At 35.2% G+C, this 57,671-nt stretch carries 47 protein-coding genes, 1 pseudogene and 4 riboswitches (2 of these 52 cut by a window edge); of the genes and pseudogenes, 32 read left to right on the top strand and 16 right to left on the bottom strand.

Annotation, left to right across the window (positions count from 1 at the left end; translation table 11 throughout):
* Nucleotides 1-183 carry the final stretch of a transcriptional regulator gene (locus AC0IXC_RS25270; protein ID WP_471653526.1) on the top strand. Its footprint begins 1,095 nt before the window's first position, so 183 of the gene's 1,278 nt are visible here — the last part of the coding sequence; its start codon lies off the left edge, out of view; it ends in the stop codon at nucleotides 181-183.
* Here the strand turns inward: AC0IXC_RS25270 and nhaC are convergent.
* The gene (gene nhaC, locus AC0IXC_RS25275) at nucleotides 180-1,601 is read right to left on the bottom strand and encodes a Na+/H+ antiporter NhaC (protein ID WP_002010164.1); all 1,422 of its coding nucleotides are present in this window, start codon (nucleotides 1,599-1,601) and stop codon (nucleotides 180-182) included. The genes AC0IXC_RS25270 and nhaC overlap by 4 nt on opposite strands.
* A 289-nt stretch (nucleotides 1,602-1,890) precedes the next feature.
* Here nhaC and AC0IXC_RS25280 point away from each other — a divergent pair, with 289 nt between their 5' ends.
* Both AC0IXC_RS25280 and AC0IXC_RS25285 read left to right on the top strand, forming a co-directional pair.
* Nucleotides 1,891-3,006, top strand: coding sequence for a M20 peptidase aminoacylase family protein (locus AC0IXC_RS25280; protein WP_003187097.1), 1,116 nt, complete (start codon nucleotides 1,891-1,893; stop codon nucleotides 3,004-3,006).
* Between the two features lie 152 nt (nucleotides 3,007-3,158).
* The gene (locus tag AC0IXC_RS25285; RefSeq protein WP_193652525.1) at nucleotides 3,159-3,767 is read left to right on the top strand and encodes an SAM-dependent methyltransferase; all 609 of its coding nucleotides are present in this window, start codon (nucleotides 3,159-3,161) and stop codon (nucleotides 3,765-3,767) included.
* Nucleotides 3,768-3,817: 50 nt separating this feature from the next.
* Here AC0IXC_RS25285 and ahpF read toward each other — a convergent pair whose 3' ends face one another.
* Complete coding sequence (gene ahpF, locus AC0IXC_RS25290; RefSeq protein ID WP_002010172.1) at nucleotides 3,818-5,344, bottom strand: alkyl hydroperoxide reductase subunit F; 1,527 nt, start codon at nucleotides 5,342-5,344, stop codon at nucleotides 3,818-3,820.
* 14 nt (nucleotides 5,345-5,358) lie between these two features.
* A complete protein-coding gene (ahpC, locus tag AC0IXC_RS25295; protein WP_000924420.1) occupies nucleotides 5,359-5,922 on the bottom strand; it encodes an alkyl hydroperoxide reductase subunit C in 564 nt (187 codons plus the stop codon).
* Nucleotides 5,923-6,512: 590 nt separating this feature from the next.
* On the opposite strand from ahpC, the gene mtnK reads away from it, so the two are divergent.
* The 3 genes from mtnK to AC0IXC_RS25310 are packed head-to-tail and all read left to right on the top strand — an operon-like array spanning nucleotide 6,513 to nucleotide 9,495.
* Nucleotides 6,513-7,793 carry an S-methyl-5-thioribose kinase gene (gene mtnK / locus AC0IXC_RS25300; protein ID WP_471653527.1) on the top strand — a complete coding sequence of 427 codons (1,281 nt, stop codon included), beginning with the start codon at nucleotides 6,513-6,515 and terminating at the stop codon, nucleotides 7,791-7,793.
* On the top strand, nucleotides 7,756-8,799 hold the full coding sequence (gene mtnA, locus AC0IXC_RS25305; RefSeq protein WP_002124936.1) for an S-methyl-5-thioribose-1-phosphate isomerase: 1,044 nt from the start codon (nucleotides 7,756-7,758) through the stop codon (nucleotides 8,797-8,799). Before mtnK ends, mtnA begins: the two co-directional genes overlap by 38 nt.
* A gap of 54 nt (nucleotides 8,800-8,853) precedes the next feature.
* Nucleotides 8,854-9,495: an L-fuculose-phosphate aldolase gene (locus AC0IXC_RS25310; RefSeq protein WP_002010177.1), complete on the top strand. Its 642-nt coding sequence runs from the start codon at nucleotides 8,854-8,856 to the stop codon at nucleotides 9,493-9,495.
* Nucleotides 9,496-9,539: 44 nt separating this feature from the next.
* Here AC0IXC_RS25310 and AC0IXC_RS25315 read toward each other — a convergent pair whose 3' ends face one another.
* From AC0IXC_RS25315 to AC0IXC_RS25325, 3 genes are read right to left on the bottom strand one after another with little or no spacing between them, the layout of a single operon-like run.
* Entirely contained in the window at nucleotides 9,540-10,547 is a 1,008-nt protein-coding gene (locus tag AC0IXC_RS25315) for a FecCD family ABC transporter permease (protein WP_002191791.1), read from the bottom strand.
* Complete coding sequence (locus AC0IXC_RS25320) at nucleotides 10,544-11,584, bottom strand: FecCD family ABC transporter permease (RefSeq protein ID WP_133059760.1); 1,041 nt, start codon at nucleotides 11,582-11,584, stop codon at nucleotides 10,544-10,546. Before AC0IXC_RS25320 ends, AC0IXC_RS25315 begins: the two co-directional genes overlap by 4 nt.
* A gap of 48 nt (nucleotides 11,585-11,632) precedes the next feature.
* Nucleotides 11,633-12,550, bottom strand: a complete 918-nt coding sequence (locus AC0IXC_RS25325) for an iron-hydroxamate ABC transporter substrate-binding protein (protein ID WP_000732562.1) — start codon at nucleotides 12,548-12,550, stop codon at nucleotides 11,633-11,635.
* Between the two features lie 330 nt (nucleotides 12,551-12,880).
* On the opposite strand from AC0IXC_RS25325, the gene AC0IXC_RS25330 reads away from it, so the two are divergent.
* On the top strand, nucleotides 12,881-13,930 hold the full coding sequence (locus AC0IXC_RS25330; RefSeq protein WP_471653528.1) for an NAD(P)/FAD-dependent oxidoreductase: 1,050 nt from the start codon (nucleotides 12,881-12,883) through the stop codon (nucleotides 13,928-13,930).
* A 231-nt stretch (nucleotides 13,931-14,161) separates the two neighbouring features.
* On the opposite strand, the gene AC0IXC_RS25335 is transcribed toward AC0IXC_RS25330, so the two are convergent.
* Nucleotides 14,162-14,530: a hypothetical protein gene (locus tag AC0IXC_RS25335; protein ID WP_002010187.1), complete on the bottom strand. Its 369-nt coding sequence runs from the start codon at nucleotides 14,528-14,530 to the stop codon at nucleotides 14,162-14,164.
* A 182-nt stretch (nucleotides 14,531-14,712) separates the two neighbouring features.
* Here AC0IXC_RS25335 and AC0IXC_RS25340 point away from each other — a divergent pair, with 182 nt between their 5' ends.
* The 7 genes from AC0IXC_RS25340 (at nucleotide 14,713) to AC0IXC_RS25370 (ending at nucleotide 20,511) form a co-directional block, all read left to right on the top strand.
* Complete coding sequence (locus AC0IXC_RS25340) at nucleotides 14,713-14,952, top strand: helix-turn-helix domain-containing protein (protein ID WP_002010190.1); 240 nt, start codon at nucleotides 14,713-14,715, stop codon at nucleotides 14,950-14,952.
* A gap of 248 nt (nucleotides 14,953-15,200) precedes the next feature.
* Complete coding sequence (locus tag AC0IXC_RS25345) at nucleotides 15,201-15,713, top strand: spore coat protein (RefSeq protein ID WP_429687000.1); 513 nt, start codon at nucleotides 15,201-15,203, stop codon at nucleotides 15,711-15,713.
* A 20-nt stretch (nucleotides 15,714-15,733) separates the two neighbouring features.
* The gene (locus tag AC0IXC_RS25350) at nucleotides 15,734-16,183 is read left to right on the top strand and encodes a hypothetical protein (RefSeq protein WP_002016711.1); all 450 of its coding nucleotides are present in this window, start codon (nucleotides 15,734-15,736) and stop codon (nucleotides 16,181-16,183) included.
* A 179-nt stretch (nucleotides 16,184-16,362) separates the two neighbouring features.
* Nucleotides 16,363-17,031, top strand: a complete 669-nt coding sequence (locus AC0IXC_RS25355; RefSeq protein WP_002016710.1) for an LSm family protein — start codon at nucleotides 16,363-16,365, stop codon at nucleotides 17,029-17,031.
* Nucleotides 17,032-17,262: 231 nt separating this feature from the next.
* Nucleotides 17,263-18,528 carry an S-adenosylmethionine decarboxylase related protein gene (locus AC0IXC_RS25360; RefSeq protein ID WP_044444296.1) on the top strand — a complete coding sequence of 422 codons (1,266 nt, stop codon included), beginning with the start codon at nucleotides 17,263-17,265 and terminating at the stop codon, nucleotides 18,526-18,528.
* 143 nt (nucleotides 18,529-18,671) lie between these two features.
* Entirely contained in the window at nucleotides 18,672-19,898 is a 1,227-nt protein-coding gene (locus AC0IXC_RS25365; protein WP_341086845.1) for an ATP-binding protein, read from the top strand.
* 229 nt (nucleotides 19,899-20,127) lie between these two features.
* Nucleotides 20,128-20,511 (top strand): hypothetical protein, encoded by a 384-nt coding sequence (locus AC0IXC_RS25370; RefSeq protein WP_033708170.1) that lies wholly within the window; start codon nucleotides 20,128-20,130, stop codon nucleotides 20,509-20,511.
* Between the two features lie 25 nt (nucleotides 20,512-20,536).
* On the opposite strand, the gene AC0IXC_RS25375 is transcribed toward AC0IXC_RS25370, so the two are convergent.
* Nucleotides 20,537-21,169: a cyclase family protein gene (locus AC0IXC_RS25375; RefSeq protein WP_471653529.1), complete on the bottom strand. Its 633-nt coding sequence runs from the start codon at nucleotides 21,167-21,169 to the stop codon at nucleotides 20,537-20,539.
* Between the two features lie 85 nt (nucleotides 21,170-21,254).
* Nucleotides 21,255-21,367, bottom strand: a riboswitch (SAM riboswitch).
* Nucleotides 21,368-21,516: 149 nt separating this feature from the next.
* Between AC0IXC_RS25375 and AC0IXC_RS25380 the strand changes: the two genes are divergently transcribed.
* Entirely contained in the window at nucleotides 21,517-22,626 is a 1,110-nt protein-coding gene (locus tag AC0IXC_RS25380) for a PRK06851 family protein (RefSeq protein WP_471653530.1), read from the top strand.
* A gap of 113 nt (nucleotides 22,627-22,739) precedes the next feature.
* Nucleotides 22,740-23,522, top strand: coding sequence for a nucleotidyltransferase domain-containing protein (locus AC0IXC_RS25385; RefSeq protein WP_471653531.1), 783 nt, complete (start codon nucleotides 22,740-22,742; stop codon nucleotides 23,520-23,522).
* Nucleotides 23,523-23,620: 98 nt separating this feature from the next.
* On the opposite strand, the gene AC0IXC_RS25390 is transcribed toward AC0IXC_RS25385, so the two are convergent.
* Entirely contained in the window at nucleotides 23,621-25,147 is a 1,527-nt protein-coding gene (locus AC0IXC_RS25390) for an FAD-dependent oxidoreductase (protein WP_061676155.1), read from the bottom strand.
* A 578-nt stretch (nucleotides 25,148-25,725) separates the two neighbouring features.
* Between AC0IXC_RS25390 and desB the strand changes: the two genes are divergently transcribed.
* Nucleotides 25,726-26,811: a Delta(10) desaturase DesB gene (gene desB, locus AC0IXC_RS25395; RefSeq protein WP_002091268.1), complete on the top strand. Its 1,086-nt coding sequence runs from the start codon at nucleotides 25,726-25,728 to the stop codon at nucleotides 26,809-26,811.
* A 50-nt stretch (nucleotides 26,812-26,861) separates the two neighbouring features.
* On the opposite strand, the gene AC0IXC_RS25400 is transcribed toward desB, so the two are convergent.
* From AC0IXC_RS25400 to AC0IXC_RS25410, 3 genes are all read right to left on the bottom strand, one after another.
* Nucleotides 26,862-27,554: an amino acid ABC transporter permease gene (locus AC0IXC_RS25400; protein WP_193652520.1), complete on the bottom strand. Its 693-nt coding sequence runs from the start codon at nucleotides 27,552-27,554 to the stop codon at nucleotides 26,862-26,864.
* Between the two features lie 93 nt (nucleotides 27,555-27,647).
* Nucleotides 27,648-28,442, bottom strand: coding sequence for an ABC transporter substrate-binding protein (locus AC0IXC_RS25405; RefSeq protein WP_002091263.1), 795 nt, complete (start codon nucleotides 28,440-28,442; stop codon nucleotides 27,648-27,650).
* Between the two features lie 121 nt (nucleotides 28,443-28,563).
* The gene (locus AC0IXC_RS25410) at nucleotides 28,564-29,286 is read right to left on the bottom strand and encodes an amino acid ABC transporter ATP-binding protein (RefSeq protein WP_002029539.1); all 723 of its coding nucleotides are present in this window, start codon (nucleotides 29,284-29,286) and stop codon (nucleotides 28,564-28,566) included.
* A gap of 375 nt (nucleotides 29,287-29,661) precedes the next feature.
* On the opposite strand from AC0IXC_RS25410, the pseudogene AC0IXC_RS25415 reads away from it, so the two are divergent.
* Together AC0IXC_RS25415 and AC0IXC_RS25420 are read left to right on the top strand one after the other, a co-directional pair.
* Nucleotides 29,662-29,847 (top strand): annotated as a pseudogene (locus tag AC0IXC_RS25415) (HAMP domain-containing protein); the annotation flags it as partial.
* Between the two features lie 15 nt (nucleotides 29,848-29,862).
* The gene (locus AC0IXC_RS25420; RefSeq protein ID WP_471653554.1) at nucleotides 29,863-30,789 is read left to right on the top strand and encodes a methyl-accepting chemotaxis protein; all 927 of its coding nucleotides are present in this window, start codon (nucleotides 29,863-29,865) and stop codon (nucleotides 30,787-30,789) included.
* 30 nt (nucleotides 30,790-30,819) lie between these two features.
* Here the strand turns inward: AC0IXC_RS25420 and AC0IXC_RS25425 are convergent, their stop codons facing one another.
* Complete coding sequence (locus tag AC0IXC_RS25425) at nucleotides 30,820-32,154, bottom strand: FAD-binding oxidoreductase (RefSeq protein WP_471653532.1); 1,335 nt, start codon at nucleotides 32,152-32,154, stop codon at nucleotides 30,820-30,822.
* Between the two features lie 375 nt (nucleotides 32,155-32,529).
* On the opposite strand from AC0IXC_RS25425, the gene AC0IXC_RS25430 reads away from it, so the two are divergent.
* The 4 genes from AC0IXC_RS25430 (at nucleotide 32,530) to AC0IXC_RS25445 (ending at nucleotide 40,081) form a co-directional block, all read left to right on the top strand.
* Nucleotides 32,530-34,194 (top strand): glycoside hydrolase family 13 protein, encoded by a 1,665-nt coding sequence (locus tag AC0IXC_RS25430; protein ID WP_002140237.1) that lies wholly within the window; start codon nucleotides 32,530-32,532, stop codon nucleotides 34,192-34,194.
* A 202-nt stretch (nucleotides 34,195-34,396) separates the two neighbouring features.
* Complete coding sequence (locus tag AC0IXC_RS25435) at nucleotides 34,397-36,034, top strand: PTS transporter subunit IIBC (protein WP_002016687.1); 1,638 nt, start codon at nucleotides 34,397-34,399, stop codon at nucleotides 36,032-36,034.
* Nucleotides 36,035-36,038: 4 nt separating this feature from the next.
* The gene (locus tag AC0IXC_RS25440) at nucleotides 36,039-36,830 is read left to right on the top strand and encodes an endonuclease/exonuclease/phosphatase family protein (RefSeq protein ID WP_471653533.1); all 792 of its coding nucleotides are present in this window, start codon (nucleotides 36,039-36,041) and stop codon (nucleotides 36,828-36,830) included.
* A 305-nt stretch (nucleotides 36,831-37,135) separates the two neighbouring features.
* Nucleotides 37,136-40,081 (top strand): YhgE/Pip domain-containing protein, encoded by a 2,946-nt coding sequence (locus AC0IXC_RS25445; protein ID WP_215590632.1) that lies wholly within the window; start codon nucleotides 37,136-37,138, stop codon nucleotides 40,079-40,081.
* 39 nt (nucleotides 40,082-40,120) lie between these two features.
* Here the strand turns inward: AC0IXC_RS25445 and topB are convergent, their stop codons facing one another.
* Nucleotides 40,121-42,310, bottom strand: a complete 2,190-nt coding sequence (topB, locus tag AC0IXC_RS25450; RefSeq protein WP_002140241.1) for a DNA topoisomerase III — start codon at nucleotides 42,308-42,310, stop codon at nucleotides 40,121-40,123.
* 228 nt (nucleotides 42,311-42,538) lie between these two features.
* Nucleotides 42,539-42,648, top strand: a riboswitch (TPP riboswitch).
* Between the two features lie 72 nt (nucleotides 42,649-42,720).
* Between topB and thiM the strand changes: the two genes are divergently transcribed.
* Both thiM and thiE read left to right on the top strand, forming a co-directional pair.
* Nucleotides 42,721-43,527, top strand: a complete 807-nt coding sequence (gene thiM / locus AC0IXC_RS25455) for a hydroxyethylthiazole kinase (RefSeq protein ID WP_471653534.1) — start codon at nucleotides 42,721-42,723, stop codon at nucleotides 43,525-43,527.
* 16 nt (nucleotides 43,528-43,543) lie between these two features.
* A complete protein-coding gene (thiE, locus tag AC0IXC_RS25460) occupies nucleotides 43,544-44,203 on the top strand; it encodes a thiamine phosphate synthase (protein WP_471653535.1) in 660 nt (219 codons plus the stop codon).
* A gap of 117 nt (nucleotides 44,204-44,320) precedes the next feature.
* Here thiE and AC0IXC_RS25465 read toward each other — a convergent pair whose 3' ends face one another.
* Nucleotides 44,321-45,634 (bottom strand): anaerobic C4-dicarboxylate transporter family protein, encoded by a 1,314-nt coding sequence (locus tag AC0IXC_RS25465; RefSeq protein WP_002091236.1) that lies wholly within the window; start codon nucleotides 45,632-45,634, stop codon nucleotides 44,321-44,323.
* A 282-nt stretch (nucleotides 45,635-45,916) separates the two neighbouring features.
* Nucleotides 45,917-46,001: riboswitch (cyclic di-GMP riboswitch) on the top strand.
* 140 nt (nucleotides 46,002-46,141) lie between these two features.
* On the opposite strand from AC0IXC_RS25465, the gene AC0IXC_RS25470 reads away from it, so the two are divergent.
* The 7 genes from AC0IXC_RS25470 to AC0IXC_RS25500 all read left to right on the top strand — a co-directional run bounded on the left by AC0IXC_RS25470 (nucleotide 46,142) and on the right by AC0IXC_RS25500 (nucleotide 56,656).
* Nucleotides 46,142-47,881: a methyl-accepting chemotaxis protein gene (locus AC0IXC_RS25470; protein WP_078204733.1), complete on the top strand. Its 1,740-nt coding sequence runs from the start codon at nucleotides 46,142-46,144 to the stop codon at nucleotides 47,879-47,881.
* 163 nt (nucleotides 47,882-48,044) lie between these two features.
* Nucleotides 48,045-51,617 (top strand): non-ribosomal peptide synthetase family protein, encoded by a 3,573-nt coding sequence (locus tag AC0IXC_RS25475; protein WP_471653536.1) that lies wholly within the window; start codon nucleotides 48,045-48,047, stop codon nucleotides 51,615-51,617.
* Nucleotides 51,618-51,668: 51 nt separating this feature from the next.
* A riboswitch (TPP riboswitch) is annotated at nucleotides 51,669-51,770 on the top strand.
* A gap of 101 nt (nucleotides 51,771-51,871) precedes the next feature.
* Entirely contained in the window at nucleotides 51,872-52,192 is a 321-nt protein-coding gene (locus tag AC0IXC_RS25480; protein WP_000082898.1) for an MTH1187 family thiamine-binding protein, read from the top strand.
* Complete coding sequence (locus AC0IXC_RS25485) at nucleotides 52,164-52,937, top strand: ABC transporter permease (RefSeq protein ID WP_002091231.1); 774 nt, start codon at nucleotides 52,164-52,166, stop codon at nucleotides 52,935-52,937. The genes AC0IXC_RS25480 and AC0IXC_RS25485 overlap by 29 nt, the downstream gene beginning before the upstream one ends.
* Nucleotides 52,934-53,932 (top strand): ABC transporter substrate-binding protein, encoded by a 999-nt coding sequence (locus tag AC0IXC_RS25490; protein ID WP_002124979.1) that lies wholly within the window; start codon nucleotides 52,934-52,936, stop codon nucleotides 53,930-53,932. The genes AC0IXC_RS25485 and AC0IXC_RS25490 overlap by 4 nt, the downstream gene beginning before the upstream one ends.
* Nucleotides 53,929-54,678, top strand: a complete 750-nt coding sequence (locus AC0IXC_RS25495; protein WP_002139487.1) for an ABC transporter ATP-binding protein — start codon at nucleotides 53,929-53,931, stop codon at nucleotides 54,676-54,678. Before AC0IXC_RS25490 ends, AC0IXC_RS25495 begins: the two co-directional genes overlap by 4 nt.
* 445 nt (nucleotides 54,679-55,123) lie before the next feature.
* Complete coding sequence (locus tag AC0IXC_RS25500; protein ID WP_471653537.1) at nucleotides 55,124-56,656, top strand: ABC-F family ATP-binding cassette domain-containing protein; 1,533 nt, start codon at nucleotides 55,124-55,126, stop codon at nucleotides 56,654-56,656.
* Nucleotides 56,657-57,128: 472 nt separating this feature from the next.
* On the opposite strand, the gene AC0IXC_RS25505 is transcribed toward AC0IXC_RS25500, so the two are convergent.
* Nucleotides 57,129-57,671, bottom strand: the final stretch of a protein-coding gene (locus AC0IXC_RS25505) for a glycosyl hydrolase family 18 protein (protein WP_471653538.1). The gene runs 1,482 nt beyond the window's last position; the window shows 543 of its 2,025 coding nt (coding positions 1,483-2,025); its start codon lies off the right edge, out of view — the gene reads right to left on this strand; its stop codon occupies nucleotides 57,129-57,131.

Raw genomic sequence — 57,671 nt, forward strand, 5'->3', positions numbered from 1 at the left:
TTTACAGCGGCGGATCTTTCTGAGTACTTACAAGTGACTCGGCGATCGACGGAAAGGCTGTTAAAGAAATTAGTTGATTACAGATATGCCAATATTTGCGGCGAGGAAATGCCCTATCAACAAGGGCGCCCTCGTGCAATATATGAGCTAAATTTACCGTTGTATTCGTTTCAAAAATTTTAAGCTTCTAGTTGTGCTTTTTGTTTTTTCAGTAGGTCTGCTTTTTCAATATCAGATAGCTTCGTAATTGTGAAGCCAGTTATACCATAAATGATTGAGATAATAGGTACGATGAAATTCAATATAGCATAAGGAGCATATTCGAATGCACCGACTCCAAGTGTTGCGAGTATAAATACACCACATGTATTCCAAGGTACGAAAACAGAAGTTAATGTTCCACCATCTTCTAATGCTCTGGATAAATTTTTAGAATGTAGTCCTTTTTCTGTGTACGCATTTGCATACATTCTTGAAGGAACAACAATCGAAATATATTGTTCAGAGCAAGTAAGATTCGTTGCAAAGCAAGATGCGATGGTAGAAGCGATAAGTCCTTTTGATGATGTCGCTAATTTTAAAATTTGATTTACAATTGAGCGAAGAATGCCAGTATGTTCTAGTACTCCGCCGAAAGTCATAGCGACAATTGTCATAGAAACTGTATTCATCATAGAGCTTAAGCCACCACGGTTAAATAGTTCATCTACTAGCTTGTTTCCAGTGTCTATGACAAATCCACTTTGGAGTGCACCGACAGCTGATGAGACAGAGCCACCTTGAATAAAGACTTGTGATAAGAATCCTAAAATAACACCTACGAGAATAGCTGGTATAGCAGGGACTTTTTTAGCGACCAATACCATAACGACTACGGGTATAATTAATAGGAAAGGCGAAATAACAAAGTTTTGTTGCAATACTTGTAACGTTTGATCGATGCTTTTTGCATCGATATTGTTATCGCCGAAGCTTCTTCCTAAGAAAGCATAGACGATAAGAGTAATAATTAAACCTGGAATTGTAGTAAATAACATATGACGAATATGTGTGAATAAATCTGTATTTGTTAATCCCGCTGCTAAGTTTGTCGTGTCTGAAAGCGGTGACATTTTATCGCCAAAATAAGAACCGGAAATTATAGCGCCAGCAACCATTGGAGCTGGGATTCCCATACTTAGGCCAATTCCCATTCCAGCAACACCGATTGTTCCCATTGTAGACCAAGAGCTACCGATTGCTAATGCAACGATAGAACAAATAATTGTAATTGAAACTAAAAATAGTGATGGAGTTAAAAGTTTTAAGCCGTAATAAATCATAGTAGCGACGATTCCGCCGCCAATCCAAGCACCGATCGTTAAACCTACAAGAATAATGATAACGATAGCGGGTAATGCAAGGCGAATTCCCTTATACATCGATTCTTCAATGTCATTCCATTTGTAACCGTATCGCCAAGCGACGATCGAAGCAACGGTTGTACCGATAATAAGTGGGACGTGAGGGCTTTGTTCTAATACAACAATTGTAACCATCATAACTGCAACTGTAATGATAATAGGGATTATTGCTATGCCAAAAGGTATTTCTCTTTTCATAAACTGCCTCCTCATTATGTATGTTTGTATTTTTAGAATTGTCGCAAAATAGACGTTATTAAGTTATAATAACTAAAAATAGATGTAAGCGTCAATATAAAAACAGAAAATATCGAATCTTCTATTTGTATGGATATCTTTATAAGATGAGTTGAAATCGGGTATTAACGGTATTTAAAAATAAATAATTGACTTTTTTCTTAAAATTCAATATGTTCATAAAAACATCTGTTTTTCATAAGTATAATTAATCTGAATGGTTTGTAATTAGGGGAAGGAGAATGAAGCTTTGAAAACATTAGAACTACAAGAGCGTTTAACTGAAATTTTTCAGCATTTACATGAAAACCCTGAAGTAAGCTGGAAGGAATATGAAACGACAGCTTATATTACTAACTTTCTAAAAGAAGAAGGAATTTCATATAAAATATTTGATGATTGCCCTGGCGTGATTGCTGAAATCGGAAGAGGGAATCCAGTTATCGCGATTCGTGCTGATATGGATGCACTATGGCAAGAAGTAGACGGAGAATTTAAAGCGAATCACTCGTGCGGCCACGATGCTCATATGACAATTGTGATGGGCCTTATTTTACAATTGAAAAATATGAGATGGGATAGTGGTACTGTTAGATTTATTTTTCAGCCGGCAGAGGAAAAAGGAAATGGTTCCTTAAAGATGGTAGAGAAGGGCGCCGTGGATGATGCTGATTTCTTATTTGGTGTTCATTTAAGGCCGATTGAAGAACTGCCTTTGAAACAAGCAGCCCCATCTATTCGTCACGGAGCTGCAGCATTTTTAGAAGGGATGATTCATGGAGATGATGCACACGGTGCACGCCCACATCAAGGTATAAATGCAATTGATGTCATTTCGATGATCAATATTGGATTGAAAAATATATGGTTACCGCCGCAGACGTCTTATTCTGTTAAGATGACGAGATGCCAAGCTGGTGGTGATAATCTAAATATTATTCCAGGTAACGGGCACTTTAGTTTAGATGTAAGAGCAGAAAATAACATATTACTAGATGAATTGAAGCGAAGAATAGAGCAAGTAATTCAGTCAGCTGAATCAATGGGATCTAAACTTTCTTATGAGTGGATTGATCTCGCACCAGGAGCTGAAGTGTCAGAAGAAGCTGAGCGTTTCATGCGGAAAGGCATTCTTGAAGTGTACGGGGAAGAGGGATGTACTGGACCACTGTATACGACAGGAAGCGATGATTTCCATTACTATACAGTGAAAAGACCCCATTTAAAAGCTGTCATGCTTGGACTAGGGGCGAACTTACAACCTGGATTACACCATCCGTATATGAAGTTTGATCATAGCTGTATAATGGATGGAGTAGAAATATTGAAACAAACTGTATTGAAAGTATTAGAAGACAGGGGCTAGAAAGCTCCTGTTTTTTTGGTGGGAATTTGTTGTTAAGTCGATATATTCGATTTCGCGATAATATAATTTCATGTACCAATTAATTTGATAAAAATGAGCATTCAGTACGTGGTGTATAATAATAGTAATATATTCTTAATAGGAGCAAACGAATGAACGAACAATATTACGATGCTGTATTAAATATAAAAACTGTCGGCGAGCAAAAAGGATTTAATAAGTCTATGCATTATCACCGTTATGAACCGACGCCATATAGCGGATTAGATGAGTTATTGAATCAATATGAAATAACAAGTAGCGATCGAATTGTAGACTTTGGGTGCGGAAAAGGGAGATTGAATTTTTACATGCACCATAAGTGTGGTGCTTCGGCCGTTGGGATTGAAATGAATGAAGAGTTTTATAAAGAAGCAATGGATAATCGTGATCGTTATGCGCGAAAAGTGAGAAACAGTAAAGATAAAATTCGGTTTGAATGTTGTTTAGCACAGGAATATGAGATTGATCCACGTGATAACCGGTTTTATTTCTTCAATCCATTTTCTGTCCAAGTGTTTATGAATGTAGTAAATAACATTTTGCTTTCAGTAGAAGCGGTGGAGAGAGAAATTGATATTATTTTATACTACCCTTCTGAAGATTATATTTTCTTCTTGGAGAATCAGACTGCATTTGAATTGAAGAAGGAAATAAGATTACCGGGTGCTTATGAGAAGAATGGGAATGAGAGATTTTTAGTTTATATATTAGGATTATAAAAAAAGCAGGTGCCTTGGCACCTGCTTTTTTAAAACTCACGTTTATATAATTAGTTACGGATTAAGTAATCAAATGCACCTAAAGCTGCATTCGCACCTGAACCCATAGAGATGATGATTTGTTTGTACGGATTATTTGTACAGTCACCTGCACCAAACACTCCTGGTACGTTTGTAGCGCCGTGCTTGTCTGTTACGATTTCACCGCGAACGCGTTCAACTGTTTCGCCTAACCAGTCTGTGTTTGGCACAAGACCGATTTGAACGAATACACCTTGTAATTCAACATGGTGTACTTCTTCAGTTTCACGATCGATGTAAGAAATACCGTTTACTTTATCAGTACCAGTGATTTCTTTCGTTTGAACGTTTTTCAGAACAGTTACGTTTGGTAAGCTGTTAAGACGTTCTTGTAATACAGCATCAGCTTTTAATTCTGGCATGAATTCAAGAACAGTTACGTGCTTAACAATACCTGCTAAGTCGATAGCTGCTTCAATACCAGAGTTACCACCGCCGATAACCGCTACATCTTTTCCGATGAATAATGGACCGTCACAGTGTGGGCAGTATGCTACACCTTTGTTTTTGAACTCAGCTTCACCCGGTACGCCAACATTACGCCAGCGAGCACCTGTTGAAACGATTACGCTCTTACTTTTCAGAATAGCGCCGTTTTCAAGTTCCACTTCAATAAGTTCTTTTTTCTCTAAACGTTTCGCACGTTGTAGATTCATTACATCGATGTCGTATTCTTTTACGTGCTCTTCAAGACTTGCTACTAGCTTAGGACCTTCAGTGCGTTTTACGCTGATGAAGTTCTCAATACCCATAGTATCCATTACTTGACCACCGAAGCGCTCAGCAACGATACCAGTGCGGATGCCTTTACGTGCTGCATAAATTGCTGCACTTGCACCAGCTGGGCCGCCACCAACAACAAGAACATCGTATGGATCTTTATCAGAAAGCTCTGATGCATCTGGACCGTTACCCATTTTAGCTAAAATTTCTTCAAGTGTCATACGACCGCTTCCGAAAGATTCGCCATTTAGGTAAACAGTTGGTACTGCCATGATGTCTTTACTTTCTACTTCCTCTTTAAATGCAGCGCCATCAATCATAGTATGTGTAATACCAGAGTTTAGAACGCTCATTACGTTAAGAGCTTGTACAACATCAGGACAGTTATGACAACTTAGGCTGATATAAGATTCAAAATGATATTCGCCTTGAATGTTTTTGATTTGATCGATTAATTTTTGTTCAACTTTTGGAGCACGTCCACTAACTTGTAGTAAAGCTAACACTAATGAAGTAAATTCGTGTCCTAATGGAATACCAGCGAATACGACACCAGTTTCTTCACCAGGGCGATTTACGCTAAAGCTTGGTGTTCTCTCTAGTTCAACTTTTTCTACTGTAATCTTAGATGACATAGTAGCTAATTCATCTACTAGAGATAACATATCTTTAGATACGTTATCGTCTCCTGCGCTTACTTTAAGTAAAATATCGTTCTCCATTAACTGAAGGTATTGGGATAGTTGTGTTTTTATATCTGCATCTAGTATCATTTTGATCGAACTCCTTAGATTTTGCCTACAAGGTCAAGGCTTGGTTTAAGTGTTGCAGAACCCTCTTGCCATTTAGCTGGGCAAACTTCACCTGGGTTGTTACGTACGTATTGAGCTGCTTTAATTTTGTTAACAAGGATGCTTGCGTCACGGCCGATACCGTCAGCATTGATTTCCATAGATTGGATAACGCCGTCTGGATCGATGATGAATGTACCACGAGCAGCAAGACCTTCTTCTTCCATTAAAACGTTGAAGTTTGTAGTGATTGTGCGAGTTGGGTCACCAATCATAATGTATTCGATTTTGCCGATAGTTTCTGAGCTATCATGCCATGCTTTGTGAGTGAAGTGAGTGTCTGTAGATACAGAGTATACTTCAACGCCTAAGTCTTTTAGAGTTGCGTATTGGTTTTGTAAGTCTTCAAGTTCAGTTGGACAAACGAATGTGAAGTCTGCTGGGTAGAAACAAACTACGCTCCATTTTCCTTTTAAACTTTCGTCAGTAACTTGGATAAATTCTCCATTATGGTAAGCATTAGCTTTAAACGGTTTTACTTCTGTGCCGATTAATAACATATTAAAATTCCTCCTAAAGGTTGGTTTTGAGCATCGGAAATTAGTTTGCTCATAAAATATATTTTTTAATTAACTATAATAATTCTAATTCGATATTAATTATCATATAGAAGTGGTTATTTTGTCAAGAGAATAAACCAACTTTATACCAATTTAATTAATATTTATTCTCAATTAAGGCTGCTAGGGAATTAAAAGGTAATTTTTAAGTCATAAATTTTCAATGAGTGTTTGAAAGAGTAGTGTGTATGTTAGAGACATGGTGTAAGTATAAATTCTTAGGAAGGAAATATTTCTTAGAAGTTGTGGATTTGAAAAGGAACTGCTTACTTCTATTTTACAAAGAATTGTGCAATAAATAAAACAAAATGTATCGGAATCTTTGTGAACAATTATTGTCATCTTAAATATATATAATAAGGAGTATATTGCAATGAGAAATAGAAACATTGACGCTCATTTCTAACAAGATATAATAAAAGCGAGATATGTATTGCAATAGAGAAGATATAGTATAGATTGAAAAAGTTTCAGTCTATTATTTTTTACGGCTTTTAGAAAACGTTTACATTTAGTGTGGAGGGGAAACCATGTCTAAGTTCACGAAGTATTTTTTAATGGAAGCTAAAGATGTGATTGCATATGTGCAAGAGAAATTACCTAAGTTCGAGCATGCAAAGGGGCTTAAGTGTAAAGAAATAGGTGATGGTAATTTAAATTATGTGTTCCGCGTTTGGGATGAACAGAAGAACATTTCTGTCATTGTAAAGCAAGCTGGGGATACAGCGCGTATTTCAGATGAGTTTAAGTTGTCGACGAATCGAATCCGTATAGAATCAGATGTTTTGCAATTAGAAGGAGAGTTAGCATCTGGACTCGTGCCAAATGTATATTTGTTTGATAGTGTGATGAATTGTTGCGTGATGGAAGATTTATCAGATCACACAATATTGCGTACAGCACTCATAAATTATCAAATGTTTCCGAGGCTTGCTGATGATTTAACTACTTTTATGGTAAATACCCTTCTATTAACATCAGATGTTGTAATGAATCATAAAGAGAAGAAGGAACTCGTGAAGAATTATATAAATCCGGAGTTATGTGAGATTACAGAGGACCTCGTATATTCAGAGCCATTCACAAACCATAATAAACGCAACGAATTGTTTCAATTAAATGAAGGATGGATTAGGGAGCATATTTATAGTGATAAAGAGCTTCGTATGGAAGTAGCAAAACTTAAGTTTTCGTTTATGACGAATGCACAAGCGCTACTTCACGGTGATTTACATACTGGTTCTGTTTTTGTAAAAAGTGATTCTACAAAGGTTATTGATCCTGAATTTTCTTTTTATGGACCTATGGGATATGACGTTGGGAATATAATGGCGAATTTAATGTTTGCATGGGTGAATGCAGATGCAGTGATGCAATCTGGTATTGAGAAAGATACATATATGAACTGGATAGAATCTACCATGATAGATGTAATTGATTTATTTAAGAAGAAGTTTTTAGATGCTTGGGATATTCATGTGACAGAGATTATGGCGAAGGAAGAAGGCTTTAACCGAGTTTATTTACAATCTGTATTAGAGGATACAGCTGCAGTGACGGGTCTTGAGTTAATTCGTCGTATTGTTGGTCTAGCGAAGGTAAAGGATATGACTTGTATTGAGAATGAAGAGGCGCGTGCTAGAGCGGAGCGAATTTGTCTTCAGACAGCGAAGAAGTTTATTTTACAAGCGAATCAATATAAAACAGGTAGCAGCTTTGTAGAAACGTTAAAAAAACAGTCAATGCATAAGTGCGAAATAAGGGGAGAAGATGATGGCAGAGCAATTAATACCAATTCAGTGGAAAGATGATGCTTTAGTGTTATTGGATCAAACGGTATTACCGAACGAAGTAGTCTATGAATCTTTTAAAACGGCTGAAGGTGTGTGGGATGCGATTCAAGTAATGAAAGTACGAGGAGCGCCGGCAATAGGTGTTTCAGCAGCCTACGGTGTGTATTTAGGAGTAAAGGAAGTTGCGGAAAGTTCGGCGGAAGAATTCATAGCGGAAGTAAAAAAGGTATGTGCATACTTAGCGACATCAAGACCGACGGCAGTAAATTTATTTTGGGCGCTTGAAAGAATGGAAAGTGTCGCGAAAGAGAATGCTCACTTATCAATTGCGCAGTTGAAAGATAGATTATTAGAAGAAGCAAAAGAGATTCATAGAGAAGATGAAGAAATTAACCGTCAAATTGGAGAACATGCATTAACATTATTCCATGATGGCATGGGGGTATTAACGCATTGTAATGCAGGTGCGTTAGCAACGACTAAGTATGGCACTGCGACAGCTCCAATGTACTTAGCGAAAGAAAAAGGATGGGACTTAAAAATCTATTCCGATGAAACACGCCCTAGATTACAAGGTTCAACGTTAACGGCATTAGAACTGCAGCGAGCGGGAATTGATGTAACGGTCATTACAGATAATATGGCGGCAATGGTCATGTCACAAGGGAAAATCGATGCAGTAATCGTTGGATGTGATCGTGTAGCAGCAAACGGGGATGTAGCAAATAAAATTGGAACATTAGGTGTTTCGATTTTGGCTAAATATTATAACATTCCGTTTTATGTAGCAGCACCAACGCCGACAATTGATTTGAAAACACTGACAGGAAAAGAAATTCCAATTGAAGAAAGGGATGCTTCTGAAGTGATCAATCGTTTCGGACAATACTCTGCTCCTCAAGAAAGTAAAGTATACAATCCGGCATTCGATGTCACGCCATATGAAAATGTAACAGCGATTATTACGGAAAAGGGAATTGTGAGAGCACCGTTTATGGAGAATTTAAAAAAGCTATTTCAATAAGTAGATAGTTTTTAGAAAAATAGTCATCATAAGTTTCTTACTAGGGGGATGTATATGTTACTGCAAAAAGAAAGAGAAGAAGTTGTAGCGTACGGAAAGAAAATGATTTCTAGTGGTTTAACAAAGGGGACTGGCGGTAATATTAGTATTTTTAATCGTGAACAAGGTCTTGTTGCAATTAGCCCAAGTGGTCTAGATTATTATGAAACGACGCCTGAAGATGTAGTTATATTGAATTTAGATGGTGAAGTGATAGAAGGAGAGAGAAAACCATCAAGCGAATTAGATATGCACCTTATCTATTATAGAAATCGTGAAGATATAAATGCGCTTGTACATACACATTCTCCTTATGCGAAGACAATCGCATCATTAGGATGGGAACTTCCTGCTGTATCATATTTAATTGCTTTCGCAGGCCCGAATGTACGCTGTGCACCATATGAAACATTTGGTACGAAGCAATTAGCAGAGGCAGCTTTCGAGGGCATGATTGATCGCCGTGCAGTTTTACTTGCGAACCATGGTTTAATGGCCGGAGCGAATAATATAAAAATGGCGTTTACTATTGCAGAAGAAATTGAGTTTTGTGCTCAAATCTATTACCAAACGAAAAGTGTTGGGGAACCAAAATTATTGCCAGAAGACGAGATGGAGAATTTGTCGAAGAAGTTTGAAGGGTATGGACAGCAGTAAAATGAAATGAAAACACCCTCAAGAAAAAATCTTGAGGGTGTTTCTTACACTTTCTTAAGCAACAAATACATAAAGTAAGGTGCACCAATTAAAGCAACGACAATACCAGCTGGAATACCGCTAGGTTCGACGATATTTCGTCCAATTGTATCCGCTAGTAGTAATAACCATCCGCCGATTAAAACGGCGATAGGGATGAATATTTGATGCCTTGGACCTACTAAAGATTTGGCGATGTGAGGAGCCATAAGTCCGATAAAGCTAATGCCTCCTGTTACGGAAACAGCAGCGGCAGCAAGTGCAACGGCTGCGATTAATAAGTATCTTCGTTCTTTTTCAATTTCAATTCCAACACCGATTGCTACTGGCTCGTTTAATGCTAGTATATTTAATCTATTTGCCTTATAGAAAACAAATGGGATTAATACGATTAGCCAAGGAAGCATTGCTAAAACAAATGTCCAGTCATCTCCCCAAATGTTTCCGGCAATCCATTTAGCGATAAAGTCTACTTTCATACGATCTGCAGATGAAATAAGTACAATCATCGCGCCAGATAGTGCAAAGGAAAAACCGATGCCGGTTAATGTTAATCTTATTGGCTGAAGGCCTGTGGATTTGCTATATGAAAATACGTAAATTAGAACAGCTGTTAGAAACGCACCGATAAATCCAACGACTGGTAGTAGGTAAAGGAATGAACCTACGTCTATCGGGAAGTATAGAAAGAAAAAAGCAACTGCAACACCAGCACCAGCGTTAATGCCGAGAATACCAGGTTCAGCTAAATCGTTTCGGGTAATACCTTGTAATACAGCACCTGATAAAGCGAGTGCCATACCAGCTAATAATGTAATGACGATTCTAGGTAGCCTTAAAGAATATAAAACGAATTCTTCTTTAAATGAACCTTGTCCCATAAGTGTTGGGATTAATCTGTCATAGGAGAGAGCGGCAGAACCGAGTCCCATTCCAATTACAATTGTTGTGATGGTAAGTATGAGTAATGCAAGTATGATAAGGCGTTGTTTCTTTAGAATAGATTGCATCATGAGAAAGTTCTTCCTCCTTTACGTACAATAAATAGGAAGAATGGTAATCCTACAATTGCGACGATTGCAGCAACTGGTGTTTCATACGGAGCGTTAATTGTACGTCCGATTGTATCTGCGAGCAGCATAAAGGAAGCACCAGCGATCGCTGACATCGGTATAACAAAACGGTAATCTGGTCCAACGATTGGACGAACCATATGAGGTATCATTAAGCCGATAAATGCCATGTTTCCGACAAGCGCTACAGAAGCACCTGCAAGCAAGATAATAATGATAAATAAAATTGTTTTAATGACGATAATTTTTTGGCCGAGTCCAACAGCAACTTCTTCACTGAAACTAAGGACTGTCAATTTTCTCGCAAGTAAGATAGCGAGAAATATACTTATTGAAATAACCGGAATAATAATTTTTAATTGGCTCCAACTCGTTCCAATTACTCCCCCGGCAGTCCACATTGATACATCTTGTGAAATTTTAAAGTAAATGCCAACACCTTCTGAGATTGCAAGTAGAAATGCTGAAACAGCAGCACCAGCTAATACAATTCGAAGAGGGGAAAGTCCGCCCTTTTTCACCATGCCAATTCCAAATACCATAATAGCGCCAATTGCAGCACCGATAAAGCAAGCTAGTGTTAAGTAAAGGTAGCTTATAGAAGGATTGAAGGCAAGTGTTAGTGCAAGTGCAGCATTTGCGCCACCAGTTAGGCCAAGTAATCCAGGATCGGCAAGTGGGTTTCGCGTTAATCCTTGCATAATTGCACCAGAAACAGCGAGTCCAGCTCCTACAAAAATAGCAGCAACTTCACGTGGTAAACGTATTTCACGAAGGATGGATAGCTTATCTCCTTTAGCAGAGGAAGTAAGTGCTAACCATACGTCTTTTATAGAAGTATCTGCAGCGCCTAACACCATTGCAAACATAAAAATAAGAAAGAATGCAATGATACTCAAAATTAATTTGTATGTAAAAGCGTTGGAACGTAGGTTGTCTTGCTCTTTTTTCATTCGTTTCACATCTTTTCTTTTCATAGAATAAAGGAAGAGGAATTCTTAAATTAAGAATTCCTCATGTTTGTATTATTGACCAAGAAAGCTCTTCTTGAAGAAGTCTAGTTGGAAATCTAATGTAAGTGGATCATTGAAATAGAATTCCATCATGTTTGCTTCATATACACGATTATTTTTTACTGCTGGAATGTTTTTATATGATTCTGTCTCTTGGAATGAGTTATCAGTATCTTTGTTTTTACTTACGATTAAGTAATCACCAGCAAACTCAGGTAATACCTCAGTAGATAATGCGTAGTATCCTTCTTTTAAAGCTTTTTCTTTTACTTTTTCAGGCATTTTTAATTTCATTTCTTGGTAAAGAATTTCTGTTCCACGGCCCCAGTTTTCGCCGTATACGTAAAGCTGTTTGTTGAAGTTTTCAACAACAGAAACGGTTGCATCTTCACCAATCTTCGCTTTAATGTCTTTTCCAGCTGTTTGTGCACGTTTCTTGAAATCATCAACCCAAGTTTTTGCTTCTTTTTCTTTATTTAATAATTTACCGATTTCTAAGTGTTGTGTTAAGTAATCAACTTTTCCGTAAGTGTATGTTACAGTAGGAGCGATTTTCTTTAACTTATCAACATTTTTAATATTTGATAAACCAATGATTAAATCTGGATTTAATTCAGCAATCTTTTCAACATTCTCATCTGATACTTCAGCGACATTTTTCAGTTTGCTATCGAAACGTGGGTTTTGTTTAGACCATGAATCTACCCCAACAAGATTTACACCTAATGACATTACGTTACCAGCGAATGATGATAGGACAACAACACGTTGTGGATTTGCTGGAACTTCTACTTTACCATTTTCAGATTGGTATGTAATTGTTTCTGATTTCTTACCTTTTGCGTCGTTCTTCTTGTCTGTTGAACCGTTGCTACAAGCACTCATAACAAGGACGAACAGAACTGTTAGTGAAATAAATAATTTTTTCATCGTCTTTCTCCTTTAGATAGATGATATGTGATATACAATAAATTGTTTAGCTTTGATCTTTTGAAAAGTTAGTGGTAATACAAAAGTCTTATTAACAATCTTGAACTTGAGATTTTACCATGTAGTATTCACCATAGTAATAGAAGAAGATGTACTCTCACAGTTGCTAATAATTAACAAATTGATAATGATTATCACTATTGATTCTTTAAATACTATAATTTTATATAGGTGTATTGTCAATAGTGATTTTGATTGTAAAATTTATAAAAACAAGTTATATTTTATTGAGAATGATAATCAATTATTAGTAGCTGAGGAGTGACACGAATGAATCAAGAAGAATTGTTTGATGTAACTGTGATAGGCGGAGGACCTGCAGGGCTTTATTCAGCTTTTTATAGTGGACTAAGAGAGATGAAAACGAAAATAATAGAATTTCAACCACAGTTAGGTGGAAAAATACATGTTTATCCGGAGAAAATGATTTGGGATATTGGCGGATTATTACCGGTCACTGGTGAGAAATTAATTGAGCAACTTGTACAACAAGGATTAACATTTCAGCCTGAAGTTGTATTGAATACAAAAATAGAATCAATTATTCGTAATGAAGAGGGTATTTTTACGTTGAAAACAAGCTCTGGGGAAGAACATTTTTCAAAAACAGTGATCGTCGCAACTGGGAGTGGTATATTGAATCCACAAAAGTTATCAATTGAAGGTGCTGAGAGATTCGAAGTCTCAAATTTAAATTATACAGTTAAATCGTTAAAACGTTTCAAAGATAAAACGGTAATTATTTCAGGCGGAGGGAACTCCGCAATTGATTGGGCGAACGAATTAGAACCAATCGCGAAAAAAGTTTATTTAACATATAGAAAAGAAGAATTATCTGGTCATGAAGCACAAGTAAAACAACTTATGAACAGTTCAGCAGAATGTTTCTTTAATACATCGATTACAAAATTAATTGCTGGTGATAACCATGAAGCGATTGAATATGTAGAATTAACAAATCATGAAACTGGAGAAGTTTCTCATTTATCTATCGATGAAGTTATTATTAATCATGGATATGAACGCGATATAACATTATTAGAAAATAGTGAGCTAGATGTTGCTATTGTTGATAATTATTATATTGCAGGGAATGCAAATAGTGAGTCCTCGGTAGACGGATTATATGCCGCTGGAGATATTTTAAAGCATGAAGGGAAATTGCATTTAATTGCAGGGGCATTCCAAGATGCTGGAAATGCTGTGAATAAAGCGAAACAATTTATTCAACCTGATGCAAGTGAGTACGGAATGGTTTCTTCCCATAATGAAGTATTTAAGAAGAGAAATCGAGAATTGATTAAGCAGATGATGAAATAATAAAGGAACAAGTATACCCCCATTTACATCTCTATTTCTATGGACGAGAGATACAAATGGGGTTTTTCCTGTTTACTATATTTTCAATCATTTTCATGACACCGTTTTCATTAGTTCATGTCATATGAATGTATTTCTATAAAAAGGGAACACAAAGACTTGAACATTTTATTTGTAAATATTTCTAGGAAACAATGAATCTATAGTTGGTTTGTGCGGACCATTATTAAATTATGCTGTCCCTTTTTCCTGTTCATTAGGAAATGGGATATTTTGTATAGAAACAATATATTGTTTTCCATGTTGTCGAGCTAATGATTCTAATATTTGACGAACGCGTTTTGTAAGATTGCCTTGTTTTTTTATAGCTTCACAATATGCATCATAGAAAACGTATTTAGCCCAAAGGAAATCATCTTGTTGGAATAAGAAATGATTTTTGTACCATTCACCAATCGTATGATAACAATTATTTTCATGTACTGCTGCACTTTGTGAAAGAATACGATCGGATAAAGACTTAGATAGATGAGAAATTGTGTTTTCTGTTTCAACTCGTAATGTTTTTTCTAACATTGTAATGATGTGACGAGTAGCCATATGTTAACTCTCCTTTGTGTAAATGGGTAATACCATTCTATATTTAAAAAAATACTTACTATACTATTATACAATATATGGAATGCATCTACCTGCTTTTTAATTTGTATTTACAAAATCTTTTTTATTTGTTTACAAAAATAAAGTAAGATACATTATGTATATGAAAAAATAATAAAGGAATGAACACATTGTATATAACGATAGAAGAGGCTGCGGAGTATTTGAAATTACCAAAATCGTATGTTGAAGACTTAATTCAGCAAAAGAAAGTTCGTGCATTGTTTGATGGAGAGCAATATTTAATAAATAAGGAACAGTTTAATACACATTTAGAACAAATGGAGAAATATAAGCAGTTAGTGGAAGAAATATTAAATGAACCAATTCCAGAAGATATGGATGTTAAAGACGAAGATTAAATTTATAAAAAGCCCCCGTATTAAGATATGCAGAAATGTATCTTAATACGGGGGCTTTTTATATTAAGGGATGAAAAAGTCATCCGAAATCCTAGAGTTACTTTAAGGGAAAGAAGATTTTATGGGGATTAGTATTATTAGTTAAAAGCATATTTTTTCATAGCGGGGACAAACATAGCGAACATAACCTGTACAGATACATATACTATCAGTGCAAAAGCTTATAAATTAATGGAAGGGGTTTTCTCGTGAGTTTATTTCATTGTGATTTTTTGAAAGACTTAATTGGATCTTACGTGAGAGTAAACAGAGGTGGTCCAGAATCTCAAAAAGGAATAATAGTCGCAGTATGTTCGGATTACTTTGTATTAAAGAGTGAAAAAGGAGAGCTTTCTTACTATCAGCTTCGCCATCTAAAAAGTGTTACAAAAAATACGAAAGATTGTGAAGCAGATGATTATGGATGGTTGGAATATGAAGATGACTTTGAAAAGCTACTTCAAAGCTTCAAATATCGCTGGGTGAAAATTAATCGGGGTGGCCCAGAAAAAATTGAAGGTATTTTACAAGATGTTTCTTGTGATTATGTGACATTAATTGTAAAAGAAGAAGTTATATTAATTTCAATAACTCATATTAAGAGTGTTAGTTATAGCCCAGTAGTGTGCGGAGAGAGCGAAGAAAGCAACAGTGAAAGCAATAGTGAAAGCAATAATTCAGGTCGAACTCGTGCACAAAGACAATCAAGTAGAGGAAGATAATAAGGAAGGAGGATACGAACTTGGAGAGCGTATTATGCTGTGATCAAATTAAAGGTTTAGTCGGTGAGAATGTAAAAGTAAATCTGCGCGGACCAGAAAGTCGAGTAGGTGTACTCTTATCGTTAGGAAAAGATTACCTTACACTACAATTACCCCATGGAGAAGTAGTGTATTATCAGCTGAAACATGTGAAGAGTCTAGTCAAGAAAGTGAAAGAAACAAAATGTGACGATTACTATGGTTCATGTTTCTATTCTGATGAAGATACTTTTTTTGATGTATTAAAAGACCTGAAGTATAAGTGGATAAAGATTAATCGCGGTGGACCAGAGTGTGTAGAAGGTTTATTAAGTGAAGTGCATGAAGAATGTATTATACTAGTAAACTGTGATGAAGTTATTTATATAATTAATTATCATATTAAGAGTGTGAGTCAAGTAGTGAAATGTAAAAAGAATGAAGATGAATAATGTTTAATAAATAAGAGGGGCATTATGATTGGAAGTAAAGAACGATTTCATAGTTCGCTACAATTATGAACGATATATGAAAAGGATCTCTTACTATTAAAAGACAGAACATTGCCCTGATTATTTTTTTTAGAAATGGAAGGCAGGAAAAGTAGTATTTTATAGAAAGGAGGATATAGATGAATGAGTTAAACAAAAATATTGGAGAAAATATATACGTTAAATTAATCGGTGAAAAAAGATTTAAAGGTGTATTAATTGATGTAGGAAATGATATTGTAGTTCTTTACAATGGACAAGACTATGTATATATATCTTTATACCATATCCAGTATTATAAATTTTTAAGAGAGCATGATGAAGAAATATTAAAGCCTGGTGTGGACTCTGTAATTAAGAGGGAATCACCTTCAATTTCTTTGAGAAAAGTATTAATCACATCTAAAGGGATTTTTACAGAAATTTATGTGGCAGGAAATGTTCCGATACACGGTTATGTTACAAGTGTGATGAACGATTATATTGTTTTTTATAGCCCTGTTTACAAAACTGTATATATATCTTTAAAGCATTTGAAGTGGTTAATTCCTTATAAAGAGAACCAAGTGCCTTATTCCCTCAATAAAAATGAACTCCCCGTAAATCCATTAAATATTACTCTAGCTAGAACTTTTGAAGAACAGCTTATTAAAATGTCAGGGAAAATTATGGTGTTTGATTTAGGCGAGGAATCTAATAAAATCGGAAAGATGACGAAAATTGATGAAGGGCATATTGAAATATTAAAAGCACGTGACGCAAAAATGTACGTGAATATTCAACATGTGAAATCTGTCCATTGTCCGTAGGCTAGTTGAAAGGGCTGGCTTTTTCTTTTATATATAGGGAAGAAAAGGTCGAGCCTATTTGTTTAATTCGATTTGGATATGAGGGGGAAATGAATTGAATATCATATAGGTATGTTAGTGTGATCTTTGAAGGGGCAATCTTGTACTAAAGGTGTACGAGCTACCTTTTTGTGTATTCAACTCACTTTTGAGGAAGTGCTGCTCAACTACTTTATTAAAGGGGTTTTGTTTGTGGAGCAGTTTCCAGATTCGTTTTCGATTACATTACTTGGCAGTGCTGGTGGAGCAGCAAAAGCAGTGTTAGCAATTTTGAATCAAGCGGTAGTAAATGAAAAAGATCCAATTTATGAAGTGATAAAGAATGTGAACTTCCATTTGGTGGATATAAAACAAAAAGATAAAAGTTATTATGATGAGTTGTTTCCAAATTTGAAAGAGCAATTTTTTTTATATGAAATAAACCTTCAAGATGTAGTCAAATTTAAACATCATTTAAAGGAAAAAAGAACGAAGGTTGTTATTGATGTTTCAGGTGCAGATACAATTAGGGTACTGAGTTGTTGTAATGACCTTGGCATTTGTTATATTAATTCGGCTTTGGAAAATGAGGCAGTAGATCAAGACGATAGTTTACTTGGTTTTCAGCTTACGGAAAGGTATACGAGGTTTGAGAAGGAGAAAGAAACATTTACAAATACAAGAGCGATTATAGGCTCAGGTATGAATCCTGGTGTTGTTCAATGGATGGTTGTTGAGCTTATGAAAGAACGTCCAAATGAAAAGCCGCGAGCATGCTATATTGTAGAACATGATACTTCATTTTTGAATGATAAAGAGCTTATAAAACCTCATACACTTTATGCATCGTGGGCAGTTGAGCGTTTTCTGGATGAAGCGATATGGAGTTATCCTATGTATATGAGTCATCATCGTCCACTTTACTTTTATGAGGATGTATATGCTTCAGAGTATAAAGTAAAGTTAGGTGAAAAAGAATTTTATGGTTGCTTAATGCCACATGAAGAAGTTTTAATTTTAGGGAAATCTTTTAATATGGAAGTGGGTTTTCTTTATCGGATCAATGAGTATACAACAAACTTAATTAGACAGAACTTAGATAAAGTGGAAGATTTATGGAATTGGAATCGTAAAGTATTTAATCCAGCAGAAGATGATATTATAGGAGAAGATTTAGTCGGTGTGTTGCTCGTTTATGAACATAATGAGACATACATGTATAATGTAATGAATAGTAGCCAAGTTTTTCAAAAATATAAAACAAATGCGACGTACTTCCAAGTAGGGTGTGGAATTTATGCTGGCTTATGTAGTTTACTGTTAGATACTTTTGGACAAGGCGCTTATTATGTAGAAGAATTATTATTAAATACTGAAAGTAAGTATGGGGAATATTTAAATTTATATATGAAGGATTTTGTAGTAGGACATAATAATTTTACAGATGGATTGCTAAATGATAGGGTAAGATGGATATAAATTGTAACTGAAAAGGAAGGAGCTGTATCTCCTTCCTTTTAGTATTAGAAGGTTACATGTTGCCCTGAAAGCAATTTCATAATTATAATTTAAAGAGATAACACTTGAAATGTTTTTTTGTATTGATCAAGAGGAGTTTTTATATGAACAAATACAAGAGCTTGATTTATGAAGAAAGAGAAGCTTTAAAAGTATTTATATTATTATTCTATATTATATTCTTTTTATATGACGTTATCTATTATTTTGTTTATCCCGCTATGAATATTAATGAAGCAAGGGTAGGGTGGCCAGAAGGTGGTATGGGAATAGGTGTATATATATTAGTAATATCTTTATTTACTATTTCAATATATCTTCAAAAACAAGGTTATGTATATTTTGTGAAATACTTATTTTTAATTGGGTATATGCTTATTGATCTTATTAATAACTTAATGATTTATTTACACAGTGATCGTGTTTTTGAAAATGGAAATATGGTTGAAATATTTTTAATTCTATTTGCACCCATTTTCGTGAACAGAAAATATTTTTATTTCGTTTCCTGTAGTGTAATTGGAAAATATGTATTTTTTACTTTGATATTACAAGATGTAAAAGTTGTGATTCCGCTTGTATTATGTATATTCTTTTTCATCATTTCGCATTCTTTATTAAAGAGATTTCAATCTTATGTAAGGACAGTTGTTGAGATGATGAACAGTATGAAAGAGACAGAAAATTTAGCGGTTATTGGGACTATGTCTACAACAATCGCTCATGAAATTCGAAATCCATTAACAGCTTTAAAAGGATTTACACAAATTCAAAAAGAAAGAAATCCTGAAGATACGATGAGCTATGAGATTATGCTGCAAGAAATTGAGAGAATTAATGGGTTTGTTAGTGAATTGATGTTATTAGGAAAACCGAAACCAACAAATTATGAATGGTGTAATATAGGGGAAATCCTTTTATATGTTGTACAGTTAATGGAAAGCTATGCAACTCAATATAAAGTGAAATTTAATTTGCAAGTAGATGGAAATTTACCCGTTATAAATGGTGATGATAAGCAATTAAAACAAGTGTTGTTAAACATCATCAAAAATGGAATTGAATCGATGCCAGGAGGCGGGAATATTCAGATTCTGGCATATGAAAAAGCTGGAGAGAACTTGTGTATTTCTGTTGAAGATCAAGGTCTTGGGATAGAAAATGAGAAAATAGAAAAGATCGGAAAAGCTTTTTATACAACAAAAGAGAATGGTACAGGTCTTGGATTAATGATTACATATAAAATTATTGAAGAACATCAAGGGAGTATCGCGATTGAAAGTAGTATGGGGATAGGAACGAAAGTGGAAATTTATTTACCAACAGTGTAGTGCATTAGACGAAATTACTTTTCAGAAAAGTGTTCTTGTTGTGTAAATATAAACATTTTATAAAATGTTTCAAGAAGGGTTTTTTTTATAAAAAACTTCGTTTATAATGGAGGAAAATATCGACATAGAGCTTTTAGCTCATGTAACGGTTCAGTAGTGTTATGAAAAGAAAAGAAGGGGTGCACGCGCATCCTTTTTTCTATGCGGATATGATGAAAGGGGTGGTATGATGGAATTAACATTAAATTCGACTGTATGTTTACACACGATTCAATTTCGAAAAGAGCAAAAGAACTATATTGTAAAAGATACGATTACAGGAGAGACATATGAAATGCCGCCACTTTGGATTGATGCACTAGCAATGATGCGTGACGGTTTTTTATTGGGAGAAATTGAGGAGAAATTAAAAGAAGAATATCCAGCAGAAGAAGTAAATATGGTAGCATTTACGAGGCAACTGTTAGAGCTAGAACTTGTCGAAATGGTAGATGGAGAAGAGATAGCTTGTACAAAGAAGAAAGATAAAGATTATTTAGCGTGGATACGCCCAAGGGTGGAGCAATTCTTTTTTAACTTAAATAAAAAATATAAAAGCAAAGGTCAAAAGTGATCTTTGCTTTTTTTGTAGACCATGTTTAAAAAATAACAGCGAATGCCCTTGCGAAAGCACCGTCACTATTTTTAATTTTTAAAGGTGCTGCTGAGAAAAAGAATCGTTTCGCTTTAATGGCATCTAAGTTTGTTAAGTTTTCAATTAAGTAAATATTATTTCCTAACAGTATGTGATGAATCGGTGATGTTTCTGTCGTTACCTCATCAGGAGAAATAAAATCTAAACCGACAGATTTTACTTTTAATTGAACTAGTTCTTCAGCTAATTCTTCGGAAAGATAAAACGCTTCTTTCTCATAAGCTTCGGTATTCCATTTATTAGATAGATTGGAATGGAAAATGACAATATCGCCTTCTTTTATTTCGACAGTATGTAATACTTCCTTAGGTAATTTTCGCTCTTGAACATGAGTCACATCGATAAGAACAGCTTCGCCTACAAATTGATTTAGGGGTAATTGATCAATAGTGGTTGCGCCTGAAATGAAATGAGCAGGCGCATCACAATGCGTACCAACATGAACGACAGAATGAAAATTCGTAACTTGATAACCTGTTTCTTCAACGCTTGTAATGGCTTCTAGTTGGATTTTTGGTGTTCCAGGAAATTGAGACATATTATTTTCAAACGTTTGTGATAGATCAATTACTTTCATTTTACATACCTCCAATATATTTTTTTCAAATAATAAAAAGCTCATCCTTCATAATCAAGAAAGATGAGCTTTACATACTAGTTGAGTTTTATCTTCCAAAATGCAATGCATTTTGCAGGAATTAGCACCTATTCAGTTTGCATAAACTGAGGTTGCTGGGCTTCAAAGGACCGGTCCCTCTGCCTCTCTTGATAAAGGTTTATTCGGTTTTAAATTCGGAATATTTGTGATATTTAAATTGTAATTCATTTCCTTTTTTCGTGCAATACAAATTAGGTGTTCACCCAAATAAAGTTGCTCGCATATTGTAGCTTATGTAAGTAGACTGTTGCGAAGGAGTGAGTGCAGTGACAGGGAATGTATTAAATTATTATGCTGGTGGCAATACAGCTAGAGGATTTCATAATTTATACGAAGAGAATTTAAAAGGGCTAGATAGGTTGTTTATTTTAAAGGGTGGTCCAGGAACGGGAAAATCTTCTTTAATTAAGGCAATAGGTCGTGAATGGGTTGAAAAAGGATATGATATTGAACTTTTGCATTGTTCTTCTGATAATAAGTCAGTTGATGGAGTGATTATTCCGAAATTAAAAGTAGGAATTGTTGATGGAACATCACCGCATGTTATTGAGCCGAAAATGCCAGGAGTTATTGAAGAGTATATAAATTTAGGAGTTGCTTGGGACTCAGATAAATTAAGAAAGCAGAAGTTAGAAATTGAACGGTTTGTATTAGAAGCGGGCAAGGCTTTCAAATCTGCTTACGGATGTTTTAAAGAGGCGTTAGTTATACATGATGAGTGGGAGAAAATATATATTAATAACATTGATTTTAATAAAGCAAATGAACTAACAGAACAGCTAATTCAGAAATTATTTGCAGATAAAAAGGGAAAACAATCGATTGTGAAACATCGTTTTTTAGGAGCTGCTACACCGAAAGGAGCAGTTGATTTTGTTCCTAATTTAACAGAAGGATTACCACATCGTTATTTTATAAAAGGACGCCCGGGTTCTGGAAAATCAACAATGCTTAAAAAGTTATCGAAGGCAGCAGAAGAAAAAGGTTTTGACGTTGAAGTATATCATTGCGGATTTGACCCGAATAGTCTTGATATGGTTATCGTAAGAGAATTAGGATTTGCAATTTTTGATAGTACCGCACCACATGAATATTTTCCAAGTCGCGAAGGTGATGAGATTATAGATATGTATACTCTTATTGTTAAACCAGGGACGGATGAGAAGTATGCTACAGAAATTCGTGACGTTTCCATTCAATATAAAGCAAAAATGAATGAGGCAATGTCTTTCTTAGCAAAAGCAAAATCAGTTCGTGATAAATTAGAACGAATTTATATTGCTGCTATGGATTTTTCAAAAGTGGATGCATATAAAGAGGAGATTCAAAATGAGTTTGAACGCATTGCGGCTACTGTAATGGAAAAGAAAAAATAGGTGCTTTATTGAGCTGTCAGAAATTTTCTGACAGCTGTTTTGGTATATAGTAAAATTAGTCGTATATTTGTCGAATTACCAGGGAAATAATCAAAAAATGGAGATGGTATGAAATGAGAGAGAAAATTGAATTAGAACTAGAACGAATTGAAAAAGAGAATGATGTGAAAATTTTATTTGCAGTGGAATCAGGGAGTCGTGCTTGGGGATTCCCATCGGAAGATAGCGATTATGATGTTAGGTTTGTTTATATACATCCAGTAGAATGGTATTTATCAATTCATGATAAGCGTGATGTAATCGAATATCCAATTAGTGATGATTTAGACATAAGTGGTTGGGATATTAAAAAGGCATTGCAACTGTTTGCAAAGTCAAATCCAGCGTTACTCGAATGGATTCGATCGCCGATTTTTTATTCGAAAAACTCGAACCTTCCAGAACAGCTTCAGCAAATGAGTGAAAAGGATTTTAATCCGAAATCAACGATATATCATTACTTACATATGGCTTCAAAAAACTATCGTGAATTTTTACAAGGTGAAAATGTAAAGTTGAAAAAGTACTTTTACGTATTACGTCCTATTTTAGCTTGTAAATGGTTAGAAGAGAAAGGGACATTGCCCCCAGTAGAATTTGACCGGTTAATTATGGAACTATCAGTCGAGCCTAGTGTATTAGATGAAATTGAAAAGTTGTTAATAAAGAAAAAAGCAGGTACGGAATTAGATGTTGGATTGAAAATTGAGGTGTTAAATCAATTTTTAGAAGAACAAATTGATTATTATGAGCAATACGTGAAAGGGATTGAAAAGGGATTAGGGATTGATATTGAGAGTTTGAATACATTATTTCGAAATATGTTGTTTGAAGTATATGAAAAAGAGCACAAGTGAGTTTGTGCTCTTTTTGTGTTTTAGGAATAAAGAAAACGGTGCTAGTTACGATTATTCTTACAAAAGGGAGTAAATGAAAACTCACGCTGAATCTGTAATTATTCGTTATCAACTCGCTTTAATGGTTGATCTGCTGGACCTTCCATAACATCCCCATCAATTGAAAAACGGGAACCGTGACAAGGGCAATCCCAAGTACAATCACCGCTATTCCATTCAACTTCACAGCCGAGGTGTGTGCAAGTTGTATCGACGATATGTAATTTTCCTTCTTTATCTTTATAAGCACCTGCTCGTTTACCGTTGACATGTACAACAGAACCCTCGCCAACTTCAAGATTTTCTGGCTTACGTAATGCGGTTTCAATTTTTCCTTCAATTAAGTGTTTAGCAACATCAATGTTCTGAGAGAGGAAAGTTTTTATATCCGGATTTGCATGAAAGCGTGATGGTGCAAACAGTTCTTTATATGGACTGTGGACTTTTAGAATGGAGTCCTTCAGTAAATGAGCTGCTGCAGTTCCAGTCGTCATTCCCCATTTACGATATCCAGTTGCCACAAATATATTTGGATTCCTTTCGTTAATATGTCCGATATAAGGAAGCTTATCTAGCGTGATTAAATCTTGCGCTGACCATCTATAAGGAATTTCATCTACTCCAAAAGTAGATTCAGCAAAGGAATATAGTGCATCATAATGAAGCATCGTATTAATTCCTTGGCCTGTTTTATGGCTCTCTCCGCCAATCAATATCAACTTTTCTCCATTGCTTGTCGTATAACGTATGGAGCGTTTTGGATCATCGATACTTAAATACATGCCCCCTGGATAATCCGTTTTTGCTTTTATTGCGAGGGCATAGGAGCGTTCTGCGTACATTCGCGTAAAGAAAAAGCTATTAGCATCATAAAAAGGAAAATGTGAACAAGAGACAATATATTTACAAGTGATGCGATGGTCACCCTTTGTAATAACTTGTGGATAATCTCCTTTTTCCACATCAATAGCTGTTGTTTGCTCATAAACCTTTCCGCCCATCTCCACAAACTTTTCTAAAAGTACTTTTAAATAAAGGAGGGGATGGAATTGCGCTTGATTTTTCATCACAAGTGCAGATTGTACGGGAATAGGAATCGACAGGGATTGAACATAGTCGCAAGGAATATTTAATTTTTGATAGGCTTCATATTCTTTCGTTAAATTTCGCAGGCCATTATTGGTAGTTGTATATAAATACGAATCTTCATTTGTGAAATTACAGTCGATTTTATATGTTTGTACAGTCTCGTTTATGAATTGTAGAGCTTTACTATTTGATTCGTAGTAAAGCCTGGCTTTTTCAACACCAAAATTGTTTATTAATTCATCATAAATAAGATCATGTTGAGCTGTTACTTTTGCGGTTGTATGCCCAGTTGTTCCATTTAAAACAGAACCAGAATCAATTAAAACGACTTTCATTCCTTCTTTAGCGAGTAAATAGGCGGTGGTAATGCCTGTAATACCAGCTCCGATAACAGCAACTTCTGTCTTTATATTTTCGGATAAATGAGGAAAAGTAGGAAATTGAGTAGATTCAATCCAATAGGATGATGGTAACTGCGGAAATGTGTCATCTGTCATTTTGAAAACCTCCAAATTAGAACAATTTTCCTTTTAATATTTCCATATTATATGGAATTCATGTATGTTGTTTTCGTAGCGTTCTATTTTTACTAAACGAAAGAAAAAATATTTTAATATAATTATTTTATTGGGGCAGTATGAAGAAGTAGGATTTATATAAAGATAAATTCAAGTGATTCCATTTGTTGATTACATAGAGAGTTCTTGAATAAGATAGAGTCTATGTTGTTTAAGTGGATATGTATATATAGCTGATAAAGCCTTATGAAATCTATGCTTTTTCTTTAGTGAAATAAAGTATAATTATAAAAATATAACCAACTTTTATTACTAGGTCATAAAAGTTGTTGACAATATAGAAATTCTATTGTTATGATTCATCATGTGGAAAGGTTGATAGAGAGTAAAGAGAGAAATGTTTTTCATTGATAATAAAAGCGAAAATTAAGTGACGATAGAGTGAGTATATTTTCCTTATGATAAATGCTTTTTGGATCACGTAGTAAAATCAATCTGGAAGCAAGAATTGATATATGCAAGTTGCGCGGGGCGCGGCATAAGAAAGGGGCAAAAGGATGAAGGAGCTTCATACGTTTGGGTGGTATGCAGCACGTGTAGCACCACATTTGCCGAAAAAAGCATTTAAACCAGTTCCTAATCGATTATTTGGTGGACTGGCTTATTTACTTGTGGCATTGGCTGGTTTAATAACGATCGGTGTATTTGAATTGAATGTGTGGGCAAATCTAGGAATTGCAATTGTTCTTGGATTATGTTTTGCTTCACTTGGATTTTTAGGACATGAAATTTTACATGGAACAGTTGTAAGAAAGGCATGGCTTCGTGATTTTTTAGGTGCGATAGCATTTATGCCATTATCAACTGGCCCAAAACTTTGGAGAAAGTGGCATAATGCAACGCATCATGTTCACACACAGCATGAAGAGAATGATCCAGATGCATGGCCGACATTTGAGAAACTGAAAAAGAGTAAGTTTTTGAGTTGGGTATATCGCATGCCTCTTCATGTACGTTCATTCTTTAGTTTCCTGTCACTAACAATTCAATTTACGTTACATTCGACTCGAATGTTCTTTCATTTTATAAAAGAATTTAAGTCATCCAATCAAAAATCTGTATGGCTTCAACTTCTTTTGCCCTGGACAGTTTGGATTAGTTTATTGTTTATTATGGGACCTACAAAGTGGTTCTTTGCATACGTGATTCCGTTGTTAATTGCTAACTTTATTGTAATGGCGTATATCGCAACAAATCACCGCTTAAATCCTATTGTTCCAGTAAATGACCCTTTAGCAAACTGTTTATCAGTAACAGTACCGCGCTGGGTAGACGTTTTACATTTCAATTTCTCATACCATACAGAACATCATCTGTTTCCTGCTATGAGTTCTAAATACTATCCATTAGTAAAAGATAAAATTAAAGAAATGTGGCCGGAACGCTATCACGAAATGCCGATGACAAAAGCTTTGGCAGCACTTTGGAATACACCACGTGTGTATTATCACGGAAGTGAATTAGTTGATCCGCATAGGGAGCATTTCTATGGTTCTTTAGGAAATGGATTGGATCCTCATAATATTTCATATCGTGAGGAACATATAGAGGAAAAAGAGACTATAAAAAAAGTAAATCAATAATAGACATATCTTACGATGAAAAAGCAAGCTCTCTTAGAGCTTGCTTTTTGTTATAAAGAGACTTCTTTCTTGTTCCTCGTCTTGACCTGGACAGAGTTATTTTCTTTTCGTTGTAGTCGTTTTTCTAGAAGACTAACAAGATAAGTAAATAGAAGAACTAGTGCGAGATAGTATACACCAACAATGATATATGTATCTAATTGCTGGAAGTTACCTGCGGCAATTGATAAACCGGATCCCCATAATTCGGACATTCCTACATAAGCGACAAGTGAAGAATCCTTTAATCCAATAATAAATTGGTTCCCTAGAGGGGGAAGAGACAGACGAAATGCTTGTGGTAATATAATCCGGCGCATCGCTAAAGGGTAAGGCATCCCTAAAGAGCGAGCAGCTTCCAATTGTCCACGATCAACGGACTGAATGGATCCGCGGAAAATTTCAGTAATATATGCACCGTTATGGATTGCTAAAGCAATTGCTCCTGCCCAAAAAGGAGTGAAGACAATAATCGATGTAATACCGAAATAGAGAATGGCAATTTGAACAATTAAAGGTGTACCACGAATAATGGCGATATATACATGAGCAATACTATTTAAAACCTTATTGTTAGAGATTCGAAAGAAAGCGACTAGTAATCCAATTAGTGAACCGAGTAATAGGGATGTTAATGTTAATTGTAATGTGACAATAGTAGCCTTTAAGAGTGTGGGATAGGTAGAGATAAAAATTTCAAACATATGTGTCACCTCATATTGTATGGATTTTAGTAGTGAATGAAGTGCCCCACATACAAAGTGGGGCATGATTTATGAAATCTCTAAATGGCTAACTTACTTTGTTTTTGCCTCGTCTCCAAGAATATTACGCCCAAACCATTTTTTACTGATCTTTTCATAAGTACCATCTTTAATGATTTCATCTAAAGCTTTATTTACTTTCTCAACCATTTCTTTATCATCTTTACGAATAGCAATTCCCATTTCATCAAGATTTAATGGTTTTCCAGCTTCTTTTATATTTGATTTACCTTCTTTGATCATACGTAAACCGACCATTTGATCAGTGATTACTGCATCAATACGTCCAGGCTCTAAGTCCATAAGTGCAGTAATATCGCTATCATATTCTGTGATTTGATCTGTATGTTTTGCAACAAGGTCTTTAAAGGTACTAGCTTTTACAACACCAATTTTCTTACCTTTCAAATCTTCTGGAGAAGAGATAGATGTATTCTTTTTAGCCACAAAAATTTGGGCACCAGAACGATAATAAGGATTGGAGAAACTAACAGCTTTTAAGCGTTCTTCTGTAATTGCCATACTGCCCAATATAGCATCATATTTTTTCGATTGTAGACCTTGAATTAGCGTTTCCCATGGATTTGTAATAGGAGTGGGTTTCATATTCATTTTTTTCGCAAGTGCCTCACCAATTTCCACATCAAAACCGGCAAGCTTTCCGTCATTTTCTTTATAGTTAAAAGGTTTATATAAGCCACTCATCGCATAACGAAATTCTTTTTCACCATTTGAAGAAGTAGTAGCACTTTCCTTACTACAGGCTCCTAGTATGAAGGATGTACATAATGTAATACTCGCAACAATGGTTAATAGTTTTCTTTTCATAAAACCCCTCCTATATATTGATCATACGGATGGTTTTAAGTATGTTACTGAGATATTTTATTTGGACAATTAGTTGTGCACCGTATGGATGTATTTCTTTTCATTTGAAACAGAAGTTACATTATAAAACGTTACGTAAAAATTGTTTTGCTCGTTCATGTGATGGAGCTGAAAAGAATTGTGCTGGCGGAGCGTCCTCTACAATCTTTCCGTCATCCATAAATATGACGCGATCAGCTACATCTCTTGCGAAATTCATTTCATGAGTAACAATAATCATGGTCATTCCTTCTTCAGCAAGTTCTTTCATAACTTGCAATACTTCTCCAACAAGTTCAGGGTCTAAGGCTGAGGTAGGTTCATCAAATAGCATAATTTTAGGATTCATAGCAAGAGCTCGTGCAATCGCAACGCGTTGTTTTTGACCACCTGAAAGTAGGTGAGGAGTTACATCCGCCTTATCTTGTAGGCCGACTTTTTGTAGGAGTTGATTCCCAACATCCTTCGCGTCTGCTGTCTCCAATTTTTTTACGTGAATAGGTGCTTCTATGATGTTTTCTAGTGAGGTCATATGAGGAAAGAGGTTAAAGTGTTGAAAAACCATACCGACATTTTCACGGACTTTGTTTAAATTTGAATGCTTTGGATCAATTCGTTCACCTTGTAAGTGAATTTCACCTTCATCGTACATTTCTAAAAAGTTAAGACAGCGAAGTAATGTACTTTTACCGGAACCACTGGCACCAATTAAAACAACAACTTCTTTTTCTTTTACTTCTAAATCAATTCCTTTTAAAACATCAAGCGAGCCGAATGATTTTACTAGATTTCGAACTTGAATCATACAAAACCCCCAGTCAAAAATATATTTTACAAATGTTTCCCCTTATTTCTGTTATTAGTCATAAATTGTCAGAATCCTTTATTTTTTTGACGGAATTTGATATTCAAAGGAATTATGATTTTTAAAATCTCTATATCTTTCTATAACGAAAATATGGATAATAATATATAGGTAGCACTTATATTGCTTATAAGAAGGGGGAAAGAAGAGATGGAAAAAGAAAGGAAGACATTTTCCTTTGGCTTACGTACACAACTTATGCTATTCACTACAGTTTTAGCTTTAATTACATATTCAACAAGTTTATTTTTTATTTACGTTATATATGATTATTTTCAAAGTTATGTAAGTCAAACTGTTTATAATATTATCGTTATGTTATTAGGTGTAGTATGGTCTGGAATTTTAGCGTATGGGGCAGCAATATTTTTAATTAAACCACTTCGAAAGTTGGAAGAAGCAGCAAGGAAAGCGGCTGATGGTGATATTCGTGAAGATGTCCCGTTGCCAAAAGTAGATGATGAGATTAAATCTTTAAGTGTTGCATTTAATATGATGCTCGAGAACTTAAGAGGTATGGTAAAAAATATTGATACTACATTTTCGTATACAAATAATCAAGTTCAGCAAATTAGAAGACAAACAGGGGAAGCGACAAAGCAAGCACGCGGTGTGTCTGAAACTCTTACAGAGATTTCTTCTGGCGCCGAGCAATCAGCAGCTTCCATTCAGGCGATTGTTTCAACTGTCGATACAACAACCTCTATTGCGAGTGAAGTAGAAGAAAAAGCAAAAAAGTCCGACGAATTGTCTTTAGAAATGGTTCAAGCTTTAGGACAAAGTACACGTGTCTTTACTTCTTTAATTCAAGGCATTCAAACATTGGCAAAAGAGAATGAAGATTCGATGCAAAATGTACAGAAGTTAGAAGAACGAATGAAACAAGTAGAACATATTGTTTCTGTTGTGAGTGAGATTGCTAGTCAAACGAATTTATTAGCATTAAATGCTTCTATTGAGGCAGCTCGTGCTGGAGAGCATGGAAGGGGCTTTGCAGTTGTAGCTGAAGAAGTACGTAAACTTGCTGATGAAAGCGATCATTCTGCAAGAAATATATCGCAGTTATTACGAAATATGCAAGAGGAAGTGCAACAAGTCGCATTGAAAATGACGGAGCAAGTGAAAACAGCTAAAGAAGAGGCAAAACGAGGAGAAGCTACTGAATTAATTTTAAAAGAAATGTCATCGAGTATTATGGAAGTTGCCGATGCAACTAAGCAAATTAGTAGCTATATGAACGAACAAGTGAGTCACATTCATCAAACAGGAGCACAGACGAAGGCTGTAGCAGCAATTGCTGAGGAAACATCAGCTGGTTCACAAGAAGTGGCACGTGTGACGTTGCAACAATCTAAAAATATGGTAGTAATCGATCAATTATTAAAGGATTTAGAGAAGCAAGCAGCGGACTTGAAACAAACCATTGAACGATTTTCAATGTAAAAAGGAAGAACAGAATTCTGTTCTTCCTTTTTACGTATGGAAAGGAGGAATGCTTTGTTGAAAACGAAAAACATTACAAGGGTCATATGCTGTCTTCACTTTACGCAACCTTTGAAAATTAGAGCCATAATAACTAGTTTGCCAATTTTTTATGTCGATATCGGGCCAATTGACATAGTCTCCTAGTGTGTAAGGATCTAAGCTTTCCCGTAAATCTTTAACCCAGCGTATATTTCGATTTTCTTCATCGTTGCATTTCCAAGAAGTAATATATTCTTGAGCAATGATTGCCTTGCGGTGGAAATAAGCTGTTTCATTAGGCGAAATGTTTTCTACAGCACCTACGAGTGATTGGTGCCAAATACTCGCATCTTTATTTGGTGCATGAGAAAGAAAATATTGTAAGATTTGAATACCTTTAAGAGGGATAGGTTTATATACGTAGGAACCAGAGCGTTTGAATTTTTCAGGAATATTGCCGCTATTAAAGAATTGAACAGCCTTTATATACGGGACTTCATCTATAAAGAGAGAAGGATTACCAGTTTCAAGAAGAGGAGATAATAGATGATAGAGTTCAGAAGGAGAGCCGACAAATTCACCTTTCACCTCGATTTTATTTCGTTGTTTAGAGAATAATTCAATTGATGAAGTGAGACGTTCATCTATATAAGGTGCCCAGTTTTGCCAAGCTTGAAATGCAGCAATAAAGTCTTTCCATTCCCATGTAAGTGAGAAAATTGATACGTTTTTAATAGGGTGGACTCGAAAGGTTAAGGAAGTAATAATCCCGAAATTTCCACCGCCACCGCCACGGCATGCCCAAAATAGGTTAGGGTTTTCTTGTTCATTTGCACGAATGATTTTTGCACCAAATTTCCCGCACGCTTGTACCATTTCGACTTCTACTAATTGATCACATGTTAGTCCAAATAAGCGTGAAAGCATGCCAATGCCACCGCCGAGTGTTAACCCCACAATTCCGACACTTGCACTTGTGCCAGCTGGTATTGTAACACCATATTTCCAAAGTTCTTTGTACACAGTGCCAAGATTTGCACCCGCTTCAATTGTTGCTGTTAATTTTCCTGTACTAACCGTAATTTGCTTCATTTCACTCACATCAATAATAAGCCCGCCATTTAAAAGAGAGAAATTTTCGTAGCTATGTCGTCCACTTCTTAAGCGAAATGGTATATGACGCTCACGTGCCCATTTTAAGGCGTTACACACATCATTTTTATTTTGACAAAAAACAATAATACAAGGAAATTTTGGAATGCTTAAATTTAAATTTATTCGGGCTATGTCATACCCAGGATCCGAGGGAACGACGATACGACTAGTTAATTTTGTTTGTTTCAATTTATATCTCCTTTCTGAAATAATATGAGCTTGTATTAGTATATGAAGAGTGTATTTAACACGCATGGACGAGAAGAAGAGAAGGGTTAGATTTATCCCGTTATTTGCGAGCGGTAAGACAATCCGGCTGAAAAAAAGAAGATAGGGCTGCTCGTAAAATCTCGATTGGTAAGGGCTAATAATCAGCGGGGAATGGACACCTCCTTAACGATTAAAGTTTCACTTTATCTTTGTGAGAAATAAATAAGGCATAAGAATAAGGAAACTACATAGAGTTCAATGAAAACAGTTGCAAACTATTCATATTTTGTTATGATAGTGTTACGAAAACGTTTGCATAAAAAATCCGATGGGATGCAAAAGGAGAGAATTAGTATGAATAAGACATGGTGGAAAGAAGCTGTCGCTTATCAAATTTATCCACGTAGCTTTATGGATTCAAATGGTGATGGTATTGGAGATTTACAGGGGATTATTGCAAAGCTGGATTATTTAAAAGATTTAGGTATAGATGTAATTTGGATTTGTCCAATGTATAAATCACCTAATGACGATAATGGTTATGATATTAGTGACTATCAAGATATTATGGATGAATTTGGTACGATGGAAGATTTTGATATGCTACTAGATGAAGTTCATAAGCGTGACATGAAGCTTATTATTGATTTAGTTATTAATCATACAAGTGATGAACATCCATGGTTTATTGAATCAAGTTCTTCTAAAGACAATCCGAAGCGTGATTGGTATATTTGGCAGGATGGTAAAGACGGCGCGGAACCAAACAATTGGGAAAGTATCTTTAATGGTTCTGCATGGGAATATGATGAAGTGACAGAGCAATATTATTTACATTTATTCTCGCGTAAACAACCAGATTTGAACTGGGAGAATAAAGAAGTTCGTGAAGTTTTATATGATACTGTTAATTGGTGGCTTGATAAAGGTATTGATGGTTTCCGCGTCGATGCGATTAGTCATATAAAAAAAGAAGATGGCCTCAAGGATATGCCAAATCCAAAAGGGTTAAAGTATGTGCCTTCTTTTGACAAACATATGAATGTAAATGGTATTCAGCCATTACTAGAAGAATTAAAAGAAAATACATTTGCTAAATACGATATTATGACTGTTGGAGAAGCAAATGGTGTGAAAGTTGAAGATGCTGATCTTTGGGTTGGAGAAGAGAATGGTAAATTCAATATGGTATTCCAATTTGAGCATTTAAGCTTATGGGATGCAGAAAAGAAGAAAGATCTTGATGTTGTTGAGTTGAAAAAAGTATTAACAAAGTGGCAAAAAGGTTTAGAAAATAAGGGATGGAATGCTTTATATATTGAAAACCATGATAAGCCACGTATTGTGTCTACTTGGGGAAATGATAAAGAATATTGGCGTGAAAGTGCAACGGCTTTAGGAGCGATGTATTTCTTTATGCACGGCACACCGTTTATTTATCAAGGACAAGAAATTGGTATGACAAATGTTCAGTTCCCGAATATTGAAGATTACGATGATGTAGCAATTAAAAATTTATATCGTGAGAAAATTGCAGAGGGCGTATCACATCAAGATATGATGGAAATTATATGGGCTTCTTGCCGCGATAATTCACGTACACCTATGCAGTGGAACGATGAAATGAATGCTGGCTTCACAACAAGTACACCTTGGTTTAGCATGAATCCAAATTACAAAGAAATTAATGTTGAAAAGCAAAAAAATGAAGAAAAGTCTATTTTCAATTTCTATAAGAAAATGATTGCCTTGAAAAAAGAGCACGATGTACTGAACTACGGTACGTACGATTTACTTTTAGAAGACGATCCACAAATTTATGCATATACACGTACGCTACAGGATGAAAAAGTCATTGTAATTAGTAATATCTCAAAAGAGGAAGCTGTGTATAATGAGAGTTTATTCGCATTAGAACGCAAACGTTTGCTTTTAAATAACTATGAAGTTGCGGAACATGAACAAATAATTACAATCACGTTGAAACCTTATGAAACAAGGGTTTATCGCATTTCATAATGAAAAAGGATGCTCCTTGAGCATCTTTTTTTATGAAAAAAAATAAATTTCTATTGCAATGTGAAAACGCTTTTATTAAAATAGATTTATGAAAACGGTTGCGTAAAGAGAAAAAAGTAACATAAGGAATCGTTTTCATAAGAGAAACAGAAATTATAATTTAAATCATTATGTTGTTATAAATAAAGGGGAGGAAGAACAGATGAAAATTACGTCTTTTGATTTTTGGCAAAAGTTCGGGAAAGCATTATTAGTGGTTGTAGCTGTAATGCCAGCAGCTGGTTTAATGATTTCCATCGGTAAGTTAATTGGGATGTCTGCTGGGGATGTTAACGCAGTTCATACAATTGCTCGAGTAATGGAAGACATCGGTTGGGCAATTATTACAAATCTACACATCTTATTCGCAGTAGCAATTGGGGGATCTTGGGCGAAGGATCGAGCAGGTGGTGCATTTGCAGCACTATTAGCATTCGTCTTAACAAACAGAATTACAGGAGCTATATTTGGTGTAAACGCTCAAATGTTAACGGATTCAAAAGCGACAGTTTCTTCATTTTTAGCAGGAGATTTACTTGTAAAAGATTACTTTACTTCTGTACTTGGTGCACCAGCATTAAACATGGGAGTTTTCGTAGGGATTATCACAGGTTTCTTAGGAGCTACTTTATATAACAAATACTACAATTATAATAAACTGCCACAGGCATTAGCATTCTTTAATGGAAAACGATTCGTACCATTCGTTGTAATTGTTTGGTCTACAGTCACTGCGATTGTATTATCACTTGTATGGCCATTTATCCAAAGTGGATTAAATGAATTTGGTCGCTGGATTGCAGCATCTAAAGATAGTGCACCAGTTATTGCACCGTTTGTATATGGAACGTTAGAACGTTTATTATTACCATTTGGATTACATCATATGTTAACAATTCCGATGAACTACACAGAGCTAGGCGGAACATATACGATGTTAACTGGCTCAAAGGTTGGACAAATTGTAGCGGGACAAGATCCGTTATGGCTTGCATGGATTACAGATTTAAATAACTTATTAGCAAATGGAGATACGAAAGCATATAACGATTTATTAAATAACGTTGTACCAGCTCGTTTCAAAGCTGGACAAGTTATCGGCTCAACGGCAGCGTTAATGGGGATTGCGTTTGCGATGTTCCGTAATGTTGATAAAGAAAAACGTGCAAAATATAAACCAATGTTCTTATCAGCTGCATTAGCAGTATTCTTAACAGGTGTAACAGAACCAATTGAATTCATGTTCATGTTTATTGCACCAGTATTATATGTTGTGTATGCAATTACAACAGGACTTGCATTCGCATTAGCGGATTTAATTAATTTACGTGTTCATGCATTTGGATTTATTGAGTTAATTACACGTACACCAATGATGATCAATGCAGGTTTAACGAGAGATTTAATCAACTTTGTCATTGTTTCATTAGTGTTCTTCGGCCTTAACTTTACGTTATTCAACTTCTTAATTAAAAAATTCAATTTACCAACGCCAGGGCGTGCAGGTAACTACATTGATAATGAAGATGAGTCAACAGAAGGAACAGGAAATGTACAAGATGGTTCATTAGCAACAAAAGTTATTGATTTATTGGGCGGAAAAGATAATATTGCTGACGTAGATGCTTGTATGACACGTTTACGTGTAACAGTAAAAGATTTAGATGCCGTTGCACCAGAAGCAAAATGGAAACAAAATGGTGCTTTAGGACTTATTGTAAAAGATAAAGGTGTACAAGCAGTATATGGCCCGAAAGCTGACGTATTAAAGTCAGATATTCAAGATATGTTAGGTGCGTAATAATATGAAATTGCTAACTTTAAATTGTCACTCTTGGCAAGAAGAGAATCAAATTGAAAAAATAAAGTATCTTGCTAAAGCAATTCAAGAAGAAGATTATGATGTGGTCGCATTGCAAGAAGTAAGTCAGTCTATACAAGCTGAAAATGTATGCGGTAACAAGAAAAAAGATAATTTTGGACTTTTACTGCTAGAAGAGTTAAGAGCATTAAATGTAAAAGAATACAATATTATTTGGGATTTCTCTCATATTGGATATGATGTGTACGAAGAAGGATTAGCAATTATAACAAAGCACAACATTGTAAAGGAAGATACGTTCTTTGTCTCAGAAAATAAGGATACAACGTATTGGAAAACACGCAAAATTGTAAGTGCAACAATTGCTTATAATGATAAGAATATAACGTTTTATTCTTGCCATCTTGGCTGGTGGAATGATGAAGAAGAATCATTCAAAGACCAAGTTGATCGTTTAATGGAGCGTGTAAATAGCAATGAACTTTCCTTCTTAATGGGTGATTTTAATAACAATGCTCGTTTGGAAGGAGAGGGTTATGAGTATATGATGCAAAAAGGTTTATATGACACATATGAACTAGCGATAGAGAAGGATGAAGGAACAACTGTCCAAGGAGAGATTGCTGGTTGGGATGAAAATAAACAAAACTTACGAATCGACCTAATATTAAGCAATCAAAGTAAAACAGTTACTTCTTCAAAAGTCATTTTTACTGGAACAAATCGAAATGTAATTTCTGACCATTTCGGTGTAGAAGTACAATTAGATATATAATAGAAGAAACCCTCACAGATAATGAAAAGCTGGGAGGGTTTTTTGATAAATACAAGTATTCCCAAGAGAAAATACTTGTATTTTTTATGACATTTCCTATATATTTGTTATTATTGAATGTAAAACTAATTTGGTCATTTTGTATGCATACTTTTTTTACTTCGTTATATAATGAAGTAAGTGAAATATTTAATGGGAAAAATAGTATGTTTTCGTTTAATCCACGATGTAGAAAGTGATATAATTACAAAATGTATGTATCATTTTCTAAAGAAGGAAAAATATATAATTAGGTGATAACTTTTATGAAACAAATTTGGCGTATTTATAAGACAGATTTACGGAATGTAGCCAAACATTGGGCTGCAATTGTTATTGTTTTAGGGTTAATGATTTTACCATCGTTATATGCATGGTTTAACATTAAAGCTTCTTGGGATCCTTACGGAAATACGAAAGGAATCCAAATTGCAGTTTCTAACCAAGATGTTGGATCAAATTTAAGAGGGAAAGATATTAACATCGGGGAAGAAATTGTAGATTCACTTAAGAAGAACAAAAATTTCGGGTGGAAGTTTGTTGATGAAAAGCAAGCAATTTATGGAGTAGAGCGTGGAGATTATTCCGCAAGCATTACTATTCCAAAAGATTTTTCTGAAAAGATTGCAACGGTCTTGAATGAAAATCCACAGAAACCAGAACTTGATTACTATGTAAATGAAAAAGTAAATGCGATTGCACCGAAAATTACAGCTAAAGGTGCATCGGGTCTTACAGAAGAGGTTAGTAAAAACTTTGTTAAAACAGCAAACGGTGAGATTTTTAAAATCTTCAATGACCTTGGAATCGATTTAGAAACTAACTTACCGAGTATTGAGAAGGTCAAGGATCTCGTATTTAAGTTAGAAGCACAGTTCCCAGAAATGAATACACTTGTGGATAAGGCATTAGATGATGCGACTCGGGCAGAAGATGTTGTGAAAGTAGCACAAAAAGAGTTGCCAGTTGTAGAAAGTGTTATGAATGATGGGCAAGAGGCGTTAGGGAATTTAGATAAATTCTTTGCGAGAAATGATGAAACATTGAAGCGTGCACCTGGAACAATTAAGAATAATTTAATTGTAATGCAACAAGGTTTAGATAGTGCGGCGGCAATTACGGATTACTTAAAAAATCCGGCATTTGATTTTAATCTGACACTTCCAGATCCAGCTAAATTACCAGAGTTACCTAATATAACTATTCCACAAATACCAACGCTTCCAGAGTTACCGCAAGTGAATGGTGAGGGATATAAAAATATTGCTACAAATATTGATCAAACTGTAAACAATGTTTTCAATTCTACTCGTGTTGGAACGGCATATGTGAAAAGTGTTATGGATGGGCTTCAAAATAAGGGCGTGGACCCAACTGTAGCTCAGAAAAATGTTCAGGATGCTTCAAAACTTCTCCAAGACCGTATTGATAGTGTTTCATATTTAATTGATTTCTTTACAACTTTTAAAGAATCAGCTTCAACGGACTTTGGTAAGCAGTTCTTTGGAAACAGAGCGGAAAGTCTAAAAGTGCTTAAAAATTCTATGGTGGATGCTAACAATAGAGTTAAGCATGTAGGGGATTTAATTAGTTCTGGTCAAGAAGTTAAACAAGATGTACGAGATGCTGTAAATCAAAAATTAGATGCAGTAAATAATTTAGTAAATCAAGCTGAAAAAGACTATAATGCAACATTTGTAGCTGACTTTGAAAAAGCAGTAAGCACAGCTGAACAATTGAAAAATAAGGCTGAAAATGTACAAGGAGATGCTCAGCAGCTAAGAGGCAATTTAAATCAAGATATAAACAAAGCTAATGAGATATTAAACAATGGTAGAGAGAACTATGATCAGGCTGTAACGGATTATGCAAAACTAAAAACTAATCTTGAAAAAGCAACAGCAGACTTAAGTAACAAAGGCGTTAATGGATTAGATTCCACAAAAGTAGCCTTAAATGATTTAAATGGACAGTTCCAAGCAGGATGGAATTTAGTTAATGATATGATTCCGGTTATGGAAAGTACAAATAAAGTTTTGGGCGATGTGAATAGTGATAAAAATCTTAATGGCACAATTGCTAAGTTAAATAAAGCAAAAGATGGTTTGCAAAAAGGAATCGATTTAACTGATAAAGGAATTGACGCTATTAATAAAGGTCAAAAACCAGCAGCAGATGTTATTGAAAGTATTAATCAAGTGTCTAAAAATGTTTCGGGCCAAATTGGTGACATTTTAGCTAAATATGACTCAGAAATCACTCCAAATTTCAATGCAGCAATTGCTCGTACAAAAGAGATGTCTAAAAATACATCTCAAATTTTAGGCGAGGCAGATAAGAAGCTTCCAGATGTGAAAAAATTACTTGAAGATTCATCAAAAGGCTTAGTAGATGGTCAAAAGAAAATTGCAGACATTAAAGCTGAAATGCCGGAGACTGAGAAAAAGATTAAAGAATTAGCAGATAAAATTCGTGATTTTGAATCTGAAGAGGATATAAAAGACATCATACGCTTATTGAAAAACGATGTTGAAAAGCAAAGTGACTACTTTGCAAATCCAGTAAATTTAAAAGAGAATAAATTATTTGCAATGCCGAACTACGGTTCAGCAATGTCACCATTCTATACAGTGCTTGCATTATGGGTAGGCGCATTATTAATGGTTTCATTATTAACGGTAGAAGTACACGAAGAGGGCGCGAATTATAAGAGCCATGAAGTTTACTTCGGACGTTTATTAACATTCTTAACGATAGGTCTTTCACAAGCGTTTATCGTATCAATGGGAGATATATTCTTACTCGGTACGTACGTAGTCGATAAGTTCTGGTTTGTGTTATTTAGTTTATTTATTGGGGGAGTCTTTGTTTGTATCGTATACTCACTCGTTTCTATTTTCGGAAACGTTGGGAAATCGATGGCGATCATTTTACTTGTACTGCAAGTAGCAGGATCAGGCGGAACATTCCCAATTCAAATGACACCACCGTTCTTCCAAGCGATTTATCCGTTCTTACCATTCACATATGCAATTAGTGCAATTCGTGAAACAGTTGGCGGAATGCTTTGGGATATAGTAACTAGAGATTTACTTGTGTTAAGTGTTTTCGTAGTAGTTATGATTGTTGCTGCGTTATTACTGAAAACACCAATTAACAAATCAAGTGAAAAATTCGTTGAGAATGCAAAAGGAAGTAAAATCATTCATTAATAAAAAGGTTCCTACCGATAGTGGTAGGAACCTTTTTGTTTAATCAAATTTTAATTTCTTTAATGCTTCTGCGAATGGATTGTTTAATGGTTCTTCTTCTTTGTTCTGTTGTTTCATATATTTTTGAACGTCGCGTTTATCAGCTTTGCTGCCGGATTCTTTTTTACGTCTCTCTTGGAATGTAGAAAGTTTCTCACGATAGCCACATTTACATGCGAAAATTTGGCCCGCTCCTTCACCACGAAGTTCTAGTTTCTTTTTACACTGAGGACAGCGTGCGTTTGTAGTGCGGGATACATTTTTACGGTGACCACATTCGCGATCTTGGCATACAAGCATTTTACCTTTTTTACCGTTTACTTCTAACATCGGTTTACCACAGTCTGGACAAGACTTCGTTGAAATGTTGTCGTGTTTATATTTTTTATCACTCGATTTAATTTCAGCAACAATTTCTTTCGTATAGTTCTTCATTTCTGAAATGAATACTTCTTTCTTTAATTTTCCTTTAGCGATAGCTTCTAACTTTTGCTCCCATTCACCAGTTAGTGTAGGAGATTTCAGTTCTTCTGGCACTAAATCAAGTAACTGACGGCCTTTTGAAGTAATATGAATATCTTTACCACGTTTTTCAAGCAAGAACGAATTGAATAACTTGTCGATAATATCAGCTCGTGTAGCTACAGTACCTAATCCACCAGTTGACTTTAACGTGTCAGCAAGTTGTTTGTTTTGCGTATCCATGTATTTTGTTGGGTTTTCCATTGCTGAAAGTAATGTTGCTTCATTAAAGCGTGCAGGTGCTTTCGTTTGACCTGATGTTTGGACAATTAGTTTTATGTTTAATGTATCGCCTTTTTCGATGCGAGGTAAGATTTGTTCTTTTACATCATCGCTTGCATCATCATCTTCAAACCGATTTGCATAAACCTCTTTCCAACCAGCATGTAAAATCGTTTTTCCGCGTGCGATGAACGTTTCGTCACCAATTTTCGTGCGCAATGTTAGTTGTTCATATTCAAAGGCCGGGAATAAAACAGCTAAGAAACGTTTTACAACTAAGTCATAAATTTTACGTTCTTTATCTGTGAAAGCTGAGAAGTTTACATAGCTCTCTGTTGGAATAATTGCGTGATGATCACTTACTTTACTATCATCAACAAATGATTTATTAGATTTTACAGGTTTCTGCAATACTTTATGTGCTAAAGGACGGTATTCTCCAACTCCGCAAGCCTTCAGACGCTCTGGAAGTGTTCCGACAATATCAGATGAAATATAGCGTGAATCTGTACGAGGGTACGTTAAAACTTTATGCTGTTCATATAATTTTTGCATAATGTTTAATGTTTCTTTCGCAGAGTAACCAAATATTTTATTCGCATCACGTTGTAGTTCAGTTAAATCGTAAAGACCAGGAGCGAACGATTTCTTTTGTTTTTTATCAATGTCTACAACAGTAGCATTTTGTTTACTAATTTTGTTCACGATTGCATCAGTTTTTTCTTTATTAAAGCTACGGCTATTTCCTTTTGTATCTTGCCAAGTTAGCTTTAATCTCTCAGCTGTTTGAGCTTCGATACCATAGTAAGTTTGAGCTTTGAAATGTTTGATTTCATCTTCACGGCTTGCAATCATGGCTACAGTAGGTGTTTGAACACGGCCACAATTTAGTTGGGCATTAAAGCGAGTAGTTAATGCTCGAGTCGCATTAAGTCCGATATACCAGTCAGCCTCTGAACGTGCGACAGCTGAAGCGTATAGATTGTCATATGCTTTTCCTGGTTTTAAATTTGCGAAGCCATCTTTAATTGCTTTATCGGTAACAGATGAAATCCATAGACGTTTAATCGGTTTCTGCATTTTAACTTTATCGATAATCCAGCGTGCGACCAACTCTCCCTCACGACCGGCGTCAGTAGCTATAATGATTTCATTTACATCTTTTCTAAGAAGCTGACTTTTTACAGCGTTAAACTGCTTCCCTGTTTGTTTAATAACGGTTAGTTTTAAACGCTCCGGTAGCATTGGTAAATCTTCTAAATTCCACTGTTTATATTTCACATCATAGCTTTCTGGATCAGCTAATGTAACGAGATGACCTAAAGCCCAAGTAACAATATATTTACTACCTTCAAGATAGCCGTTCCCTTTTTTATCACATTTCAGTACACGTGCGATATCACGTGCAACAGAAGGTTTTTCAGCAATTACAATACTTTTTGCCATATTTAAAAACATCCTTTCAAATTTCCATACGTTAAATATAGCATACATCTTTGTTCTATTCAGTCTTGCTGACGGTTTGAGTTATTTGTGGTGAAATATACGTGTGAGAGTTTTACTTATATAAAGGCGAAGAATGGTTGAACCAGGAGAGTTCTGATCTCTATCATTCTATAAAAGTAAAGAACTTGTTATTTTACTAGAATAAGAGTAGACTTTGAAGTAGATGAATAATAAACACATGGGAGTTTGTGGATGCAAACTGAGAGTATGACTAGTCCGTCATTGACCATTTGAACCTGTTGGATAATGCCAGCGTAGGGAGAGTGTAAAAGCACATGTTCAGGCACTTTGCGTACGCGCAAAGTGCCTTTTTGTGTATCTCCCATTACTATAGTTAGGAGATGAAAAGGATGAATATGAAAGAAATTAGTAAAGTAGTGGATTTGGTGAGAGAGTCTAATCCACTCGTGCATAATATTACAAATGTTGTTGTAACAAATTTTACAGCAAACGGTTTGTTAGCATTAGGAGCATCACCTGTAATGGCGTATGCAAAAGAAGAAGTAGCAGAAATGGCTAGCATTGCGGGAGCCCTTGTTTTAAATATGGGTACACTTCGTCCTGAAGAGGTAGAAGCGATGTTACTTGCTGGTAAATCAGCAAATAAGAATGATGTACCAGTATTGTTTGATCCAGTTGGGGCAGGAGCAACTTCTTATCGCACAGAAGTTGCGAGATATATTCCAGCTGAAATCGATTTAGCTGTTATTCGCGGAAATGCAGCTGAAATAGCTAACGTTATTAATGAGAAATGGGAAATTAAAGGTGTAGATGCTGGTACTGGCAACGGTAATGTTGTAAATATTGCAAAACAGGCAGCGGATGACTTAAATACAGTTGCGGTAATTACTGGAGAAGAAGATGTTGTTACAGATGGAGAGCGAACTATTCTTATTCGAAATGGCCATCCTATTTTAACGAAAGTTACTGGAACAGGTTGTTTACTAACTTCTGTAATAGGAGCATTTGTAGCGGTAGAAAAGGATTATGTAAAGGCAGCAGTAGCGGCATTAACGTTTTATGGTGTAGCTGCGGAACTGGCAGCTGCTAAGACAGTGGAGAAGGGACCTGGTAGTTTCCAAATTGAATTTTTAAATCAGTTAGCAAATACAACTTCAGATGATATTGAGAAGTATGGGAAGATTGAGCTTATATAGTAAGGAGGGGAACTAGATGTCGCGCATTACAATGGATGAAATGTCTAGGTTATTACCAGTATATTTTATTATGGGAAGTAACAATTGTACGAAGGAGCCACTACAAGTATTGAGGGATGCACTAGAAGGCGGTATAACAATTTTTCAATTTCGTGAAAAGGGAGAAGGGGCTTTAACGGGAGAGAAACGTATTGATTTTGCGAAAGAACTGCAAGCGCTTTGCAAGGAGTACGATGTACCATTCATCGTAAATGATGATGTGGAACTAGCCCTCGAGTTAGATGCAGATGGCGTGCATGTTGGACAAGATGATGAAGGAATTACTTCTGTTCGTAAAAAAATGGGAGATAAAATTATTGGAGTATCTACACATACAATTGAAGAAGCACGCTGGGCGATTGAAAATGGAGCCGATTATTTAGGAGTTGGTCCAATTTTTCCGACGAGTACGAAAAAAGATACAAAAGCGGTTCAAGGAACGAAAGGTCTAAAGTATTTTAGGGAACAAGAGATTACAATACCGATCGTTGGGATTGGTGGGATTACGATTGAAAATACAGCTTCTGTTATAGAAGCGGGTGCGGATGGTGTTTCAGTTATTTCAGCGATTAGCTTAGCGGAATCTGCGTATGAAGGTACGAAGAAATTAGTTGAGGAAGTAAATAAGAGTTTGTAGAAAAAGCCTATGTAATATTTTAAATGCTATATGGAGGAATAGACTGCCAAAAAAGTTTAAACAAACGTTTGATTAAAAAAGCACAAACCTTTTTAAATAAAGGTTTGTGCTTTTTCTTTAAAACATAATTGAAATTAAGAGCATTCCAATTCCAATAGAAGTAAAGGTTGCGATCAGGCCCGGAATCATAAAGCTATGATTTAAAACATATTTACCAATTCCTGTTGTACCAGTACGGTCAAAGTTAATTGCAGCAACGATTGTCCCGTAGTTTGGAATGAAGAAATATCCATTTACTGCAGGGAACATCGCAATAAGTAATGCCGGCGGAATACCAAGTGATAGTCCAAGTGGCACTAAAGCACGAACTGTTGCTGCTTGGCTATACAGTAAAATAGATAGAATGAATAGTGCAATAGCAAATAGCCATGGTGCACTTGTCACTAAGTGTTGAATTGATCCTTGAATTATATTTAAGTTTCCGTTGAAGAAAGTATCTCCCATCCAAGCGATACCAAAAATAGCAACAACTGCTGTTGCGCCTGCTTTAAAGACGTTACCAGTTACAATGCTTTCCACATTTGGTTTACAGAAAATAATAATGAGAGCAGCAATGGTTAACATGACCATTTCAATTGTGTTTGGCATGGAAAGACGAGCTAACTTCCCGTCAACCATCCATCCCGGACGAAGGGCTTCAAATGAACCAAGAAGTACGACAAGGAAAGTTCCTACTAGGAAAAGGATAACTGATAATTTAGCGCCTTTTACACCCGCAAATTCTTTTTTCTCTTCAAGTTTAGGGATCATTCCCTCTTTTAATCGCTTCAAGTATTCAGGGTCTTCATTTAATTCTTTTCCCATTTTACTAGCAACGAATGCAGCTACCATACAAGCAATAAAAGTAGAAGGGATACTGACTTTTAAAATATCTAACAAGGTGATTTTATAGTCGGCTAACATTGCTAAAAGTGCAACTGTTGCAGCCGATATTGGACTAGCTGTAATTGCCTGCTGGGAAGCGATAACGGCAATTGACATTGGTCGTTCAGGTCTAATTCCTGATTCGCGAGATACTTCGGCGATAACGGGAAGTACAGAATAAGCGACATGACCAGTTCCCGCGCATAGCGTGAATAAATAAGTAACAATAGGAGCAAAAAATGTAATACGCTTTGGATTTTTTCGTAATGCTTTCTCAGCAAGGTAGACAAGGTAATCCATTCCTCCAGCAGCTTGCAAAGCACCGGCAGCTGTAATTACTGCTAAAATCATAAGCATTACATCAATAGGAGGAGCTGTAGGTTGTAAGTGGAAGACGAAAACAAGTATTGCCATACCAACGCCACCCATTACTCCTAGACCAACTCCGCCCAGGCGTGCACCAATAAAAATGCAGATTAGTAACGTAAGAAATTGTAGCCAAAACATGATAAACTACCTCCGAAATTCGTAAGTTAAGATATATTCGAATAGTTTGATTTGAATGAAAAATAAGTAATGATCCGAAATAATCCTTGTATTATATACATTTTTTATTATATAACACAAGAAATGTAACATTCACATACTTTGTTAAATTATTTCAAAAAAATAATCCGTTAAAACTTTATATTTATATGTACAAATGGGTGGACATTTTAATTTTTATGTTGTAATCTTTGAAAGAGAATATTGTAATTCTCATAGAACTCCCATATCGTTCAACTCGTTCAGCGAGAAAGGCAAACTGATGGAAACATGAGGACGCAAAACTACAGGAGCTAAGGTCGAAAGGCTATGCTAGCCAGTTACCGGACGGATAGGGTTGGTCTTGGCCAATGCTTTTACATTGGTCTTTTTTTATTCTCGAACATATTGAGAATCATTTCTAAACAAAATATTCGTATATTTTGTTTTTTTGTTTTTAATTTTGATAATTAAGGAAGGTGAATATTAGTGAAAAAGTATTGGCATAAGTTATCATTTCTTCAAAAGAACGTCTTATTAACTGTCTTAGTTATTTTGACGCTTGTTGGAAGTATGGGTGCATTAAGCTTCAACATGTTTCAAAATAGTATGATGTCTTTATTTGAAAGACAGTCTATTGAAACGGGAGAGATAGTGCTAAAAAAACTGGATGTAGAATTAGTTAGAGACATGACGAAAGATCCTACAGCCGAAAGAGTGAAAAAAGAAAAGTTAACAGGGCAATTAGATGAAGTGTCAAAAGAATTGAAAAGTGTTGGACAAACGTATGTTACAGGAGCAAAGGCGAATGAAAAGCGAGAGTTACAACTCGTTGGTTTGACTACAGAGTTAACAAATGCAGTCCCTGTAAAGCCGGGAGATTATTATGAACAACCCGCTCATTGGATGAATGCATACGATAAAGTGATGGATACGAAAAAGGCTCAGATGACAGAAGTATATGAAGATGAATTAGGTTCGTGGGTGACAATATTAGAGCCAATTACAGATGGAGAAAACAATATTGTTGCAATTGTTGCGGCTGACTTAGATGCTTCTATCGTTCCTAGTACAAAGAAGAATTTTGTGATACAGGGTATACTCTTTATTATTATTTCATTAGCAATGGCAACTATTACTCAATTCTTTATCGTACGTCACTCGTTAGCTCCATTAAAAGATTTACGAGAGGGATTACGTAAGATTGGTGAAGGTGATTTAAGTATTAAATTAAAAGAAAGACCAGATGATATTGGAATTATTAATATATATTTTAATAACACGATTGATAAATTTAAAGGGATTATAGATAAAGTAAGACAGACTGCTGAGCAAGTTTCTTCTTCTTCACAAGAATTGTCGGCAAGTACAGAGGAAAACAGTATGGCAGTTCAAGAGATTGCAAGTTCTATTGAAGGTTTAAGAGTAGGAGCGCAATCTCAAGAAACTTCAGTACAACAATGCCTAGGAATTGTACATGGAATGGAAAATAAGGTAGAAGAGATAACTGGGGCTGCGAAACAAGTTGCAGTTGCTTCAGAAGGTATGGAGCAACATTCAATTGAAGGTAATGAAGTCATTGGACAAATCATTAATCAAATGAGTTTAATCCAAAATGCAGTACAAGATTTATCTTCTATCATCTATTCGTTAGAAACAAGGTCAAAAGAAATTAGTGATATTGTAACTGTAATTACAGGTATTTCAAATCAAACAAATTTATTAGCCTTAAACGCTTCTATTGAAGCTTCACGTGCTGGAGCAGCTGGAAGAGGGTTTGCAGTTGTTGCTGATGAAGTGCGCAAATTAGCAGAACAAACTGAAACGTCAGCGAAAGATATAGCGAAATTAATTAGTGAAACGCAGACTGAAACAGAAGAGGCTGTAGTTTCAATGCAGAAAGGTTCAAAAGAAGTAGAATCTGGAATTACTCTTGTTCAAAGTAGTGGTGCGTTCTTCGAGAAAATTTCAAAGTCAGCACAGTCTGTTACAGATCAAGTTAGGGCTGTTTCTAGCAACTCAGGTGATATTTTACAAAATAGCCAGAATATCGTTCAAGTCGTAAATGAATTATCACATATCGCGAATACTTATGCGAATAGCAGTAGTAATGTTGAAGAAAGTATGAAGGAGCAAGAAATATCAGTACAAGATATTGCAGAATTAGCTACATCTTTAAGTTGGCTTTCACAGGAGTTACAAGAGTTGATTGGAGAATTTAAAAGTTAATAAAAAATATAAGGTGTAGATATAATCTGCACCTTTATTTCTTTAATTAATAGTCTAATATCTAAATTTAAAGATGTTAGAGGTAAAACTTTAATCAGTAGGGGATGAACACCCCCACTGATTAAAGTTTCACTTTATTTTATGGAGAGCGAGAGGATTCAGTATGAGTATTTTCTTAAAACGTTCATATGTGGAGAGATATGAACAATTTTTGCAACAAAATTATGAACCACTTATGATACCGAAGGATTTTCAAGTAAACGAATATAAGCAGATGAAAATTGAGGATATACAAGCGATCGAACATAGTAAGTTAGATATAATAGTCGCTACTTTTGTATGGTTGCATCATGTTAGTAATGAAAAATGTATAGTGATTCCTCATTATATGGAACAGAGTAGTTATCCGTTATGTATTACGATTTCAGAGGAACTTTCTTATGAAGAGCTAAAAGTAGAAATTAATGATCAAATTGTGCAGTTAGAAAACATGGAAGAAGTACAAAAAGTATTATTACAATATGATGAAGGAAAATGGGGGAAACCTGTAGTTACAGTAGGAAAAGAGAATAGAAATAGTCAGTTGAACTTTATTGAATTAAAGAATAATTACTTTGAGGTTTCTTATAATAAAATGCAATTGGAAGAAAAAACAGCGACTCGTTATATAGAGCAAATTGAGTATGTATTACAGCAAGGAATTACAAACGAGAAGCAATGTATTGTAGCTATGGATATTACTCCAGAAGAAGAGTTAGCAATATATAAAGAGATAAATCATACAGAAGTACCATATCCGAATAAGAGTATTTCCGATATGTTTTATGAAACAGTAAGGAAGTTTTCAAATCGTATAGCTTTATCTTCGTTAGAAGGAACATTAACATATGAACAACTAAATAAGAGGAGTAACCAAATCGCTCATATGTTATTACATAATGGAGTGAAACAAGGCGATTATGTTGGTATCTTTATGAAGCGAAGTATTGATACGGTAGTAAGTTTATTAGCGGTTTTAAAAGCAGGCGCTGCGTATATTCCAATCGATCCAGATTATCCTGCCAATCGGGTGCAGTATATTATTGAGGATAGCCAATCGAAATTAGTGCTAACAAAAGAAACAAAAATTCCGTATGAAGGCATTCGCGAGTTGTCTCTTTATGATATTGAAAAATTTTCAGATGCAGATGTGAAATTGTCAATTCATCTTGATGATATTGCATATATGATCTACACATCAGGTTCTACAGGAAACCCGAAAGGAACAATGCTTGCGCACCGCGGGGTAGTTAATTTATGTACATGGATGCAAAGACATTATGAATTAACAGAAGAAGATATTTTTGCACAGTTCCCATCATTTAGTTTCGATGCGTCTATTTGGGAGTTATTTGCTTCATTGTTCTGTGGTGGAAATGTATATGTTTTATTAGATGAGCAAAGACTTTCAGTCGATGCTTTTGCAAATGCAATTTATAAAGAAAAGGCAACATCTATTTTAGGATTAGCTACAATTTTCTTACAACAAGTAGCAACATACCTTCCAGATGAAAGTAAATATAAGTTGGATTCATTAAAGAGAATTGCAGTTGGTGGAGAAATGCTTACTGCTGAAGTAGTGAAATTATGGCGACAGAGAATTGGTACTCATGTTCAATTGAATAATGCATATGGTCCGACGGAATGTACAATTACAACAACTACTTATCCAATTCCAGAGGAGTTAAATGATAAATTTGCTAGTATTCCAATTGGGAAGCCAGCGGATAATTATAAAGTTTGGATATTAAATGACAATATGAAAGTTTGTCCAATTGGTATTCCAGGAGAATTATATATAGAGTCAGTAGGTATCGCGAAAGGTTACTTTAATAAGCCAGAGAAAACAGAAGAAGTGTTTATTCCACACCCTTTAAAACATGATAGTAGGATATACAAAACAGGTGATATTGTTAAAGTATTGAAAGATGGAAATATTGAATTTCTACACCGTAAAGACAATCAAGTGAAAATTAGAGGACACCGAATTGAACTAGGTGAAATCCAAAATACAATTGCAAAATATGAAATGATAAAAGATGCCGTTGTATTTACGAAGAAAAGTGAAGAAGGTAGTCATTATTTAGTCGCTTTCTATACAACTGTTAATGAAGTTGCTATGGAAACCTTAATACACGATTTAAGAGAACAATTACCAGATTATATGGTGCCATCTAAGTTAATTTATATTAATGAACTGCCACTTACACCAAATAAAAAGGTTGATGTGAAGCGATTAGCACAACTGGAAGAAGAGTATGAGCCAGTTCGTTCACAAGAATATATCGCACCATCTACTGAAGCGGAAGCAAAAATAGCAAAAGCTTGGATTGATGTATTAGGCGTCTCGAAAGTTAGTGTCCATGACGACTTCTTTACAGTTGGTGGGCATTCGTTAAAGGTATTACGAGTTTTAACTCTATTGAAAGAGGATTTCCCGCATTTAACAATTCAAGACTTTTTCCAGGAACGCACAATATATAGGTTATCGCAAATTCAAAGGGAATTAAAAGTAGAGGAAGAAGACATATTCCGTGAATATAAAGTAATTCATGAGCCAGCAACAATTTCACATATAAAAGAAGTGAAAAGCGGTAAAGTTTCAAATATCTTTTTAACAGGAGCTACTGGTTATTTAGGTTCTCACATATTGCATGAATTACTAAAAGATACAACAGCACATATTTATTGCTTAGTAAGACCAACGCAAGATATACAACAAAGAATTGTTAATACATTAACAAATTACTTTAAAAATATAAAAAAAGAATGGCTACAACGTATAACAGCAGTACCTGGTGATCTCGGGGCAGAGAATCTTGGTATGAGTGAGGAAGAATTTAAAGTCATTCGTTCCAAGGTTGATACTGTAATTCATTGTGGTGCAGATGTAAGACATTTTGGAGATGTGGCTCAGTTTGAAAATGTGAATGTGCAAGGAACGGGTCGTATGCTAGCGTTAACTGAAGAAGGAGCGACATTCCACTTTGTTTCAACAATTGGTATTCCGATAGAATTAGCGATGGATCAATGGGATATATATGAAAAAACAGGTGATTTTAACTACGATGTGGTGTTGGAGAATGTGTATTCTAATAGTAAACTACAGGCAGAAAACCTTGTTCGTGAAGCGATAAAAGATGGTGTACGAGGAAATATTTATCGTGCGGGTAACTTAGCTTGTCATTCAGAAACAGGAAGGTTCCAACAAAATATTGAAGGAAATGCATTCTATCGTCTGATTAAAGCGATGTTACTTATTGGACAAGCTCCGAATGTAAAGTGGAAAATTGATTTTACACCAATTGATTTTGCTAGTAAATCGATTGTAACATATGTACAAGATTCACAAATAGCTGGAGAAATGTTACACATCTGTCACCCATGTCAAGTTGAATTTGAACATTTTATAAAGCTAATTGAGGGATGTGGATACAACCTTGAAATGGTTCCACTTTCGGAATATGTAAATACCGGGCTTGAATTAGCGAAGGGAAATGAAGTAATAGCAGAGCTAATTGCTTCTCAAGTTGCAGGAGATGGAGCACAGCAATCTGAAATTGTAATGGGTACTCGTAGAACGAATGAATGGATTAAGAAAAAAGAACTGGTAGTGCCAGCGATTAATAAAGAATTTATTCAGCAATTATTAGCTCATGGTGAAGAAGTTGGATATTTTCCAAAAATAATGAAATGATATGTACGCTTTTGTTTGTTCAATAAAATAAATCATGCTACAATGAAAACGAATTAAGAACCGGGGAGCCAATTGGCTGAGAGGATGTAAGTATACATCGACCCTCAACCTGATCTGGATAATGCCAGCGTAGGGAGTTACTTTAAAGTGATGTAGCATAAGTTATTATAGAATAACTTGTATACAAGGCTTTCCTACATGGTAGGAAAGCCTTTTCTTTTTTTGAAACCATATTTTGTAAGGGGGATTTTATTATGTCACAACAAGTTACAATTTCATTTTCAGTAGTACCACAAGCGAAGAACAAAGATGTGTATTCCGTTGTTGATAAAGCAATTGAAGTTGTACAACAGTCGGGAGTTCGTTATGAAGTAGGGGCAATGGAAACAACGTTGGAAGGAGAATTAGATGTACTTCTTGACGTCATTAAACGCGCGCAACAAGCTTGCGTCGATGCTGGAGCAGAAGAAGTAATTACTTCTATTAAAATTCACTATCGTCCAAGTACAGGCGTAACGATTGACGAAAAAGTTTGGAAGTACCGTGATGAATATGCAAAACCAGAAGCGATCTAAAATAATCACAACAATTTGGCTTATCCTTCTCATTGCTATATGGGAAGGATCTGTTTCATTATTTAAAATTGAGCCGTGGATTTTACCGAAGCCGTCTGCAATTGTGCAAGAGTTAATTGGAATGAAAGATTTACTATTACCGAATACAGTGCAAACGTTACAGGAAGTAATAATTGGGTTGTTTTTTGCAATTTTACTTGGGACGAGTATTGCTATCATTATGGATGTCATCCCTTTATTTCGGATTTTAATGAATCCATTGCTCGTTATTTCGCAAACAATTCCAATCGTTGTGCTCGCACCATTATTTATTATTTGGTTTGGATACGGAATGTTGCCAAAAGTAATGGTTGTTATTCTTGTTTGTTTCTTCCCAATTGCGCTTAGCATTTTAGAAGGTTTCCAAACGGTAGATAAAAATATGCTGAAACTGTTACAAACAATGAAGGCAACGAAATGGCAAGTTTACCAGAAAGTAAAGTTTCCAGCAGTACTCCCATACTTTTTCTCAGGTTTAAAAATTGCTGTTACATATAGTGTGATGGGGGCGATTATTGGGGAATGGCTTGGTGCCAGTGAAGGATTAGGAGTTATGCTTACAAGAGCAACAAAATCCTTTTTAACGGCTCGAGTATTTGGTGTTGCAGCGATTATCGTCATGGTGACATTATGTCTGTACTTTATTGTTGAATTTATGGCAAGAATAACAGCACCATGGATATACAGAAAGGGCGGCAGAAAATGAAAAAAGGTTTAAAAATTATGTTAGCTGCATTATTAGCAGTAACTGTTGCCGGATGTAATCCGGCGAAGAAAGAAGAAAGTTCAAGTAAAGATAAAAAAGTAAAAGTCGTTTTAGATTGGTTTCCAAATACGAATCATACTGGCTTATATGTAGCGCAAACGAAAGATTATTACAAAAAGCAAGGGCTTGATGTAGAAATTATCCAGCCTGGTGATAATGTAACGGCAGAGCAGATGATTGCTTCTGGGAAAGCAGACTTTGCGATAAGCGCACAAGAAAATGTAACATTAGCTCGTGTTGAAGGAATCCCAGTTGTTTCTGTTGGTGCAATTATTCAGCATAATACCTCTGCTTTTGCATCTCTAAAAAAAGATAATATGACGTCACCGAAAGATTTTGAAGGTAAACGTTATGGCGGCTGGGGGGGACCAGCAGAAGAAGCGACGTTAAAGACGATTATGGAGAAACATCAAGCTGATTTTAATAAAGTTGAAAAAATTATTCTTGGACAAACAGATTTCTTTAAATCAATCGGTCGTGATGCAGACTTTGAATGGATTTATTATGGATGGGATGGAATTGAAGCGAAGCGTCAAGGAAAAGAGTTAAATACAATTATGGTAAAAGACTTAGATCCAGCGCTTGATTTCTATAGTCCTGTTATTATTACAAGTGAAAAACATACGAAGCAAGATAAAGATTTTGTGAAAAAATTTATGACGGCAACGACGGAAGGTTATGATTTTGCAATTAAAGAACCGAAAGAAGCTGCGGATATTTTAATTAAAGCTGTTCCAGATGTGAATAAAGAATTAGTACAAGAAAGCCAAAAGTGGTTAAGTACAAAGTATCAAGATGATGCAAAAGCGTGGGGAGTACAGAAGGAAGAGATTTGGACAAATTACATGAATTTCTTATATGACAACAAAGTTATTAAAAAGAAAATCGATGTAAAAGATGCCTTTACAAATGAATTCCTTCCAAGTGAAAAATGAGTGGATTACAAATAAAAGATATTGTAAAAGCTTTCGATGGAAAGAATGTATTAGCAAATATTAGTGCGTCTATACAAGAGGGAGAGTTTGTCTCTTTTGTAGGTCCGAGTGGTTGTGGAAAAAGTACATTATTAAATATGATTGCAAGTGTTGAAGAGCCAACGAGCGGAGAAGTGTTTTATAACGAGGAGTATGTAAAAAAACAAGATGTTGTTAGTTATATGCCACAACAAGATTTATTACTACCGTGGCGATCGGCTTTGCAAAATATCGTTCTTCCATTGGAAATCGAAGGGAAGCCTAAAAAACAAAGGCTGACAGAAGGAATGGAAGCATTAAAGCAATTTGAGCTAGATGAATATGCAGATCATTATCCAGATGAATTATCAGGTGGAATGCGTCAAAGAATTAGTTTCCTTCGTACGTATTTATGTGAAAAGCCAATTATGCTGCTGGATGAGCCTTTTGGAAAATTAGATGCATTTACAAAAATGGAAGTACACAGTTGGCTTTTAAATTCTTGGCATCAAGAAAAGCAAACAATTGTTATGGTTACACATGACTTAGATGAGGCAATTTTACTTTCTGATCGCGTATTTATTTTATCTCAAAGACCAGCATCAATAGTTGGCGAGGTCCAAGTGGAATTACCTAGGCCGCGAACGATGGATATGTTAACATCTCTTGAGTTAAAGAAGGATAAGGAAGAAATTTTAAGAGTATTGGCTCCTTACATGAAAAAATAGAAAAAAGTCTTTTAACAGTTTTTTGTATAATTGCTGTTAAGAGGCTTTTTTCTATTGAAGGAGAAAGATGAAATCTATAGGGGAAATAGTGGGTTCATTAACATCGGATAAATTGGAAGAAGGAACAAAAGAAAAAGTAGAGAATAGAATATAACAGAGTGGTTTATACTCTTAATATAACAAATGTTAAAGGAGTGAAAGGATAAAATGACTTTATCAACTGTTCTTCAAATGGTTTTAGCTTGATACGGGAGAAGTCTGCCCATTTTTAACAAATAAGCTAAATTGAAGACAGCAGGTAAAGAACCTTAATCCTTTCTTACGATAATATGTAATGGGTAAGGTGTATTCACCTTACCCATTTTTATATGTATAACTAAATAAGGCTTTATACTGTTGTTCTCTCTATTTAGCTTATGGATCATAAGAAAAGGAGAGAAAAAAGATGAGTATATTAACAGTAGAAAATGTAAGTCATTCATATGGTGAGAAAACCATTTTATATAATGCGTGCTTTCGATTATTAAAGGGCGAACATGTTGGGCTAGTAGGGAAAAATGGAATTGGAAAATCCACATTATTACGCTTGTTAACAGGAGAACTTATACATGATGATGGAAACATTGAATGGTTTCCACATGTGAAGATTGGCTTTTTGCAACAGCATATAGATTTACAAGAAGGCATAACAATTGAAGAATACTTGCAAAGTGCGTTTTCTAACCTGTATGAGTTGGAACGTGACATGTTAAAACTTACAGAAGAGATGGCTGGAGCAGGAGAAGTAGCGAAATTGTTAGTAAGGTATGGAGAGTTACAAACTATATTGGAGAATTCTAATTTTTATCAAATTCATACAGAAATTGAGGAAGTAGCAACAGGCTTAGGCTTGTTTGAAATAGGATTGGAAAAGGATGTTTCAAAGTTAAGTGGTGGTCAGCGGACAAAGTTGTTACTTGGGAAACTCCTTTTAGAAAAAGCGGATGTTTTATTATTAGATGAGCCAACTAACTATTTAGATACAGCACATATAGAATGGTTGCAATCATATTTACAAATGTATGAAAAAGCTTATATTATCATTTCGCATGATGAAATATTTTTGAACAATATTACGAATGTTATTTATCATCTAGAAGAACGAAAGGTTAAGCGCTATGCGGGAGATTATGAAACCTTTTTGCAAAGTTATCAATTACAAAGGAAACAATTACAAGCGGCGTATGCGAAACAACAAAAAGAAATTGCACATTTAGAGGGTTTTATTCAAAAAAATAAAATTCGTAAAGCGAAACAAGCGAAAAGTCGTGAAAAAGTATTAGAGAAAATGAAAAAGGTTGAAAAGGTTAACGATATACCTCGCGCCCGTTTTGATTTTAATGTTTATACTGAGCCAGTGAGTCGTATATTACAGGTAGAGAAACTGAAAATTGGTTATGGTGAACCGTTATTTCCAGAATTGGATTTTCAAGTGAAAAAAGGGGAAAAGATTGCGATTATTGGTCATAATGGGATTGGAAAAACAACAATGTTAAAAACATTACTAGGACAAATAAAACCGTTAGGCGGCTCAGTTTCTGTTGGGGAACGAGTAAAACCCGCTTATTTTGCACAAGAGGAATTTTCCTCAGAAATAACTGCACTAGAAAGAGTATGGGCAGGGAGACCAGATATGACAAGAAAAGAAATCCGACAAGCATTAGCAAAGTGCGGATTGAAAGAAGAACATGTATTAAAACCTATCCAGTTATTAAGTGGAGGAGAACAAACAAAAGTACGATTATGCGAACTTATCGTAACTAAAAGCAATGTTTTAATTTTAGATGAACCAACTAACCATTTGGATACAGAGACTAAGACGGATTTACAGGAAGCGTTAAAACAATATAAAGGTACAGTTTTAATTGTTTCACATGAGCCCTCTTTCTATGAAGCATGGATAACGAAAATATGGAATATCGAAAAATGGAACGTTTAACAATAATCACAAAGAAAAGGCGTTAGCTTTTATGAGCTAATGCCTTTTCTTTGTGATTAACATGATTTTCGAGAACTCTCAAATGAGAATTGTAAGAAAAAGAACTCTTATGGTGCGCTTATAAGCGCACCATAAGAGTTCTTTTTCTTTGGTTATATTTATAATAATACTAGATGCCTTTCCCTAATAGGCTACTATCTTTTTTATATATATAGATAGTTTGAAATGGAATGGAAATGATTTCTATATGTAAAGGATAATGTGATTAGTATGGGAAGACAATAGAACTTAAAGGAAATTCATGTAAAATTCAGATGAACTTCACGCGAACTTCATATTAGAAACTGAATATAATTATAATAGGTTATTATAATATAAATTGTGATTTTTCATAAAATTAAAAGTTTGAATTTAGGATAGAGCACTCAAACCTAAATTCAAACTTTAGTGAAATAATTAATGGAGGTTACGTTTAGTTTTCATTAATGGATGCATTTACAAGTTCGGCGGGATTGCCTGTTCCTGCCCCTCCGATTGTAACTGATCCACCAGGAGGAATTTCACCATTCCATCCTGCATTCGTAATTACGTAATGATTATTTATTTTACTACTAATTTTAGAATCCCAAACTTGTGTTAAATTGCCGTTATAATCAAATTCTAATTTCCAGTTTTTAATAGGGGTCGTTCCGCTATTTTTAATTATAATTGAGAAGTTGTAACCACTTCCCCAATTTGAAGTGACTGAAAAGGTAGCATTGCCATTTCCACCAGGAGGTGTTGTGTTAGCATCATCTGTTTTTATAAGAATAGAAGTAGGTTGTGATTTGTTACCAGCAGCATCTTTTGCTAATACTGAAAATGTGTATTCTGTATTAGGTTTCAAGTTTTTAATTGTAATGCTATTTGTTGTTGTACTCCATTTCTCTTCTCCGGCAGTAATTTCATATTCAGTAACGCCTACGTTATCAGTAGATGCAGTCCAGTTTAATTGAACTGAGTTTGAATTTTTATT

The sequence above is a fragment of the Bacillus sp. AC266 genome, assembly GCF_979253805.1.

What these genes read in the sequence shown, in the direction of transcription:
- AC0IXC_RS25370 (WP_033708170.1), top strand. Translation starts at nt 20,128, where the DNA reads ATGGAATTAACATTAAATTCGACTGTATGTTTACACACGATTCAATTT.
- thiE (WP_471653535.1), top strand. Translation starts at nt 43,544, where the DNA reads ATGTCGCGCATTACAATGGATGAAATGTCTAGGTTATTACCAGTATAT.
- mtnA (WP_002124936.1), top strand. Translation starts at nt 7,756, where the DNA reads ATGGCAGAGCAATTAATACCAATTCAGTGGAAAGATGATGCTTTAGTG.
- desB (WP_002091268.1), top strand. Translation starts at nt 25,726, where the DNA reads ATGAAGGAGCTTCATACGTTTGGGTGGTATGCAGCACGTGTAGCACCA.
- thiM (WP_471653534.1), top strand. Translation starts at nt 42,721, where the DNA reads ATGAATATGAAAGAAATTAGTAAAGTAGTGGATTTGGTGAGAGAGTCT.
- AC0IXC_RS25400 (WP_193652520.1), bottom strand. Translation starts at nt 27,554, where the DNA reads ATGTTTGAAATTTTTATCTCTACCTATCCCACACTCTTAAAGGCTACT.
- AC0IXC_RS25420 (WP_471653554.1), top strand. Translation starts at nt 29,863, where the DNA reads ATGGTAAAAAATATTGATACTACATTTTCGTATACAAATAATCAAGTT.
- AC0IXC_RS25385 (WP_471653531.1), top strand. Translation starts at nt 22,740, where the DNA reads ATGAGAGAGAAAATTGAATTAGAACTAGAACGAATTGAAAAAGAGAAT.
- AC0IXC_RS25330 (WP_471653528.1), top strand. Translation starts at nt 12,881, where the DNA reads ATGAATCAAGAAGAATTGTTTGATGTAACTGTGATAGGCGGAGGACCT.
- mtnK (WP_471653527.1), top strand. Translation starts at nt 6,513, where the DNA reads ATGTCTAAGTTCACGAAGTATTTTTTAATGGAAGCTAAAGATGTGATT.
- AC0IXC_RS25475 (WP_471653536.1), top strand. Translation starts at nt 48,045, where the DNA reads ATGAGTATTTTCTTAAAACGTTCATATGTGGAGAGATATGAACAATTT.
- AC0IXC_RS25375 (WP_471653529.1), bottom strand. Translation starts at nt 21,169, where the DNA reads ATGAAAGTAATTGATCTATCACAAACGTTTGAAAATAATATGTCTCAA.
- AC0IXC_RS25495 (WP_002139487.1), top strand. Translation starts at nt 53,929, where the DNA reads ATGAGTGGATTACAAATAAAAGATATTGTAAAAGCTTTCGATGGAAAG.
- AC0IXC_RS25365 (WP_341086845.1), top strand. Translation starts at nt 18,672, where the DNA reads ATGAACAAATACAAGAGCTTGATTTATGAAGAAAGAGAAGCTTTAAAA.
- AC0IXC_RS25430 (WP_002140237.1), top strand. Translation starts at nt 32,530, where the DNA reads ATGAATAAGACATGGTGGAAAGAAGCTGTCGCTTATCAAATTTATCCA.
- ahpF (WP_002010172.1), bottom strand. Translation starts at nt 5,344, where the DNA reads ATGATACTAGATGCAGATATAAAAACACAACTATCCCAATACCTTCAG.
- nhaC (WP_002010164.1), bottom strand. Translation starts at nt 1,601, where the DNA reads ATGAAAAGAGAAATACCTTTTGGCATAGCAATAATCCCTATTATCATT.
- AC0IXC_RS25320 (WP_133059760.1), bottom strand. Translation starts at nt 11,584, where the DNA reads ATGAAAAGAAAAGATGTGAAACGAATGAAAAAAGAGCAAGACAACCTA.
- AC0IXC_RS25490 (WP_002124979.1), top strand. Translation starts at nt 52,934, where the DNA reads ATGAAAAAAGGTTTAAAAATTATGTTAGCTGCATTATTAGCAGTAACT.
- AC0IXC_RS25355 (WP_002016710.1), top strand. Translation starts at nt 16,363, where the DNA reads ATGAATGAGTTAAACAAAAATATTGGAGAAAATATATACGTTAAATTA.
- AC0IXC_RS25285 (WP_193652525.1), top strand. Translation starts at nt 3,159, where the DNA reads ATGAACGAACAATATTACGATGCTGTATTAAATATAAAAACTGTCGGC.
- AC0IXC_RS25315 (WP_002191791.1), bottom strand. Translation starts at nt 10,547, where the DNA reads ATGATGCAATCTATTCTAAAGAAACAACGCCTTATCATACTTGCATTA.
- AC0IXC_RS25440 (WP_471653533.1), top strand. Translation starts at nt 36,039, where the DNA reads ATGAAATTGCTAACTTTAAATTGTCACTCTTGGCAAGAAGAGAATCAA.
- AC0IXC_RS25310 (WP_002010177.1), top strand. Translation starts at nt 8,854, where the DNA reads ATGTTACTGCAAAAAGAAAGAGAAGAAGTTGTAGCGTACGGAAAGAAA.
- AC0IXC_RS25465 (WP_002091236.1), bottom strand. Translation starts at nt 45,634, where the DNA reads ATGTTTTGGCTACAATTTCTTACGTTACTAATCTGCATTTTTATTGGT.
- topB (WP_002140241.1), bottom strand. Translation starts at nt 42,310, where the DNA reads ATGGCAAAAAGTATTGTAATTGCTGAAAAACCTTCTGTTGCACGTGAT.
- ahpC (WP_000924420.1), bottom strand. Translation starts at nt 5,922, where the DNA reads ATGTTATTAATCGGCACAGAAGTAAAACCGTTTAAAGCTAATGCTTAC.
- AC0IXC_RS25485 (WP_002091231.1), top strand. Translation starts at nt 52,164, where the DNA reads ATGAATATGCAAAACCAGAAGCGATCTAAAATAATCACAACAATTTGG.
- AC0IXC_RS25335 (WP_002010187.1), bottom strand. Translation starts at nt 14,530, where the DNA reads ATGGCTACTCGTCACATCATTACAATGTTAGAAAAAACATTACGAGTT.
- AC0IXC_RS25405 (WP_002091263.1), bottom strand. Translation starts at nt 28,442, where the DNA reads ATGAAAAGAAAACTATTAACCATTGTTGCGAGTATTACATTATGTACA.
- AC0IXC_RS25445 (WP_215590632.1), top strand. Translation starts at nt 37,136, where the DNA reads ATGAAACAAATTTGGCGTATTTATAAGACAGATTTACGGAATGTAGCC.
- AC0IXC_RS25435 (WP_002016687.1), top strand. Translation starts at nt 34,397, where the DNA reads ATGAAAATTACGTCTTTTGATTTTTGGCAAAAGTTCGGGAAAGCATTA.
- AC0IXC_RS25410 (WP_002029539.1), bottom strand. Translation starts at nt 29,286, where the DNA reads ATGATTCAAGTTCGAAATCTAGTAAAATCATTCGGCTCGCTTGATGTT.
- AC0IXC_RS25390 (WP_061676155.1), bottom strand. Translation starts at nt 25,147, where the DNA reads ATGACAGATGACACATTTCCGCAGTTACCATCATCCTATTGGATTGAA.
- AC0IXC_RS25325 (WP_000732562.1), bottom strand. Translation starts at nt 12,550, where the DNA reads ATGAAAAAATTATTTATTTCACTAACAGTTCTGTTCGTCCTTGTTATG.
- AC0IXC_RS25340 (WP_002010190.1), top strand. Translation starts at nt 14,713, where the DNA reads ATGAACACATTGTATATAACGATAGAAGAGGCTGCGGAGTATTTGAAA.
- AC0IXC_RS25480 (WP_000082898.1), top strand. Translation starts at nt 51,872, where the DNA reads ATGTCACAACAAGTTACAATTTCATTTTCAGTAGTACCACAAGCGAAG.
- AC0IXC_RS25500 (WP_471653537.1), top strand. Translation starts at nt 55,124, where the DNA reads ATGAGTATATTAACAGTAGAAAATGTAAGTCATTCATATGGTGAGAAA.